Source organism: Kitasatospora sp. NPDC059462, from assembly GCF_042749955.1.
In the GTDB taxonomy this organism is placed as follows: Bacteria; Actinomycetota; Actinomycetes; order Streptomycetales; family Streptomycetaceae; genus Kitasatospora.
Window position 1 is genome coordinate 1 of record NZ_JBHYUU010000044.1, and the last position, 40,638, is coordinate 40,638.

Annotated in this window: 36 protein-coding genes and 1 pseudogene; 20 read left to right on the forward strand and 17 right to left on the reverse strand. The window is 75.9% G+C overall.

What is annotated here, in order from left to right; all coding sequences use genetic code 11:
- Nucleotides 1-43: 43 nt before the first annotated feature.
- Genes ACFXAM_RS14235 through ACFXAM_RS14250 form a run of 4 tightly spaced genes read right to left on the reverse strand, consistent with a single transcriptional unit; the run spans nucleotide 44 to nucleotide 4,294 of the window.
- Nucleotides 44-1,414, reverse strand: coding sequence for a PLP-dependent aminotransferase family protein (locus ACFXAM_RS14235; protein WP_380290874.1), 1,371 nt, complete (start codon nucleotides 1,412-1,414; stop codon nucleotides 44-46).
- A complete protein-coding gene (locus ACFXAM_RS14240; protein WP_380290876.1) occupies nucleotides 1,411-2,352 on the reverse strand; it encodes an alpha/beta hydrolase fold domain-containing protein in 942 nt (313 codons plus the stop codon). The genes ACFXAM_RS14235 and ACFXAM_RS14240 overlap by 4 nt, the downstream gene beginning before the upstream one ends.
- A gap of 26 nt (nucleotides 2,353-2,378) precedes the next feature.
- Nucleotides 2,379-3,152 (reverse strand): methyltransferase domain-containing protein, encoded by a 774-nt coding sequence (locus tag ACFXAM_RS14245; protein WP_380290878.1) that lies wholly within the window; start codon nucleotides 3,150-3,152, stop codon nucleotides 2,379-2,381.
- 50 nt (nucleotides 3,153-3,202) lie between these two features.
- On the reverse strand, nucleotides 3,203-4,294 hold the full coding sequence (locus tag ACFXAM_RS14250; RefSeq protein WP_380290879.1) for an alpha-hydroxy acid oxidase: 1,092 nt from the start codon (nucleotides 4,292-4,294) through the stop codon (nucleotides 3,203-3,205).
- 191 nt (nucleotides 4,295-4,485) lie between these two features.
- On the opposite strand from ACFXAM_RS14250, the gene ACFXAM_RS14255 reads away from it, so the two are divergent.
- The 11 genes from ACFXAM_RS14255 (at nucleotide 4,486) to ACFXAM_RS14305 (ending at nucleotide 15,534) form a co-directional block, all read left to right on the forward strand.
- On the forward strand, nucleotides 4,486-5,916 hold the full coding sequence (locus ACFXAM_RS14255) for a class I adenylate-forming enzyme family protein (RefSeq protein ID WP_380290953.1): 1,431 nt from the start codon (nucleotides 4,486-4,488) through the stop codon (nucleotides 5,914-5,916).
- Between the two features lie 226 nt (nucleotides 5,917-6,142).
- A complete protein-coding gene (locus tag ACFXAM_RS14260; protein ID WP_380290880.1) occupies nucleotides 6,143-6,424 on the forward strand; it encodes an acyl carrier protein in 282 nt (93 codons plus the stop codon).
- Entirely contained in the window at nucleotides 6,421-6,711 is a 291-nt protein-coding gene (locus ACFXAM_RS14265) for an acyl carrier protein (RefSeq protein ID WP_380290882.1), read from the forward strand. The genes ACFXAM_RS14260 and ACFXAM_RS14265 overlap by 4 nt, the downstream gene beginning before the upstream one ends.
- Nucleotides 6,708-7,829 (forward strand): beta-ketoacyl synthase N-terminal-like domain-containing protein, encoded by a 1,122-nt coding sequence (locus tag ACFXAM_RS14270; RefSeq protein ID WP_380290884.1) that lies wholly within the window; start codon nucleotides 6,708-6,710, stop codon nucleotides 7,827-7,829. The genes ACFXAM_RS14265 and ACFXAM_RS14270 overlap by 4 nt, the downstream gene beginning before the upstream one ends.
- Nucleotides 7,826-8,419: a hypothetical protein gene (locus ACFXAM_RS14275; protein WP_380290886.1), complete on the forward strand. Its 594-nt coding sequence runs from the start codon at nucleotides 7,826-7,828 to the stop codon at nucleotides 8,417-8,419. Before ACFXAM_RS14270 ends, ACFXAM_RS14275 begins: the two co-directional genes overlap by 4 nt.
- A 152-nt stretch (nucleotides 8,420-8,571) precedes the next feature.
- A complete protein-coding gene (locus ACFXAM_RS14280; protein ID WP_380290888.1) occupies nucleotides 8,572-10,197 on the forward strand; it encodes a class I adenylate-forming enzyme family protein in 1,626 nt (541 codons plus the stop codon).
- Nucleotides 10,194-11,456, forward strand: coding sequence for a beta-ketoacyl-[acyl-carrier-protein] synthase family protein (locus tag ACFXAM_RS14285; RefSeq protein ID WP_380290890.1), 1,263 nt, complete (start codon nucleotides 10,194-10,196; stop codon nucleotides 11,454-11,456). The genes ACFXAM_RS14280 and ACFXAM_RS14285 overlap by 4 nt, the downstream gene beginning before the upstream one ends.
- A 73-nt stretch (nucleotides 11,457-11,529) precedes the next feature.
- Nucleotides 11,530-12,546, forward strand: coding sequence for a 4-hydroxyphenylpyruvate dioxygenase (gene hppD / locus ACFXAM_RS14290; RefSeq protein WP_380290892.1), 1,017 nt, complete (start codon nucleotides 11,530-11,532; stop codon nucleotides 12,544-12,546).
- 74 nt (nucleotides 12,547-12,620) lie between these two features.
- Complete coding sequence (locus ACFXAM_RS14295) at nucleotides 12,621-13,544, forward strand: phytanoyl-CoA dioxygenase family protein (RefSeq protein WP_380290894.1); 924 nt, start codon at nucleotides 12,621-12,623, stop codon at nucleotides 13,542-13,544.
- Nucleotides 13,541-14,578, forward strand: a complete 1,038-nt coding sequence (locus ACFXAM_RS14300; protein ID WP_380290896.1) for a thiamine pyrophosphate-dependent dehydrogenase E1 component subunit alpha — start codon at nucleotides 13,541-13,543, stop codon at nucleotides 14,576-14,578. Before ACFXAM_RS14295 ends, ACFXAM_RS14300 begins: the two co-directional genes overlap by 4 nt.
- Nucleotides 14,575-15,534, forward strand: coding sequence for an alpha-ketoacid dehydrogenase subunit beta (locus ACFXAM_RS14305; RefSeq protein WP_380290898.1), 960 nt, complete (start codon nucleotides 14,575-14,577; stop codon nucleotides 15,532-15,534). The genes ACFXAM_RS14300 and ACFXAM_RS14305 overlap by 4 nt, the downstream gene beginning before the upstream one ends.
- A gap of 91 nt (nucleotides 15,535-15,625) precedes the next feature.
- Here the strand turns inward: ACFXAM_RS14305 and ACFXAM_RS14310 are convergent, their stop codons facing one another.
- Nucleotides 15,626-16,957 (reverse strand): acyltransferase, encoded by a 1,332-nt coding sequence (locus ACFXAM_RS14310; protein ID WP_380290900.1) that lies wholly within the window; start codon nucleotides 16,955-16,957, stop codon nucleotides 15,626-15,628.
- 212 nt (nucleotides 16,958-17,169) lie between these two features.
- On the opposite strand from ACFXAM_RS14310, the gene ACFXAM_RS14315 reads away from it, so the two are divergent.
- From ACFXAM_RS14315 to ACFXAM_RS14330, 4 genes are all read left to right on the forward strand, one after another.
- The gene (locus ACFXAM_RS14315; RefSeq protein ID WP_380290902.1) at nucleotides 17,170-17,517 is read left to right on the forward strand and encodes a hypothetical protein; all 348 of its coding nucleotides are present in this window, start codon (nucleotides 17,170-17,172) and stop codon (nucleotides 17,515-17,517) included.
- Nucleotides 17,518-17,532: 15 nt separating this feature from the next.
- The gene (locus ACFXAM_RS14320) at nucleotides 17,533-18,075 is read left to right on the forward strand and encodes a hypothetical protein (RefSeq protein WP_380290904.1); all 543 of its coding nucleotides are present in this window, start codon (nucleotides 17,533-17,535) and stop codon (nucleotides 18,073-18,075) included.
- Between the two features lie 113 nt (nucleotides 18,076-18,188).
- Nucleotides 18,189-19,163 carry a serine/threonine-protein kinase gene (locus ACFXAM_RS14325; protein ID WP_380290955.1) on the forward strand — a complete coding sequence of 325 codons (975 nt, stop codon included), beginning with the start codon at nucleotides 18,189-18,191 and terminating at the stop codon, nucleotides 19,161-19,163.
- Nucleotides 19,160-19,537, forward strand: a complete 378-nt coding sequence (locus ACFXAM_RS14330; RefSeq protein ID WP_380290906.1) for a DUF1304 domain-containing protein — start codon at nucleotides 19,160-19,162, stop codon at nucleotides 19,535-19,537. Before ACFXAM_RS14325 ends, ACFXAM_RS14330 begins: the two co-directional genes overlap by 4 nt.
- A gap of 53 nt (nucleotides 19,538-19,590) precedes the next feature.
- Here ACFXAM_RS14330 and ACFXAM_RS14335 read toward each other — a convergent pair whose 3' ends face one another.
- The 3 genes from ACFXAM_RS14335 to ACFXAM_RS14345 all read right to left on the reverse strand — a co-directional run bounded on the left by ACFXAM_RS14335 (nucleotide 19,591) and on the right by ACFXAM_RS14345 (nucleotide 25,828).
- Nucleotides 19,591-23,445, reverse strand: coding sequence for a tetratricopeptide repeat protein (locus ACFXAM_RS14335; RefSeq protein ID WP_380290908.1), 3,855 nt, complete (start codon nucleotides 23,443-23,445; stop codon nucleotides 19,591-19,593).
- 163 nt (nucleotides 23,446-23,608) lie between these two features.
- A complete protein-coding gene (locus tag ACFXAM_RS14340; protein ID WP_380290910.1) occupies nucleotides 23,609-24,100 on the reverse strand; it encodes a VOC family protein in 492 nt (163 codons plus the stop codon).
- Between the two features lie 366 nt (nucleotides 24,101-24,466).
- The gene (locus ACFXAM_RS14345) at nucleotides 24,467-25,828 is read right to left on the reverse strand and encodes a streptophobe family protein (protein WP_380290912.1); all 1,362 of its coding nucleotides are present in this window, start codon (nucleotides 25,826-25,828) and stop codon (nucleotides 24,467-24,469) included.
- 269 nt (nucleotides 25,829-26,097) lie between these two features.
- Here ACFXAM_RS14345 and ACFXAM_RS14350 point away from each other — a divergent pair.
- Nucleotides 26,098-27,063: pseudogene (locus tag ACFXAM_RS14350) on the forward strand (DUF6777 domain-containing protein); the annotation flags it as partial.
- Between the two features lie 275 nt (nucleotides 27,064-27,338).
- Here ACFXAM_RS14350 and ACFXAM_RS14355 read toward each other — a convergent pair.
- Nucleotides 27,339-27,653, reverse strand: a complete 315-nt coding sequence (locus tag ACFXAM_RS14355) for a hypothetical protein (protein ID WP_380290957.1) — start codon at nucleotides 27,651-27,653, stop codon at nucleotides 27,339-27,341.
- 49 nt (nucleotides 27,654-27,702) lie between these two features.
- Here ACFXAM_RS14355 and ACFXAM_RS14360 point away from each other — a divergent pair, with 49 nt between their 5' ends.
- The gene (locus ACFXAM_RS14360; protein WP_380290914.1) at nucleotides 27,703-28,209 is read left to right on the forward strand and encodes a hypothetical protein; all 507 of its coding nucleotides are present in this window, start codon (nucleotides 27,703-27,705) and stop codon (nucleotides 28,207-28,209) included.
- Between the two features lie 58 nt (nucleotides 28,210-28,267).
- Here the strand turns inward: ACFXAM_RS14360 and ACFXAM_RS14365 are convergent, their stop codons facing one another.
- Entirely contained in the window at nucleotides 28,268-28,711 is a 444-nt protein-coding gene (locus ACFXAM_RS14365; protein ID WP_380290915.1) for a winged helix-turn-helix transcriptional regulator, read from the reverse strand.
- 229 nt (nucleotides 28,712-28,940) lie between these two features.
- Between ACFXAM_RS14365 and ACFXAM_RS14370 the strand changes: the two genes are divergently transcribed.
- The gene (locus tag ACFXAM_RS14370) at nucleotides 28,941-30,239 is read left to right on the forward strand and encodes an MFS transporter (RefSeq protein ID WP_380290917.1); all 1,299 of its coding nucleotides are present in this window, start codon (nucleotides 28,941-28,943) and stop codon (nucleotides 30,237-30,239) included.
- A 321-nt stretch (nucleotides 30,240-30,560) separates the two neighbouring features.
- Here the strand turns inward: ACFXAM_RS14370 and ACFXAM_RS14375 are convergent, their stop codons facing one another.
- On the reverse strand, nucleotides 30,561-32,129 hold the full coding sequence (locus tag ACFXAM_RS14375) for an LCP family protein (RefSeq protein WP_380290919.1): 1,569 nt from the start codon (nucleotides 32,127-32,129) through the stop codon (nucleotides 30,561-30,563).
- Complete coding sequence (locus ACFXAM_RS14380) at nucleotides 32,122-32,859, reverse strand: DUF6542 domain-containing protein (protein WP_380290921.1); 738 nt, start codon at nucleotides 32,857-32,859, stop codon at nucleotides 32,122-32,124. Before ACFXAM_RS14380 ends, ACFXAM_RS14375 begins: the two co-directional genes overlap by 8 nt.
- 176 nt (nucleotides 32,860-33,035) lie before the next feature.
- Between ACFXAM_RS14380 and ACFXAM_RS14385 the strand changes: the two genes are divergently transcribed.
- Entirely contained in the window at nucleotides 33,036-33,230 is a 195-nt protein-coding gene (locus tag ACFXAM_RS14385; RefSeq protein WP_380290923.1) for an antitoxin, read from the forward strand.
- A gap of 63 nt (nucleotides 33,231-33,293) precedes the next feature.
- Here ACFXAM_RS14385 and galE read toward each other — a convergent pair whose 3' ends face one another.
- The 3 genes from galE to ACFXAM_RS14400 all read right to left on the reverse strand — a co-directional run bounded on the left by galE (nucleotide 33,294) and on the right by ACFXAM_RS14400 (nucleotide 36,380).
- The gene (gene galE, locus ACFXAM_RS14390; protein WP_380290925.1) at nucleotides 33,294-34,316 is read right to left on the reverse strand and encodes a UDP-glucose 4-epimerase GalE; all 1,023 of its coding nucleotides are present in this window, start codon (nucleotides 34,314-34,316) and stop codon (nucleotides 33,294-33,296) included.
- Nucleotides 34,317-35,018: 702 nt separating this feature from the next.
- The gene (locus ACFXAM_RS14395) at nucleotides 35,019-35,522 is read right to left on the reverse strand and encodes a hypothetical protein (RefSeq protein ID WP_380290927.1); all 504 of its coding nucleotides are present in this window, start codon (nucleotides 35,520-35,522) and stop codon (nucleotides 35,019-35,021) included.
- 87 nt (nucleotides 35,523-35,609) lie between these two features.
- Nucleotides 35,610-36,380, reverse strand: coding sequence for a sigma 54 modulation/S30EA ribosomal C-terminal domain-containing protein (locus tag ACFXAM_RS14400; RefSeq protein WP_380290929.1), 771 nt, complete (start codon nucleotides 36,378-36,380; stop codon nucleotides 35,610-35,612).
- Nucleotides 36,381-36,841: 461 nt separating this feature from the next.
- Here ACFXAM_RS14400 and ACFXAM_RS14405 point away from each other — a divergent pair, with 461 nt between their 5' ends.
- Nucleotides 36,842-39,760, forward strand: coding sequence for a cytochrome P450 (locus ACFXAM_RS14405; protein ID WP_380290931.1), 2,919 nt, complete (start codon nucleotides 36,842-36,844; stop codon nucleotides 39,758-39,760).
- 123 nt (nucleotides 39,761-39,883) lie between these two features.
- Here ACFXAM_RS14405 and ACFXAM_RS14410 read toward each other — a convergent pair whose 3' ends face one another.
- Together ACFXAM_RS14410 and ACFXAM_RS14415 are read right to left on the reverse strand one after the other, a co-directional pair.
- Nucleotides 39,884-40,045 (reverse strand): DUF6126 family protein, encoded by a 162-nt coding sequence (locus tag ACFXAM_RS14410; protein ID WP_380290933.1) that lies wholly within the window; start codon nucleotides 40,043-40,045, stop codon nucleotides 39,884-39,886.
- 30 nt (nucleotides 40,046-40,075) lie between these two features.
- Nucleotides 40,076-40,432: an ArsR/SmtB family transcription factor gene (locus ACFXAM_RS14415; protein ID WP_380290935.1), complete on the reverse strand. Its 357-nt coding sequence runs from the start codon at nucleotides 40,430-40,432 to the stop codon at nucleotides 40,076-40,078.
- Nucleotides 40,433-40,638: the final 206 nt, after the last annotated feature.

Genomic DNA, 40,638 nt, shown 5'->3' on the forward strand with positions numbered 1-40,638 from the left:
TTCTCCGGGGGCACCGCCGTCGCGGCGTTCGCGGGCCCGCGGACTACCCCGCCGCCGCCCGGGCGGTCTCGGCGCGCACGAAGTCCGCGAGCCGGGCGACACCGGCCACGATCCGCTCCGGCGTCAGGGAGCTGATGGACAGCCGCAGCCGGTGCTCCCCGCCGCCGGCCGGGTAGAACGGCGCCATCGGCGTCCAGAGCACACCGGCCTCCCGCGCGCAGCGCTCCATCGCCGCGTCGTCGGCCGCGAAGGCCACCGTGAGCACCGCGAAGAAGCCGCCCTCCGGCACGTTCCAGGACAGGCCCAGGCGCGCCCGCTCGTCCGCCGGGAAGCACCGCTCCAGCTCCGCCAGCAGGACCCCCATGGCGGCCGCGTAGTGGGCCGTGGCGGGGGCGTTGGCGGCCCGCAGCCGGCAGTCGTGGGTCAGCAGCATGCCGCCGATCACGGCCTGGCTGAGGGCCGGGGTGTTGACCGTCGTCATGCTCTTCAGCCTGGCCAGCTCGTCCGCGAGCAGGCTGCGCCGGCCGCCGGGGCCGGTCACCTTCTGGTCGGCGACCACGTAGCCGAGCCGGGCGCCGGGGAAGCAGGTCTTGGCGAAGGAGCCGAGGTAGACCACCCGGCGGTGGCGGTCCAGCGCCTTGAGGGTGGGCCGCTCGCCGCCCTCCCGGGCGAAGAAGCCGTACGGGTTGTCCTCGATGACCAGCAGGTCCTCCTCGGCGGCGGTCGCCAGCAGCCGGGTGCGGGCCGGGACCGGCATCGAGGTGCCGGAGGGGTTGGCGAAGTCCGGCACCACGTAGAGCGCCCGCGGGCGCCGGCCGGCGGCGCGGACCTCGCGGGCGGCGGCGCGCACCGCCGCCGGGTCCGGCCCGCCGTCCGGGCCCTCGGGGACGGGCACGGTGGTCAGGTCGAGCAGCCGGGCGGCGCCGGTGACGCCGACGTAGCAGGGCGAGCTGACCAGCAGCACGTCGTCCGGGCCGGCGCAGAGCGCCCGCAGCGCCAGCAGCATGCCCTCCTGGGCACCGACGGTCAGCACCAGCGCCTCGGGGGCCACGGTGAGGCCCTCGTCGTGGGCCAGGGTGCGGGCGACCAGGTCGTTGATGACGCCCTTGGTCGGCCCGTACTGGAACAGGGTGGTGCGGATCGCGTCGCGGTCCAGGCCGGTCGCGGCCAGGTGGTCGAGGTAGGCGTCCAGGTAGACCGGGACGTCCTCGGGCTCGAAGAAGCCCTCGTAGGGGCGGCCGGGGGCGAAGGAGACCGCCTGCGGGTAGCGGGTGGTGACCTCGTTGAGGAAGGTCATCGCGTCCAGTAGCGGGTCCGAAAGGGAAGCGTGCAGCTCGGCGAGCGGGAGCGTGACGGCCCCGGCGGGCGACTGCGGCCCGGCGGACCGGGCCCGCTCGGCGGCGGGGACGCTCATCCGAGGGCCTCGCGCAGCCGGGCGGCGGCGTAGGCCTGCGCCTCGGCGGCGCCGTCCAGGGTGCCGGTCATCGCGAAGAACCCGTGCGGCATGCCCTCCCAGCGGCGCAGTTCCACCGGCACTCCCGCCGCCCGCAGCGCCTCGGCGTACTGCTCGCCCTCGTCGCGCAGCGGGTCGTACTCGGCGGTGATGACGGTGGCGGGCGGCAGGCCCGCGAGGTCCGGGGCGCGCAGCGGCGAGGCGTGCGGGTGGGCGCCGTCGGCCGGGTCGGCCAGGTAGTGGCTCCAGTACCAGGCGACCGAGCGGCGGTTGAACAGCGCCGGGTCGTCGTGCTCGCGCAGCGAGGGGGTGTCGGCGCGGGCGTCGGTGTTGGGGTAGACGAGCAGCTGGTGGCGCAGGGCCGGGCCGCCCTCGTCGCGGGCGAGCAGGGTGAGCACGGTGGCGAGGTTGCCGCCCGCGCTGTCGCCCGCGACGGCGAGGCGCCCGGCGTCCAGGCCGAGTCCCTCCGCGTGCGCCGCGAGCCAGCGGGCGGCGGCCGCGCAGTCCTGGACGGCGGCGGGGAACGGGTGCTCCGGGGCGAGGCGGTAGCCGACGGCGGCGGTGGCGCAGCCGACCGCGTTGGTCAGCGCCCGGCAGACGGCGTCGCTGGTGTCCGGCGAGCCGAGGGTCCAGCCGCCGCCGAACAGGTAGAGCAGGACGGGCAGCGGGCGGCCGTCGGCGGGCGGCGCGGGGCGGTAGAGGCGCAGCGTGAGCTCGCCGCCGGGGCCGGGGAGGCGGTGCTCCTCGACGGCGGCGACCGGCTCGGGGGTGCCCGCGGCGGCGCGGATGTCGGCGAGGTCGGCGGCGCGGGCCTCGGCGACGGTGAGGCTGTAGAGCGGGGCGGTGCCGGCGCTCGCGCGGCGGTCGCGCAGCGCCTGGGCCTGGGGGTGCAGGGGCATCGGGGGTTCCTCGGGAGGGGAGGGGGTCAGCGGTCGGCCTCGACGTAGACGGTCTCGTCGGTGCGGAAGGCGGTGTCGAGGTCGGCGACGTCGGCGCGGGCGCCCTCGCGGTAGGCGCAGCGGCGGATCCGCCCCTCCTCGAAGCCGGCCAGGGTGAGGACGTGCCGCAGCTCGTCGAGGTCGTAGATCCACTGGTGGCCGTAGTGCCGGAAGATCTGGTTGACCAGGAAGGCCGGGCGCTGCGGCATCGGCGGGCCGAAGCCCATCGTGGTCAGGCGCCGGCGGTGCTTGGTCAGGAAGCCGTCGCCGGTGGCGTAGCCGACCAGGTAGCGGGCGAGGTCGGGGGTGGTGATCCGCAGGACGCCGCCGGGGCGCAGCACCCGCCGGGCCTCGCGCAGCCAGCCGACCGCGACGGGCATGGTGACGTGCTCGATGAGGTGCTCGGCGTAGACCCAGTCGACGCTGGCGTCGGCGAAGGGCAGCGGTTCGGAGATGTCGAGCTGGGTGAACCAGCGGTCGCCGTCGACCCGGTAGAGGGTGCCGGGTTCGGTGGTGGTGTCGGGGCTGCGCAGGGCGGTGAGGTCGGTGCCGAGGCCCGCCGGGTGGGCGGTGCGGAAGGCGGCGAACTCCAGGCCGGTGACGCCGAGGTCGGTGAAGTCGCTGTGGTCGTAGGGGAGTCCGCCGGCGGCGGGTTCGAGCTTCCGGCAGGTGGCGACGTCGGCGCTGAACCGGTCGAGCTGTTCGGCGAGGCCGTCGGGGTCGTCCCAGTCCCAGCCGGGGAAGGCGTCCTGTCTGTTCATGATGTCGGTCTTCCGGTCGTTCCGTCGGGGGTGGTTCGCGCGCGACGCGCTCAGAGCGGCCAGGGCGCGAGGGTGGTGCGGTCCAGGTCGGCGATCGTGGGGCGGCCCAACAGGGCCATGGTGTGCTCCAGTTCGTCGCGCAGCAGGTCGAGGACGCGGGTGACGCCGGCCTCGCCGCCGGTGGCCAGGCCCCAGAGGGCGGGGCGGCCGACCAGGACGGCGCGGGCGCCGAGGGCGAGGGCGACGGCGATGTCCGCGCCGCCGCGCACGCCGCCGTCGAGCAGTGCCGGGAGGTGCGGCGGCAGGGCGTCGACGACCTCGGGCAGGGCGGCCAGCGCGGGCAGTGCGCCGTCGAGTTGGCGGCCGCCGTGGTTGGAGACGACGACCGCGTCGACGCCGTGGTCGGCGGCGCGCCGGGCGTCCTCGGCGGTCAGCACGCCCTTGAGGACCAGCGGCAGGGAGCTGCGTTCGCGCAGCCAGGCGAGGTCGGCCCAGCTCAGGGTGGGGTCGAACTGTTCGCGGGCGTGCTCGGCGATGCCCGAACTGCCCCGGCCGGAGCGGTGGCTGGCGGCCATCACGGCGGGGTCGAGGTTGACCGCGCGGACCTCCGGGGGGACGGCGAAGCCGTTGCGCAGGTCGCGCAGCCGGCGGCCGATGCGGGGCGCGTCGACGGTGAGCAGCAGGGCGCCGAAGCCGGCCGCCTCGGCGCGTTCCACCAGGCCGGCGAGGACGTCGCGCCGGCGCAGCCAGTAGAGCTGGAGCCAGAGCGGTCCGGTCGCGGCGGCGGCGATCTCCTCCAGGGTGCGGCTGGCGAAGATTCCGGCGACCAGCAGGGCGCCTGCCTTTCCGGTCGCCCGGGCGGTCGCCGTTTCGCCGTCCGGATGGACCAGCCGGTGGTAGGCCATCGGGGCAATTCCGACCGGCAGTTGGAGCGTGGTGCCGAGCAGATCGACGGCCGGTGCGCAGACGGAGACGTCGACGAGGGTGCGCGGGCGGAACGCATAGCGTCCGAACATTTCCCGGTTGGCCTCGGCGGTGCGTTCCGCACCGCTGCCGCCCTCGATGAAGTCCCAGATTTCCGGGGGGAGTTGATCGCGCGCCGCGTGCTCGATCCCGGCCAGTGCGATTGGTGCCACGGGCATCCTCGTTCCCGGACCGGCCGCCTTCGGACCGGTCCACGGGTCGGCAGCGTAGGAGGTCTGCACCACATTGGTATAGACCTTGATTTGACCAATCGTCTGTGCAATGGTCTGGCAACGGAATTGGACGTATTGCTTGTTGATGACATGTGAACAGCGTCCAAGTGTCCATGACAAACCTCCTCACGTGTGGAGTGGCGTTGACCGGCTTTTCCCTTTCTTCACCGCCGCCCGCCTCACCCCCGCACGCCGACGCTCCCGCCGACTGGGTCGACCGGGTGCTGCTGGCCGGCCCCGGGGGTGAGGAGTGCCTCCGCTTCGGCACGCCCGTCGACCGCGACGCCCTGCGCGCGCTGGTCGCCGAGCAGGCCGAACGGCTGGCCGCGGCCGGCCTCGGCCCGGGCGGCACCGCGGCCCTGCGGCTGCCGCCCTCCCTGGGCTTCGTCGCGGTGCTCCTGGCCGCTTGGCAACTGCGGGCCCAGGTAGCGCTGTTGGACCACCGGCTGACCGACCACGAGGTCGAGCTGGCGGTCGAGCGGCTGGCCCCGCAGGTGCTGGTCGGCTCGGCCTCGCGGCCCGCGGCGGCGGCGCTGCGCGGCTACTCCCTGGTCGACCCGGTCGCCGTCCGGCTGCCCGCCGGCCGGCCCGCCGGGAGCGGCCACGCGCTGGTCCAGCTCAGCTCGGGCTCGACCGGGCCGGCCAAGGTGATCGCCCGCACCGCGGGTGACCTGATCCGCGAACTCGACTGCTACCGCAGGCTGACGGCGTTCCCCGGCGAGGGCGAGCGGGTGGTGCTGCTCTCCTCGGTGGTGCACGTGCTCGGCCTGGTCGGCGGGTTGCTCAACAGCCTGCACGCGCGCGCCCCGCTCACCGTCCCGGACCGGATGACGGCGGCCGGCATCCTCGGCGCGATCGCCGCCGACGGCCGCCCGACCACCGTGATCGGGGTGCCGTTCCACGCCGAACTGCTCGCCGGGGCCGCCGATCCGCCGGAACTGCCGCAGCTGCGGCGGATGGTGGTGGCGGGCGAGCTCGTCCGCCCGGGCCTGCCCGCCGCGTTCACCGCGCGCTACGGCGTCCCGCTCGGCACCATGTACGGGATGACCGAGACCGGGGTGATCGCCACCGACCTGGACGGCACCCTGCACCCGGCCAAGCAGCCCGTGCACGGCATGGAGCTGCGGCTCGTCGCCGACGAGCTCCAGCTGCGCACCCCCGCCTCGCCCTACCCCGGGCTGGACGACCCGACCCGCTGGTCGGACGGCTGGCTGCACACCCGCGACGCCGCCGTCCTCGACCCGGACACCGGCCGGGTCACCGTGCTCGGCCGACGGGACTCGCAGGTCTCGATCGGCGGGCTCAAGGTCGACCTCACCGAGGTCGAGCAGACCCTCGCCGCGCTCCCGGAGGTCCGGGAGGCCGTGGTGGTCTTCGACGACGGCGCCATCGAGGCCTACCTCTCGGCCGAGGACGGCGCCGACCGGGCGCGCGTCCAGGACGGCCTCGCCCGGCAGCTCGCCGCCTACAAGCGGCCGCGCCGGCTGGCCTTCCTCCCGCAGCTCCCCCGCACCGCCACCGGGAAGCTGCTGCGCGACCCGGCCGCCCTGCGCGCCGCCGCCGGCTGACCCGCCGCGCCGCGACCCGGCGCGCCCGGCCGCACACCACCCGTCCCGGCACCTCGGCCACCCGCTGCCCGAACGCGCCGGAACCACTCCGCCGGGGGCCGCCCGGAGGATGCCCCGGCGGGCAGGCACCGCCTGTCCGCCGGGACCACCACCGGCACCCCGCAGGACGTCCCTCCCTCCCCGACGACCCCGGGCACCCCGCGTGCCCGGACCCAAGGAGCCCACCATGCAGGACAGCATCCGCGCGTTCGTCCTCAACGCCCTGGCCGAGATGCAGTACGACGTCTCCGAGGTCACCGGCGACACCGACCTCGGCCCGGCCGGCCTGGACCTGGAGTCGCTCGCCCTCGCCGACCTCTCGGTCCAGGTCGAGGACGAGTACGGGGTCAAGTTCGACCTCGACGAGATGGAGACCACCGCGCTGATGACGCTCGACCAGTTCACCGCGGACGTCGCCGCCCGGATCGCCGCCACCACCGCCACCGCCGCCTCGGGCAGCCCGGCGTGACCGACCTCGACCGCCCCGACCGGGCCGAGGTCCTGACCATGCTCGCGGCGTTCGGGCAGCGTGCCGCCGAGGACGTCCCCGAGGAGCTCGGCTCGCTCGAACTCACGTGGCTGATAGCCGAGTTCGAGCAGCGCTACGGCATCGAGCCGGACCTCGACGACGACGCCTTCGAGGCCGTCCGGACGGTGGACGACGCCGTCGCGGTGTTCCGCGCGGCCGTCCGGGCCGCCGGAGGCCCGGACGCCACCGCCGTCCCCGACGCCACCGCGGGGGCCGCGCGGCCATGAACCGCCACGCCCCGCCCGCCGTCCGGCCCGTGGTGACCGGCGTCGGCGTGCTCAGCGCGGCCGGCGACGGACCGGCCGCGCTCACCGAGGCCGTCGTCCACGGCAAGGCCGCGTTCGCCGCGGTCACCCGGTTCGACGTCTCGGCACGCCGCACCGTCCGCGCCGCGCTGCTGCCCGAGCCGCGCCCGGCGGCCGACGCCGTGCTCGACGCCGTCGGCCAGGCCTGCCGCCGGGCCGGCCTGCCCCCGGCCGCGCCCGACGCCGGGCCGCCGGTGCTGCTCGCCCTGCACAGCGACCTGCGCACCCGGGACACCGTCGCCGCGGTCGCCGCCGGGGCGTCGGCCGCCTGGGGCACGCCCGGGGTCACCCGGGTCTACACCGGCGCCTGCGTCGCGGCCGCCACCGCCGTCGCCGACGCCGCCGCGCTGGTCGCCGCCGGCCTGCACCCCCGGGTGCTGGTCGCCGCCGGGCACCTGGTCGAACCGGGGGTGTTCGCCGCCTTCGACGCCGGCCGGGCCCTGGCCCGCGACGGCGAGCTGCGCCCGTTCAGCGCCGGCCGCAGCGGCACCCTGCTCGGCGACGCGGCCGCCGCCGTCCTGGTGGAGGCCGAGCCGGAGGCCGAGCGGCGCGGCGCGCCCGTGCTGGCCCGGCTGGCCGGCTGGGGCCGGTCCGGCGACGCCCACCACGTCTGCCGCCCCGAACCCGGGGGCGACGGCGTGGCGCGGGCCGTCGAGGCCGCGCTGCGACGGGCCGGGATCGCCCCGGAGGAGGTCGGCTACGTCAACGCCAACGGCACCGGCTCGCCGCTGTCCGACCTCGCGGAGGCCAGGGCACTGCACCGGGTCTTCGGCACGCACACCCCACGGCTGCCCGTCAGCTCCAGCAAGGCCGTCCACGGCCACGCCCTGGAGGCCTCGGCCCTGCTCGAACTCGTCGTCACCATCGGGGCGCTGACCGACGGCCTGCTGCCGGTCAACGCCGGCTGGCTGGGCCCGGACCCGGACATCGGCCTGGACCTCGTGCTGGACGGCCCGCGCGCCGCCCGGCCGCGCTACGCGCTCACCCTCAACTCCGCCTTCGGCGGCGCCAACACCGCACTCCTGGTGGCCGCCCGATGACCGCGCTGCGCATCCTCGCCGAGGCCGCCTGGCCCGACCCCGACGCCCGCGAGCCCGAGCCGCTCCCCCCGCTGCCCGGCTTCGCCGCCTCGTCCTTCAACCCCCTGGTGGCCGAGACCGCCGAACGCTGTCTGCGCGCCCGACACGGCGCGGCCCCGGCCCCCGGCCGGACCGCGCTGCTGCTGGCCAGCGCGGGCGGCGACCGCGCCACCGCCCGCGCCATCGAGACGGCCGCCGCCGACACCGGCCGGCGGATGCCCCCGCTGCTGTTCTTCCAGTCCAACCCGAACGCCGTGCTCGGCCACATCGCCGCCCGCTGGGGCCTGACCGGCCCGGTGGTGGCGATCAGCCCGGCCCAGGCCCCGCCGCCCGGACGGGTCCCGCAGGACGCGCTCGACCTGGCGGAACTGCTGCTCGCGGACGGCGACGCCGATCAGGTCCTCGTCATCGCCGCCGAACAGGCCGAACAGACCGAACAGACCGAGCCGCCCGACGACGGCCGCGACGGCCGCCACGACGACGAGGGCGACGGCAACGGAGGCCCCGGCGGCATCGACCGGGCCGTCGCCCTGCTGGTCACCACCGCCTGACCCGACCCCGCCCACCCGACCGACCCGATCCACCGCACACCCGTCCCCCGCCCCGCCCCACCCCTGCGCACCACCGGCGCGAACGGTCCCCCACCCGCCGCGTCCCGCCGCAGCACGCCCCGCACGCCCGTACCCCGGGAGGGATCCACCCCGTGAGCATCCGCAGTATCCGCACCCTGCTGGCCGACGATCCGGCCGTCGGCGCCGGAAACGTCCTCACCAGCCGCCTCGCGCTCGGCCTCGGCCTCGACGAGCCGCTGCTGACCTTCGACACCCCGGTGGACGACCACGCCGCCTGGCAGCCGTTCACCCTCGCCGAGCTGGACCGCGCCGTGCGCGCCCGGGCCGCCGCCCTGCACGCGCTGGGCATCGGCCGCCGCGACCCGGTGGTGGTCTACGCGAGCGACGCCGCCGACCACGTGCTCGCCTTCCTGGCGCTGGCCCGGCTCGGCGCCGTTCCCGCGCTGCTCAACCCCAACCTGGACGGCGAGCGGGCCGCCCGCTACATCGCCAAGCTCGGCCCGGTCGGCGTCCTCGCCGACGCGCCGCACCTGGCCGCGCTGGCCGGCCACGAGACCGGCGCCCCCGCGCTGCCGGAGATCGCCACCCTCGGCGCCGGCGACCCCGAGGCCGCCCCCGCCCCCTACCGGCACTGGTCCGGCGACCCGGTCGCGATCACCCACTCCTCCGGCACCACGGGCATGCCCAAGGCCGTGGTGCACTCGCACGCGAGCCTGTACGCGGCGATCCGCCACCGCGCCCGGCTGCCCCGCCCGCAGGGCCAGGAGCGGATGCTCAGCGCGCTGCCCGCCCCGCACGCGGCCACCCTGATCGCGGTCAACCTCGCGCTCTCCTCGCACTCCGAGCTCGCGGTGCTCTCCAGCCAGTCCGGCGCCGGCGTCCTGGACGCGATCGAGCAGTGGCGCCCCAGCGGCGTCATCGGCTTCGCCGCCACCTGGGCCGACCTCGCCCACCACGACCTGGCCGCCCGGGAGCTGGACTCGGTCGCGCTCTGGTGGAACACCGGCGACTGCGCCCACGAGGTGCACATCCGCCGGCTGGTCGCCGCCGGCAGCCGCGAGTCGGTGACCCGCGAGGGACGGGTCCGGGTGCCCGGCTCGCTGTTCGTGGACGGCCTCGGCTCCACCGAGATGGGCCACTCCCACTTCTTCATCACCCACGGCCCGGGCACCGAGCGCTACGGCCGCTGCGTCGGGCGCCCGCACACCTTCGTCGACTGCGAGCTGGTCGGCCCGGACGGCGACCCGCTCGGCCCCGGCGAGGTCGGCGAACTCGCCACCAACTCGCCGACACTGGCGCTCGGTTACTGGAACGACTCGACCACCACCTACCGCACCCGGCTGCGCGGGCGCTTCCTCACCGGCGACCTCATGTACCGGGACGAGGAGGGCTACTACTACCACGTCGACCGGGCCGTCGACTCCGTCGAACTCGGCGACGGCAAGCGGCTGTTCACCGCGATGTCGGAGGAGCGGGTGCTGGCCGCCTGCCCCGACGTGCTGGACTGCACGGTGGTCGCGGTGCGCGACGGCGAGCGGGTGGTCACCGACGTCCTGCTGGTCCTGGCCGCCGACGCCGACCCGGCCGCCGACCGGAGCAAGGCCGTCGTCGCCGCCCTGGACGAGGCCGCCGCGGCCACCGTCCGCCAGGTCGTCGTGGTGGCCGGGGAGGACATCCCGCTCGGCCCCACCGGCAAGGTGCGCAAGGTCCTGCTGCGTCAGCGCTACCTGGACACGGTCGCCGGGGTGGGCGCATGAACGCCTCCCGCCGCCCGGGCGCCGTGGTCACCGGCATCGGCCTGGTCACCCCGCTCGGCCGCAAGCCCGACGAGGTCTTCGACGCCCTCGCCGCCGGCCGCTCCGGCATCCGCGCGCTGCCCGAGGGCCACGCCGCCCACGGCTGGCTGACCGCGGCCGGCATCGCCCCGGCGGTGGACGGCCGCGAGGTGCTGCCGCCCACCGAGACGCGCTGCGTCGACCGCTTCGTCCTGCTCGCCCTGGCCGCCGCCGACGACGCGCTCGCCGACGCCGGCCTGGTGGTCGGCCGGGACGCCGACCCGCACCGCACCGCCGTGGTGCTGGCCACCGGGGGCGGCGGCCTGGAGACCTTCGAGCAGCAGTCCCACCGGCGCGTCGAGCGCGGCCGGCCCGGCGTCAGCCCGTACCTGCTGCCCGGCATGCTCTCCAACATGGCCACCGCCCGGATCGCCATCAAGCACGGGATCCGCGGCTTCAGCACCGCCATCGTGACGGCCTGCGCGGCCGGCGCCCAGGCCGTCGCCGAGGGGCTGCGGCTGATCCGCTCCGGCGACGCGGACGTGGTGGTGTGCGGCGGCACCGAGTCCTCGCTGCACCCGACCATTGCCGCCGCGTTCACCAACGCCCGTGCGCTGTCCTCCGGCTGGGACGACCCGGCGGAGGCGAGCCGGCCCTTCGACAGCCGGCGCAACGGCTTCGTGCTGGGCGAGGGCAGCACCGTCCTGGTGCTGGAGAGCCCCGAGCACGCCGCCGCCCGCGGCGCCGCCGGGTACGCCGACCTCACCGGCTGGGGCGCCTCCACCGACGCCCACCACCCGACCATGCCGCGGCCCGACGGCGCGGGCGCCGCCGACGCGATGCGCGCCGCGATCGCCAACGCGGGCCTCGCCCCGGCCGACATCGGCTACGTCAACGCCCACGGCACCGGCACCAAGCTCGGCGACGTCGCCGAGAGCGCCGCGCTCCGGGCGGTCTTCGGCGAGCACCGGCCCGCGGTCAGCTCGACCAAGGGCGCGACCGGCCATCTGCTGGGCGCCGCAGGAGCGTTGGAGGCTGCGGTCACGGCACTCGCGGTGGCCCGGGGGACGCTGCCACCGACCGTCAACCTGGTCGAGCCCGACCCGGCCTGCGACCTGGACCACGTCCGGGGCGCGGCCCGAGCCGTCCCGCTCACCGCCGCCCTGAGCAACGCCTTCGCCTTCGGCGGGCACAACCTCAGCCTGGTCTTCGAGCCCGCCTCCACCCCGTCCGCCCGCTGACGCCACCCGGCGCCGCCGCGCGCACACCCGTGCCAGGCCACTCGTCAACTCGCCATCCCCCGGGGAGATCCCGTTGTCCATCCAGTCCATCGCCCACGTCGAGTACCACTGCGCCGACGCCGACGCCACCGCGGCGGAGCTCTGCGCCGACTACGGCTTCACCGCCGCCGCGCCCGAGCCGGACCAGCTCGCCGCGGCCGAGTCCGCGAACGCGCGCACCGTCCTGCTGCGCCAGGGCACCATCCGTTTCCTGCTGCGCTCGGCCGCCGACCCCGCGCACCCGGTGGCCCGCTACGCCGCCCGGCACGGCGAGGGCGTCGCGGTCCTCGCCCTGTCCTGCCCCGACCCGCAGGCCGCCCTGGACCGCGCCGAGCGGCACGGCGCCCGGGTCCTGGACCGGGCCGGCGGGCTGGTGGCCGGGTTCGGCGACACCGCCCTGCGGTTCGTCCCCGAGGCACCGGCCGCGCCCGAGGCCGCCGAGGACGGCGCCCCGCGGCTGCTGGACGCCCTCGACCACGCCGCGATCTGCCTGCCGGCCGGCGAGCTGGCCGACGCGGTGAAGTTCTGCGAGGCCGCGCTCGGCATGCACCGCATCTTCGGCGAGTACATCGAGGTCGGCGAGCAGGCGATGGACTCCAGCGTGGTGCAGAGCGCCTCCGGCGAGGTCACCTTCACCCTCATCGAGCCCGACACCACCCGCCGCCCGGGCCAGATCGACACCTTCCTCGCCGACCACGAGGGCGCCGGCGTCCAGCACCTGGCCTTCCGCACGGACGACATCGCCACCGCCGTGCGCACCATCCGCGAGCGCGGGGTGGCGTTCCTGACCACCCCCGGCACCTACTACGACGCGCTCGCCGAGCGGCTCGGCGGCACCGCCATCCCGGTGGAGACGCTGCGCGAGCTGGACGTGCTGGTCGACCAGGACCACGGCGGGCAGCTGTTCCAGATCTTCGCCCGCTCCACCCACCCCCGCCGGACGTACTTCGTGGAGCTGATCGAGCGCCAGGGCGCCGGCACCTTCGGCACCGCCAACATCAAGGCCCTGTACGAGGCCGTCGAGCGGCAGCGCGCCGCCGCGGCCGTCTGAGCCGCCGCGGCCGACCGGGCCGCCCGCGCCCCACGCCCACCCGAGCCCTCACCACCACAGGAGGCCCGACCCCCATGACCACCGCACCCCTCGCACCCGAGTTCCACCTCACCGAGGCCGAACGCGCCCTGCTGCCCACCCCCGAGGAGGTGGCCGGCTACCTGGAGCACGGCTGGTACCTCTCCCGCAAGCTGTTCAGCGACGAGGAGCTGGACACCCTGCAGGCCGCCACCGAGCAGTACTACGCCGGCCACCGCGACCGCACCCTGCCGGCCCGCCCGCCCCGGCTGGCCTCCTGGGAGCCCGCGCACGGCCCGGTCCAGCGCCACAACGACTACGTGCACTACGAGAGCGAGGCGATCGGCGCGATCCTGCGCAAGCCGCTGCTCGGCGCCGTCGCCGCGCTGCTCGCCGAGGCCGAGGAGGTCCGGATCTTCCAGGCCACCCTCATCTACAAGCCCCCGGTGCCGGGCGAGCCCAGCAACCAGGTGCCGTGGCACTTCGACAAGCACTACTGGCAGACCTCCACCTCGGAGCGGATGCTCACCGCCTTCCTGCCGTTCCACGACTGCGGCGAGGAGAACGGCACCATCACCATGGTGGACGGCAGCCACCGCTGGAAGGAGCTGCCCTCCGAGGAGGACTCCACCCGGCACTTCGCCGACCGCGACAACACCGAGCTGGACGCGATCCTGGACGCCAACGCCGCGTACAACGGGACCGAGGTCCGCAAGGTCCCGATGATCATCCCGCGCGGCCACGTCAGCTTCCACCACTGCCGCACCTACCACGGCAGCGGCCCCAACCTGGCGTCCTACCCGCGCCGGGCCGTCTCGCTGCACCTCCAGGACGGCGCCAACGCCTACCGGCGCGCCACCCGGCCGGACGGCGAGACGGTCGTCTACAACCACGACGTGCTGGTGCGCCGCACCGCCGACGGCCGCCCCGACTACGCCGACCCGGAGTTCTGCCCGACCACCTGGCGGGACGCCCGGTGACGTCCACGGCACCCGCCGACGCGCCGGCTGCCGCACCCGCCGCCGACGCGCCCGTCGTCGCCGCACTCGACACGCCCGAGCGGCGCTACCGGATGCTGCGGCTGATCCGCTCCTTCGAGGAGCGGGCACTGGACCTGGTGAAGTCCGGGGTGATCACCGGCGGCATCCACCCGTACATCGGGCAGGAGGCCGTCGCGGTCGGCGTCTGCGCCGCGCTGGGGGCGGCCGACCGGCTCGCCTCCACCCACCGCGGGCACGGCCACGTGCTCGCCCGCGGCCTGGAACCGGCCCGGCTGCTCGCGGAACTGGCCGGGCGCACCGGCGGCGCCAACCGCGGCCGGGGCGGCTCGATGCACGCCGCCGACCTGCGGCTGGGCATCCTCGGCGCCAACGGCATCGTCGGCGCCGGCGCGCCGATCGCGGTCGGCGCCGCCTGGGCCGACCGGCAGGCCGGCTCGGACGCGGTGGCGGTCGCCTTCTTCGGCGACGGCGCGCTCAACCAGGGCGTGCTGCTGGAGTCGCTCAACCTGGCCGCGATGTGGCGGCTGCCGGTGCTCTTCGTCTGCGAGAACAACGGCTACGCCACCACCCTGCCGGCCGGCACCGCGGTCGCGGGCAGCGCGACCGGGCGGGCGGCCGCCTTCGGCATCCCGGCCGCCGAGGTCGACGGCATGGACACCGAGGCGGTCCGGGCCGCCGCCGAGCAGGCCGTCGCCCGGGCCAGGTCCGGCGGCGGTCCCGGCTTCCTGGAGTGCCGCACCTACCGGTTCGAGGGCCACCACACCATGGAACGGCGGATGAAGCTGCACTACCGCACCCCCGAGGAGGTGGCCGCCTGGCGCGAGCGCGACCCGCTCCCCCGGGCCGCCGCCGCGATCGGCGCCGACCGCGCCGCCGCCCTCGACGCCGAGGTCGCCGCCGAACTCGCGGCGGCCGAGGAGTTCGCGCTCGCCTCGCCGCACCCGGACCCGGCCGGCGCCGCCGACCACCTGTACGCCTCCGGGCTGCGGCCCCGGGCGGGGGTGGTGGCATGAGACTGTCCTACACCAAGGCGCTCAACCGGGCGCTGGCCGACGAGCTGGACGGCGACCCCGCGGTCTGCGTGTTCGGCGAGGACATCGGCGCCGGGATGGCCGGGCCCACCCTGGGGCTGCTGGACCGGTTCGGGCCGGAGCGCATCGTGGACACCCCGCTCTCCGAGCAGGCGTTCACCGCGATGGCGCTCGGCGCGGCCCTGGCCGGGCGACGGCCGGTGCTGGAGTTCCAGATCCCCTCGCTGCTGTTCCTGGTCTTCGAGCAACTCGTCAACCAGGCCCACAAGTTCTCCCTGATGTCCGGCGGCCAGGCAGGCGTCCCGCTCACCTGCCTGGTGCCCGGCTCGGGCTCCCGGGACGGCTGGGCGGGCCAGCACTCCGACCACCCCTACAGCCTCTTCGCGCACGCCGGGATGAAGACCGTGGTGCCGGCCACGCCGACCGACGCCTACGGGCTGCTGCGCTCGGCGATCCGGGACCCGGACCCGGTGGTGGTCTTCGCCCCGGCCGCCGCGCTGCCGGTCCGCGAGACCGTCACCTGGGACCTGGTGCCGGTGCCGCTCGGCAGCGCCCGGGTGCACCGCAGCGGCACGGACGTCACCCTGGTCGCCGTCGGCCACCTGGTGCACGACGCGCTGGCGGTGGCCGAGGAACTCGCCGGGGAGATCTCGGTCGAGGTGTTCGACCCGCGCACGCTCCACCCGTTCGACTGGGACGCGCTGGGCGCCTCGCTGGAGCGCACCGGACGGCTGGTGGTGATCGACGACTCCAACCGCAGCTGCGGGATCGGCGCGGAGGTGCTCGCCACGGCCGCCGAGGAGTTCCGGCTCACCGCCCCGCCGCGCCGGGTCACCCGGCCGGACGGCACGGTGCTGCCGTTCGCCCCGGCGCTCGACCGGGCCCTGCAGCCGGACCGGGAGCAGTTGCGGCACGCGCTGCGCGCCGTCATGAAGTGACGTCCGGTCGACGACGGAACCGGGGGCGGCCGACTGCGGCCGTCCCCGGTTCCGCGTCGGCGGGTGCCGGTTCCGCGTCGGCGGGTGCCGCTCAGAGCACCTTGGGCACGGCCGCCAGCAGGGCCGGCAGGTCGTCCGACGGCTCCCGGAAGCGGTGCAGCGCGGCCCGTCCCTCCGTCCCGCGCAGCCGCGCGGCCAGCCGGGCCGGGAGCACCGCCGTGGTGAGCAGCCCGGTGCCGCCGAAGCCCTCGACGGCCCAGCAGACCCACGGCAGCGGGTAGTTGGCGGCGGGGCTGAAGAAGACCGGCCGCTGTCCCTGGAAGGTCACGTCGTAGAGGCCGAAGCGGCTCCAGTTGGAGAAGCTGAGCCGGCGGCGCGGCGGGTCGAAGCCGATCGGCACGCAGGTGCCCAGCCCCGGGCGGCCGAGCTCGGCCAGGAAGCGCAGATTGGCACGCAGGTTGAGGTGGTCCTCGGCGTACCCGAGCACGGCGGTGCGCAGCGCTCCGGCGAGGGCGCCCGGGCCGTCCTCGGGCGTGTACGGCAGGTGGATGTCGCCGAGCAGATTGCCGACCATGGCGTCCGGCAGGCCGAGCGGGCGGCGGGCGTTGACCGGGACGGTGAGCCAACGGGTCTCCCGGTCGCCGTCCAACTCCCGCAGGGTGTGCGCGACATGGGCGCAGACCGCGTCGCCGGAGGAGACCCAGCGGCCGGCCGCCGCGGCGAACTCCTCGCGCATCCGGGCGATCTCGGCGTCCCCGAAGTACAGCTGGACGGTCCGGTTGGCGCGCGGACCGGCCGCCACCTCACGGTCCAGCACGGCGCGCTCGTCCGGTCCGGGCACCCGGAAGCCGGGCCGGCCGCAGTCCTCGGCGGGCAGCACGCGGTCGAGCAACGCGTCCTGGTCCTCGACGAGTTCGGCCTCCGGCAGCTCCTCCCCCTCGACCGCCGCCGACCAGGTGCGCAGCAGCAGCGCAAAGCTGTGCAGGTCCCCGATCGCGTGATGCCAGGAGCAGCCGAGCACGGTGCCGCCGTCGCCGGTGCGGGTCACCCGGACGGCGAGCAGCGGTCCGCCGCCGGTGCGGGCGGCCGGGGCGTCCAGCGGGTCGACGTGCTGCGCGCCGGGCGCGGTGACCCGCCCCATGGACTCGGCGAGCGTGCCGTCGACACGGTAACTCACCATCGGGACACCGGAGTCGTCGCAGACCGCCTCCAGCACGCCGTCGACGGTGCGCAGCCGGCCGGCGAAGACCGGGACGCGCTCCAGCGCCCGGGCCAGGCCCGCGGCGAGGCGGTCCTCGTCCAGCGCGCGGTCGAAGAAGAGCACGACCGAGACGGCGAGGTCGGCGAGCATGGTGTCGGCCAGGCCGCAGCGCAGCACCGTCCCGGGGGCGTTGCCCGCCCTGACCGTTCGGGTGTCACGCAACTGCGGCCAGACGCTCATCATCCACCCCGGGGCGCTCGTCGAGTGAGTCGTGCGGAATGCCCCGGACGACCGTGCAGATCTCCCCGAACGATAGGGCAGTCTGCCTTCGGCGATCCAGTGGTCCAGTCCAATTCTGTGGTATCGGACCGGACGGACGGTACGGAACGGCGCCCGCACGCCCCGGGAGCGGCACCCGGACCGGAATCCGAGCCGTGGGAGAGCGCCCCGGCGCGCGCGAGGAGGGGGCCGCCATGCCGCTGCCGGTGCTGCTCTCCGTGGTGCAGATCGTGTTCAGCGGCGCCATGCTGAAGCTGCACGGGGTACCCGGTCCGGAGCAGTCCGCCTGGCTGGTGCCCTCCCGCCGGGGCCTGGCCGCGACGGCCCGCACCGTCGGCCTGCACACCGTGCTGCCGAACGACCTCACCGACGACCCGATGTTCCGGCAGGAGCGGGCCGGGTGGCTGCTCGCACCGGCCGTGCCGGCCGCGCTGTCGGTGGCGCCGGCCGTCCTCGTCCTGGCCCTGCTGCGCCGGCAGGAGCCGTCGATCATGCGGAAGTGAGAAGTGAGCCGGCCGATGGAGGAGCCCGCGTTCCGCCCCACCCACGTCGCCCCGCCGGACGGCCTGGCCAGCTGGTCCGCCCCCGACCCGGCGCAGCCCACCGCGCCGCTGGACGCGCTGCTGCCGCTCCAGCTGATCGGCCGGGCCGGGGACTGGGCACAGGTGCTCTGCTCCAACGGCTGGACGACCTGGGTGGACGGCCGGCTGCTGATCTCGCTGCCCGGGGTGCCGCCCACCGCGTCCGCCCCGCCGGCCCGCACCGCCGACCCGCGCCCCGCGCTCGCCGAGACGGAGGGCGTGCTGGCCCGCTACCGCTCGCTGCTGGAGGACCTCGCGGCCGGCGGCGCCGACCTGGAGATGTTCCGGGAACGGGCGCACGGCCTGCGGGTCGGGCTGGTCGTCGACGGCGAGCGGCTCTGGGTGTTCGATCCGGTGCACGACCGCTGGTGCTACTGCGACGGCCTGCAACTGCAGACCTACGCCGTCGGCAACCGTCCGAGCCCGCCGGCCGGCCGGATCCCGGGCGCCGAGGAGCCCACCCGGGTGGCGGAGCCGTGATCCCGCCGCCCGACAGCTCCGACGACGCGGTGCACCCGGCCGGCCCGGACGACGCCGTCGAGCCGCGCAGCCTGCCCGCCGGGCTGGTCGGACGGCGGGTCGCCGGCTACCGCATGGAGTCGGAGATCGGTCACGGCGGCATGGCCGTCGTCTACCGGGCCAAGGACCTGCGGCTCGGCCGCACCGTCGCCGTCAAGCTGCTCGCCCCCGAGCTCTCCCGCAACGAGGTGTTCCGCCGGCGCTTCATCCACGAGTCGCAGGCCGCCGCCGCGATCGACCACCCGCACATCATCCCGGTCTTCGAGGCCGGCGAGTCCGACGGCATCCTGTTCATCGCGATGCGTTACGTCGAGGGCGGCGACCTGCGCGCGCTGATCACCCGCAGCGGCGCCCTCCCGGTCGGCCGGGCAGCCGGGCTCGCCCTGCAGATCGCCTCCGCGCTGGACGCCGCGCACGACCACGAACTGGTCCACCGGGACGTCAAGCCCGGCAATGTGCTGGTCGCCGCCGGCACCGACAGCGACCACCCCGAACACCTCTACCTCGCCGACTTCGGCCTGACCAAGAAGTCCCTCTCGCTCAGCGGCCTGACCGGCGTCGGCCAGATCGTCGGCACCCTCGACTACGCCGCACCCGAGCAGATCTCCGGCCGCCCGCTGGACGGCCGCTGCGACCAGTACGGCCTCGGCTGCGTGGTCTTCGAGATGCTCACCGGCGCGCCCCCGTTCCGCCGGGAGAGCGACCTCGCCGTGCTCTGGGCCCACGTCAACGACCCGCCGCCCACCCTGCGCGAGCACCGGCCCGACCTGCCGCCCGCCGTCGACGCGGTGGTCTCCCGCGCCCTCGCCAAGGCGCCCGAGGACCGCTTCGCGAGCTGCCTGCTGTTCGTCGCCGAGCTGCGCGCCGCCGCCACCGCCCCGCCCGGCACCGCTCCCCCGGCCGGCGGCCCGTGGGCCCCGGGCGGCCCGCCCACCGCGGTGGTGCCCGTCCCCGGCACGCCCCCGCCCGGCGGCCCCGTCCCCGTCCCCGACCCGCCCGACTGGGCCCTGCCCGCCGTCCGCCCGCCCGCGCGCAGGAGCTTCGGATGAACGCCGTGAGCCAGGTGTTCGCGCTGATCGCCGCCGCGGTCCACCTGGTGGTGTGGCCGCTGGAGAGCTTCCTCTACGGCCACCCGCGGGTCCGCCGGCTGCTCACCGCCTCCACCGCCGACGCGCCGCAGGTCCGCCTCTGGCGGGTCAACGTCGGCTTCTACAACCTCTTCCTGGCCCTGGGAGTGGTGGCCGGCCTGGTCGCCCTGCACGTCGACGAACCGGTCGTCGGCCGCACCCTGATCAGCTACCTCAGCGCCTTCATGGTCGCCGCCGGCGCCACCCTGTTCGTCTCCGAGCCCCGTCTCTGGCCCGGCGCCCTCGCCCAGGCCCTGCCCCCGGCCGTCGTCCTCCTGTCCGACGCCGTGAGCTGACCGCCGCCCGGGACGGCCGGCCGCGTCCCGGCCCACCCGGTCCGGTCGCGCAGCTACGGTTCGAGTTCTTCGAGCCGGTCGGCCACCTCCAGGGAGCGCTGCAGGACCGGTCCGAAGACGTCGGGCCAGGTGCCGACGAGGGTGCGGAAGTGACCGGTGGCCTCGTGGACGGCGGCCAGGCCCTCCTCCCGACGGCCCAGCTCGGCCAGGCCGAGGGCGAGGTTGTGGAGGGCCGTGGCGAGGTCGGGCAGGTAGGCGTCCGGGTTCGCCGCCGCCAGGGCGCGGTAGTGACCGGTCGCCTCCCGGACGGCGGCCAGGCCCTCCTCCCGACGGCCCAGCTCGCTCAGCTGGACGGACAGGTTGTTGAGGGCGCCGGCGAGGTCGGGCAGGTGGGCGTCGGGGTTGGAGTCGGCGAGGGTGCGGTAGTGGCCGACGGCTTCCCGGATCGCGACCAGAGCCTCCTCCCGGCGGCCCGTCCCGCCCAGACAGAGGGAGAGATTGTTGAGCGCCATGGCGAGCTCGGGCAGATGGGCGTCCGGGTTCGCCGCCGCCAGGGCGCGGTAGTGACCGGTCGCCTCCCGGATCGCGGCCAGGCCCTCCTCCCGACGGCCCAGCTCGCCGAGCCGGACGGACAGGTTGTTGAGGGCGCCGGCCAGGCCGGGCAGGTGGGCGGCCGGATGCCGCTCGGCAAGGGTGCGGCGGATGCTGACGGCTTCCCTGCTGGCGGCCAGGCCCTCCTCCCACCGCCCCAGCTTGCCGAGCCGGGTGGAGAGGTTGTTGAGGGCTCCGGCGAAGTCGGGCAGGTGGGCGTCGGGGTTGGAGTCGGCGAGGGTGCGGTAGTGGCCGACGGCTTCCCGGATGACGGCCAGGCCCTCCTCCTGCCGACCCACCTCGCCCAGCCGGAGGGACAGGTTGTTGAGGGCGCCGGCGAGCTCAGGCAGGTGGGCGTCGCGGTTGGAGTCGGCGAGGGTACGGCGAATGGTGACGGCTTCCCGGCTGGCGGCCAGACCCTCCTCCCGACGGCCCACCTCGCCCAGCCGGTTGGAGAGATTGTTGAGCGCCATGGCGAGGTCGGGCAGGTGGGCGTCCGGGTTCACCGCCACCAGGGCGCGGTAGTGGCCGACGGCTTCCTGGATCGCAGCCAGGCCCTCCTCCCGGCGACCCACCTCGCTCAGGCGGTTGGAGAGGTTGTTGAGGGCACCGGCGAGATCGGGCAGGTCGGCGTCGGGGTTGGTGTCGGCGAGCGCACGGCGAATGGTGACGGCTTCCCGGATCGCGACCAGACCCTCCTCCCAGCGGCCCACCTCGCCCAACCGGTTGGAGAGATTGTTGAGCGCCATGGCGAGGCCCGGCAGGTGGGCATCGGGGTTGCTCCCCGCCAGGGCGCGGTAGTGGCCGGTGGCCTCCTGGATGGCGGCCAGGCCCTCCTCCCGGCGGCCCGTCCCACCCAGGCGGAGGGCGAGGTTGTTGAGCGCCATGGCGAGGTTGGGCAGGTGGGCCTCGGGGTTGTCCTCCGCCAGGGTGCGGTAGTGGCCGGTCGACTCCCGGATCGCGGCCAGGCCCTCCTCCCAGCGACCCACCTCGCTCAGCCGGTTGGAGAGGTTGTTGAGGGTGCCGGCGAGGCTGGGCAGATGGACGGCCGGATGTTCCTCGGCGAGGGTGCGGCGGATGCTGACGGCTTCCTGGACGGCGGCCAGGCCCTCCTCCCGGCGGCCGACCTCGCTCAGCCGGTTGGAGAGGTTGTTGAGGGCCATGGCGAGGTCGGGCAGGTGGGTACCGGGGTCGCCCTCCGCGAGGGTGCGGTAGTGGGCGGTGATGGTGTGGGTGAGACGGACCGCGGTGGCGGAGAGGCGCCGGGTGGCCCGGGGGAACAGGTCGTAGATCGCGATGAGGGTACCGAGGGGCGTGCCGGGGTGGGCGGTGACGGTGTCGAGGGCGGTGACGAGGGGGCCCGGGTGGTCGGTGCGGGTGGCGGTGGTGATGATGTGCGCGGCCAGGGCCTCGTGGTGGCGGACGCAGAGTTCGGTGAGCCGGCCGTCGAGGTGACGGAGGGTGGGGTGTGACGCGGCACGGCTGTAGACGGTGAGGAGCTGGTCGATCTGGGTGTCGTCCGCTCCCTTGAGGAGGTGGTCGGCGAGGGTGGGGTCGGCTTCGAGGACGCGTCCGATGTGGCGTTCGGCGAGGCGGTCGGGCTGGAAGGTGCCCCAGGGCGGTCCGCCGGGCGCGGGGGCGGGGGCGGGGTAGAGGGCGGCGAGCCAGGTGGTGACGCGGTCGCGGCGGTCGCGGGTCTGGCCTTCGAGGGCGGGCAGGTGCTGCCAGAGCCGGTCGGCCTGTTCGCGGTCGGCTGCACCGGCGAGGTGGGCGGCGGCGAGGGCGGTCTCCAGGGTGGCGAGGCCGAGGGCGGGGGCGGTGGTGAGGACGGTCTGCCGCCAGTGGCGGCGCTCGTGGGTGAGGAGACGGTCCTCGACGAGGTCGGCTTCCTGGCCGACGGCGCCCGGTCCCGAGGGCCGGGGCCGTTCCCGGGGCCGGGGGTCGGCGGTGCCGAGCAGGTCGGCGAGCGCGGTCATGTGAAGGGTGAGGGCGTTGCCGTAGGCGCCGTGGTCGAGCCGTGGCGGTCGCAGGGTGCGGGCGAGGGCGGGCCAGTCGCGGGCGGGCAGGCCCTCGACCTGCGGAAGGGTGTCGGCGAGGGCCCGGGCGGCGTCGCGGTAGCGGAGGTGACGGTCGGCGGAGGTGTCGTCGAGGGGGGTGAGGAGGCGGGTGCGGGCGGTGGCGAGGTGGTCCTCGGCGAGGCTGGTGGCGGTGGTGGCCTGCTGCCACCAGTCGCCGGCGGTGCGGGCGAGCAGGAGGAGTTTGAGCGGGGTGTTGGCGGGGTGGTCGGCGGTGGCTTCGACGAGGGCGGCGATCTGGCCGGTGCGGCTCTCGGCGTAGTCGAGGACGACCAGCAGCGGTTTGGCGGCGTGGCGCAGGTCGCGCAGCCGGTCGGGGCCGGCGGTGGTGCGCGGCCACAGGACGGCCCAGCCGTCGGCGGCGAGCCGGTGGGCGAGGTGGTGGGCGAGGCGGGTCTTGCCCTGGCCGCCGGGGCCGTGCAGGAGCCAGGCGCCGAAGCCGCCGAGCCGGCACCAGGCCCCCAGTTCGGCGAGGACGTCCTCGCGGCCGTGGAAGGGGACGATCTGGTGGCGGGCCTGGAGCAGGGCCGCGGGCGAGGGCAGGCGCAGCGTGCGGTCGGGGTCCTGGGCGCGGTCGGCGATGTCCTGGAACTCGGCGGCCTGCAGACCTCCGCCCGGTCCGACGTCCCAGTCCGCGAGGGCGGCGCGGAACGCGGGGTCGTGGTGGAGGACGTAGGCGGGCACCGCGTTCAGCCGGGTGTGGGCGGAGTGGGCGCGGTCGGCGGCGACGACACCGGTCAGCAGCCGGTCGCAGAACACGGCCGCCCCGGAGAGTCCGGCGAACGGCGAGGTGCCGTCGGCCCGCCACCCGGGCGCCGGGCGGCCGAGGTCGACGACGTGCTGGTTGCCGACGAAGCCCGTGCCCGGGTCGAGGCGGCCGCGCAGCTGCTCGGCCTCGACGGCCAGGCCGGGCCGCTGGGCGGCATCGGGGACGCCCCAGGTCTCGCACGGGATCGCGGGGCCGTCGGTGACGGCGCGGCCCCAGCGCACCGGGGCGGTGGGCGGCTGCCAGTGGACGCTGTCGTGAACGAGGACCAGTGCCGCGTCGTCGCGCCCGCCCGGCGTACCCGACCACACCACCCGGCCCTCCGCCGTCCCGGTGCCGCCGGGGTGGAACACCTTCACCCGGGCGCCGAACGGCCCGGCGACGTGCGCGGAGGTCAGCACCAGGCGCCCGCCGACCGCGTACCCGGACCCGCGCCCGCCCGGCCCGTCCACCCCGGCGAGCCGTACCCGCTCCACCCGACCCCCCGCCCCTCAGCCCTGCGGACCGCCCCCTGGCCGGGGCCGGACCAGGACGTCGGCCGCGCGTCATCCGCCGATGCGGACACCGTAGGGCTCGTGCGGGGGCCTTCGCAGGGGAAAGCCGACTTCGGCCGGACGAGGGCCCGGGTGAGCAGTAGACCTAACTGGCGAAGCCGCCCTTGGGCTGGATGATCTCCAGGTTCGTGCCGTCCGGGTCGTTGAAGTACGCGACCTTGGTGCCGAGTGCCGCCTCCGGGGTGACCTCGCCCGCGATGAACGTGTAGTCCTCGCCGAGGAAGTCGTAGCCGGCGTCCTTCATCCGCCGGTACACGGCGTCGAAGTCGTCGGTCCACAGGCACAGGTGCATGGAACCGGGGCGGTTCGCCCTGCCGTCGGTGCGCTCGCCGACCGGTTCCTGGAACTGGATGAGGTCGATGCCCAGGCTGTTGTCCAGGTTGATCGTGGCGTACCGGAGCTTCGCCGTGGGCAGCCCCTGCGACCTGCCGAACGGATCGCTGTGCATGGTCCCCTGCGCGACGGGCTCCCGCCCGGTGAGGGCCGTGTAGAACGCGATCGAGGCGTCCAGGTCCGAGACCGAAATCCCGACGTGCGCCGCGCGGGTGAGGTTCACCGGGGTCGTGGCAGCGGTCATGGCGCGTCCCTTCGTCCTTCGCTCCGCCACCGCGACGCACAGTCCGTGGGGCGGGGCGGATCCATCGAGAGCCGGACGGAATCGATTCTTCGGCACGCGCGCGCAAGGCGCACCTCGCCGGGCCGGGCGGCCCCGGAGCGGCCGGCCCCGGCGGCCCGGTCGTCCGCCCGTCGGTCCGGGATGCGCCCCGCGACGTCACCGGGCCCGTCGGGCCGGTCCTGCGCGGAGTGGAGGGACCGCCTCGGTCTCCGCTCCGACCGCCCGGAGCTCGAACCCGGCCTCGGCCTCGGCGTCGGCGCGCAGCTCGACCTCGAACGCGGGGCCCGCCCGGGCGCAGCCGATCCCGCCGTCCGGCGGCGGACGCGGTCAGCCGGCCTCGCCGCGGCGGGGCAGGCGGGTGGCGGCGAGGGCGCCCAGGAAGCCGGCCAGGAGCCCCCAGCCGGCGGCGAGGGGGACGAGGGTCCACAGGACGGGGTCCAGGGTGAGGGTGCCGCCGGCGAGGGCGGCGGCCGGTCCGGCCGGGCCGGCCACCGGGCCGAGGACGGTGGACAGCAGGTCGCCCAGGCCGCCCTCGCCGAGGCCGACGCCGAGCACGGAGAGGCCGTAGTCGGCGGAGACCCTCGTCCAGACGCCGACCAGCAGCACGGTGACGGCGGCGGCCGCCGCCAGCCGCACCGCGTGCTGCCGGGGGCGGACGTCGCGCGGTGAGCGGTGGGCGGCCAGCACTCCGGCGGCGAGCATCAGGACGGCGGCGAGCGGGAGCAGCCACCAGGCCCGGGCGTCCTGGTCGGCGAGCGTGCCGAGGCTCACCGTGCCGTCCTGCCCCTCGCCGGTGCGCAGCACGGCGGCCAGCGGCTTGGGCACCGGCAGGCCGATCGCCCCGACCAGGTGGCCGTGCCACTCGCCGCCGAGGCCGACGCCGAAGGCTAGCCAGACCAGGTTGGGCAGGGCGAGCAGCGCGACGGCGGCGACCTGCCGGGCCCCGCCGTTCACGGCGGCCGTGCCGATCGCGGCCACGACACCGAGCGCCACGTAGCCGAGCAGCACCAGCAGCATCGCGAACGCGGCCGGGCGGACGGCCTGGTGGAGGGGGACCAGGGAGGGCGGCAGCGGTGCCCGGCGGGAGACGGCGAAGGTCGCGGCGAGCACGACCAGCAGCCAGAGCAGTCCGAGCCCGAGGGTGGTGACGGGATCCGCCCGGAAGCCCACGTCCGGGCGGAGCCCGAGGACGCCGCCGAGTTGTTCGGCGAGGCCGTCGCCGAGCGGCACCGTGAAGGTGTGCCGGGCGGCGGCGCAGAGCAGGGCGAGCGCGACCAGCCAGACCACCGCCGTCCGGGCGGTGCGGCCGAGCAGTTCGCGACCGCCGACCACCGCGCGGTGGCGCAGCTGACGCAGGAACACCTCGGCGACCGTCAGCGCACCCGCCAGGCCGACGGAGAGCGGCATGGCGGTGATCCGGGCGTCGGCCGAGGCGAAGAAACCGGCGCCGCCGTCGAGGTCGACCGATCCGCCGACGGCGAGTGCGAGCGTGGCGGCGAGCACCGACGGGAAGCCTCCGCCGGGCAGGGTGTCGGCGCCGGCCGCCCAGAGGCCGAGCGCGGCCACGACCGCCATCGCGACGAGGCCGGCCAGGACGACCGCCACGGCGTCCGGCCAGCCGCGCAGCGGGCCGCGCGGTCCGGCCGCCGTGCTGCCGGCCGGGCGGCCCGGACGGGCCTGCTGGTGCATGCGGGCCTCCCTGCTCGGGGTCGTGGTCCCCCGCGCGTCCGGTTCCGGCCCCCGCTCCCGCGCCTGGCACCAGGGTGGCCCAGGTCGGCCCGGACCGCCCGGCCGGGACCGCCGGGGGCCCTGCGGCGGGAGGGCCCCCGGGGGCCGGTGGCGGCGCGTGCTGCTGTTGCGGCGGGCGGGGAGCGGGGGCAGAAATGGATGCCAGTGGCAGGAGACTCCTGCGCCGGCCGGGTGGACCTGGACCGGCCGTCTGCGAATCGGAGCCCTCGATGAGTTCCCAACCGCCTCCCTCCGGGCCCCCGCTCGGCCCGCCCTCCGGGCCGCCGTCCGGGCCGCTCTCGGGTCCGCCGTCGGGCCCGGGCCGCCCCGGTCCGCCCGGTCCGCCCGGGCCGCCGTTCGGCCCGCCCTCCGGCGGTGGCCGCGGGAGGTCCGGTCCGGGCGGGCCGCCGGGCGCCGGAGGGCCCGACGGGAGGCCGCCGAAGCCGTGGTGGCGCGACCGCCGGAAGGCCGCGCTGCTGGCGCTGCTGGCCCTGCTGGCGGCGGGGGCGACGGTACTGATCGTCAACAACACCGGTGGCGGCGGCGGGCACGAGGAGACCGTGCCCACCGCCAACGAGGTCGCGCTGCAGAGTCCGCAGGATCCGGGACCGGCACCGTTCACCCCCTCGGTGGAGACCCAGGCGATGCAGGCCACGGCCGCCACCCCGGCGCCGACGACGGCCCCGGCCCAGACGCCGGCCCACACCGGGCCCGGCGCCACCGCCACCCGAACGGGCGGAACCACGCCCACCGCCACCGCGACCGCCGCCCTCCGCACGATCGAGGGCACGTCGGCGGGCGTGTACGGGGGCACCATGAGCAAGCCCAGCTGCGACGTGGAACGGCTGGTCTCGATGACCTCGACCGGTGACACCGGCCGGGCCTGGGCGTCGGCGGAGAGCATCGGGCAGTCCGACCTGCCCGCCTATCTGCGCTCGCTGACCTCGGCGTACCTGCGGGTGGACACCCGGGTGACCAGCCACGGCTAAAAGGGCGGCACCGCCGTCGCCTACCAGGCCGTGCTGCAGGCCGGGACCGCGGTGCTGGTGGACGCGCAGGGCGTGCCGCGGGTGCGGTGCGGCTGCGGCAACCCGCTGAAGCCGCCGACGCTGGTCGCCGAGGCCAAGTACACCGGCAAGGCCTGGACGGGTTTCCAGCCGAGCACGCTGGTCGTGCTGACGCCCGCGCCGAAGCCGGTGAGCGCGATCGTCCTGGTGAACGTCACCGACGGCGGCTGGTTCACCCGGGAGACGGGGAAGGCCGCGGTCGTCGACCGGCCGACCCAGGCGCCGCACGGCCCGCTGGCGCCCGGCGTCCCGCCGCCCTCGATCTGGAAGCCGGCCTCGACGGCCTCGATGCCGTGGTCGGCCTCGTGGTCCTCGCCGTCCGCCTGGACCAGTACCTCGACCTCGTGGTACCCGGGCAGCCCGAGCACGATGTCGACAAGTCCGTACACGGAGTCGACCAGCCCTTACACTGGGTCGACGAGCCCGTACACCGAATCGACGACGCCCGCCACCCCGGGCACGACCACGCCGGGCACCACCACGCCGCCGCCCTCGACGAGCACCCCCAGCGGACCGACCACGCCCGCCCCGACGACGCCCGTCCAGACCACGCCCGCCCAGACGGCCCCTGCCCAGACCACCACGGCGAAGCCGACGGTGACCGTGACGAGCACCCCGGCCGCCACCACGACGACCGCGAAGTCGGCCCCCGGCACGACCACCGCGGCCGGTACGAACAGCGCCACCCCCGCGACGAACACCTCCGTCGAAACACCCACCCAGGCTCCCGGAGCCCCCGGCTGAGCCGATCGACCAGCGGGAGGACCCGTGCTCCGTTCCCACCTCAAGCGTTCGGCCCTCGGTGTGGCCGGCGCCCTCACCGCCGTGCTGACGGCGTTCGCCGGCTCCGCTCCGGCCGGGGCCGCGACCACGGCCGCCGCCCCGGCCGGGCGCGTCCTGGTCGCGCCGCCGGCGCCGCCGCTCCAGGCCCGGACCGAGGCGGCCGCGATCGCCGCCGGGTCGCCGACCGTCTCGCCGGCGGCGCCCTTCGGGCACATCCCCGCCAACAGCGACTACAACTGCGACCCCGGCTACCTCTGTGCCCTGGTCTGGGACCCGACCGCCGGCGACTACAAGATCTTCTACCTCTACGACTGCGCCCGGTACAGCCTCAACGGCTGGAACGGCCAGGGGTTCTACGCCGACAACCAGACCGGCGGCGTGCGGTCGTACTTCTACGACGCCAACGGCGGCGTGCTGAAGTCCTTCACGCCCGACGGGGGCGCCAACCACACCCAGGACTGGACGCCCGTCTGGTCCATCCGCAACTGCTGACACCACCGCACCTCCCGAGCGCCCCGTCCACCGCACCGGTGGGCGGGGCGCCGTGCGGTCAGGGCAGCAGCACCTCGGTGTCGTCCGGCCCGATCACCCGGCCGTCGGCCGCCCGGACCTCCACCGGGGCGACCGGCGCTCCGGCGGCGCGGTCGACCAGGCGGGCGCGCGGCTCGTCGTCCGTGAAGAAGTACCGCTCGCCCCACTGGCGCATCGCGGTGACGACGGGGAACAGCGCCCGCCCCTTCTCGGTGAGCACGTACTCCTGGTAGGGGCTGCCGTCGGCGGCCGGGGCCAGTTCGAAGACGCCGTGGGCCACCAGGGTGGCGAGGCGGGCGGAGAGGATGTTCTTCGCCAGGCCGAGGTTCTTCTGGAACTGCCCGAAGCGGCGCAGCCCGTCGAAGGCGTCACGGACGATCAGCAGCGTCCAGCCGTCGCCGAGGACGTCCAGCGGCCGGGCGACCGGACAGGCCGACTCCTCGTGCGAGGTGCGTTTCGGCACGCGCCCCTCTCCTCTCACCTGCGGTCCCGCGCTCCGGCGGGAGCGGGTTTCACCTTGCAACCCTACCGTCCGGGTTCCCGGCGGCCCTCGTGGTTGCTTTATGAAACCTCGACGTGCGAGGGTATCGCGGTAGCACTTTGAAACCACCTTGGAGCCGCGATCCCGGTTCGTCGCGCAGGCGCCGGGAAGCCGCCGGCCTCCCGGCGCGAACGAGAAGGAGCATCCCGCCGTGTCCACCCCCGTGGTCCCGCCCGCCCGCACCGGCGGCGCCGGCCCCGCCGCCACCGCCCGCCGGCTCTCCCCCGCCGTCGCCTGGCTGTTCTCCGTCGCGAGCGGCCTGGCCGTCGCCAACGTCTACTACGCCCAGCCCCTGCTGGACCTCATCGCCGACGACCTCGGCATCGGCCGCGCCACGGTCGGCCTGGTCGGCACCCTCACCCAGGTCGGCTACGCCGTCGGCCTGGTGCTGCTCGTCCCGCTCGGCGACCACCTCGACCGCCGGACGCTGATCACCGCCCAGCTCGGCCTGTCGGTCGCGGCGCTCGCCGCCGTGGCCGTCGCCCCCTCGGCGACGCTGATGCTGCTCGCCATGGCGGCGGTCGGGGTGCTCGCCGTGGTGGCCCAGGTGATGGTCGCGCACGCCGCCTCCCTCGCCGACCCCGCCGACCAGGGGCGCGTCGTCGGCACCGTCACCAGTGGCATCGTGGTCGGCATCCTGCTCGCCCGCACCGTCGCCGGCACCATCGGGGACCTCGCCGGGTGGCGCGCCGTCTACGTCGTCTCCGCCGTCGCCACCGGCGCGACGGCCGTCGTCCTCGCCCTGGTCGTCCCGGCCGAGAAGCACCGCCGGACCGAACGGATCCGCTACCCGAGGCTGGTCGGCTCGGTGTTCACGCTGTTCGCCGAGGAGCCCGTGCTCCGGGCCCGCGCCGGGCTCGCGCTGCTGATCTTCACCGCCGTCACCGTGCTGCTCACCCCGATGGTGCTGCCGCTCGCCGCCCCGCCGTTCAACCTCAGCCACACCGCGATCGGCCTCTTCGGCCTGGCCGGGGCCGCCGGTGCGCTCGGCGCCGGGCACGCCGGACGGCAGGCCGACCGGGGGCGGGCGCGGCGCACCCTGGCGGTCGGGCTCACCGCGATGCTCGTCTCCTGGCCGCTCGCCGGGCTGCTGCCGCACTCGGTCTGGTGGCTGGTGCTCGCCATGGTGGTGATCGACTACGGCCTGCAGTCGGTGCACGTGGTCAACCAGCACCTGCTGTACCAGGTCCGCCCCGAGGCCCGGAGCCGGCTGACCGCCGGGTACATGCTGCTCTACTCGATCGGCAGCGGTCTGGGCGCGATCGTCTCCACCGTGGTGTACGAGCACGGCGGCTGGACGGCGGTCTGCCGGCTCGGCAGCGGCGTCAGCCTGCTCGCGCTCGCCTTCTGGTGGGCCACCGAACGCGGCGCCGCCGGGAGCGGACCGGCGGCGAGCGGGGCGACGGCGAGCGGGGCGACGGCCGGTGACCGCCCGCCCCTGGTCCACTAAGCGGGGAGTAGACCGCCTCGCCGGGTCGGCCACGTCAAGGCGAGAACCAAGGGGTTCATCACCACCCAGTACCCCGGATGCACCCAGCCTCGCCTCTTGTCGAAGAGGCCTGGCCCGTTGTCCCTGCACAGGTAGCGCATGAACCGCCCGTAGGCCGGACCTCCGGCCACGAGCAGCAACGGGGAAGTGAGCAGGGCCCCGCCCCAGACAGCACATCGGAGGGCCGACTCGGAGAATCCACCATGCTTCACCGGTCGAGTATGACCCGCCAACCATGCCTTGCAGAAGATCTGAAGCCTTGGTCGTCCGGACAGATCCTGGCTAGTCCACGCAGGGGATGCCGCCTGCCTTGACCGCCGGGCCCTGCATGGGCAGCTCGGGGGGCGGCTCGTCGGCCGGCGCGGTCGTGGTGGCGGCCGACGACGGGGCGGACGGGGTGGCTGTGCGGAGCGGGGCGAGGGTGAGGAGGACGTGGCCGGGCGGGGCCGTGGTGGAGGCGGTGGCCGTGACGCCGTAGCGGGCGGCGAGCTGCTCCGCGTCGGCCTTCGCGCCCGTGCCGTAGGCGACCGTCGTCGCCCTCGCCCGCGCGGCGGCCGCCGTCCCGGTCGCCTTACCGGCCGGGTAGCCGAGTCCGGCGAGCGCCTTCGACTCGGCGGCCGCCGCCTCCGCGCTCGCGCCGTGGACGTCCACGACGGCCCGCGGCCCGGTCGAGGCGGCCGCCGGCGTGGCGGAGGGCGTCCCGGCCGGCGCGGACGCGTCGGTCGCGGACGTGTCGGTCGCGGACGGCGGCGGGGGCTCGTGCCCGAACAGCTGCTTGACGATGCGCTTGATCTGGTCCGGGTCGACCGTGTTGACCTCCTGGCCGCCGATCGTCTTGAACCCGGTGATCGGCAGCGTGTTGAACTCGACGTTGCCGCCGGTCAGATTGGGCGCCTGCTGGGCGAAGTCCAGGACGTTCCAGCGGTCGTCGATGACCACGTCCTTCTTCACCACGTCGAACAGCCGCTGGAGCTGCCCCAGGTCGTTGACCACGCCCTGCTGCTTCAGCTTGTACACGACCGAGGAGATGAAGGCCTGCTGGCGGTGCGTCCGGTCCAGGTCGCCGTTCTTCAGGTGGTGGCGCTGGCGGACGAACGACAGCGCCTGCCGGGCGTCCAGCGAGCTGACGCCCGCCGGGAGCTTGAGCCCGGTGCCGCCGCCCTCGTGGGTGGCGGTGCGGGCCACGATCGGGTCGTCGACCGGGTTGTTGAGGCAGACCTGGATCGGCTCGACGGCCTTGGCGATGTCGTAGAAGCCGATCAGGTTCACCTCCGCGAAGTGGTCGATCGGGATGTCCAGGAACGCCTGCACGGTCTGGAGGGTCGCGGCCCGGCCCGCCTCGCGGCTCTGCCGCTCCAGTTCGGACTTCGACAGCCCCTTGCCGCCCAGCCTCGCCTCGGCGGCCTCCTTGGCGATCCCGTACGCCTCCTTGATCTTGTGCATCTTCCCGTCGGCGCCGACGGTCTGCACGTAGTCGTCGCGCGGGACGGACAGCGCCGTCACCTTGCCGCCGTTGGCCGGTATGTGCAGGACGATCAGCGCGTTGGTGTTGTAGCCGCCGATCTCGCTGGAGCCGGCGTGCAGTTCCTCCTCCACGAACTCCTTGGGGAGGTCGTTGCCGTCCATGTCCTTGCGGCTGTCGAGGCCGATGAGCAGCAGGTTGACGGACTTGTCGAGGTGCGGGGGCGCGTTCTTCCGGGCCTCGGCGAGCGCGGCCGACTTGACCATGCCGCCGTCCAGCTGGCGGTACTCGTACCAGGTGAAGCCGCTGGCGCCGAGCACGGCCACCGAGACGGTGCCGGCGAGGGCGCGGCCGGCGACGGTCAACGGCCTGGTGCGGGGCTCAGCCACGGTGACTCCTGCGGTCGGGGATCGGGGTCCCGGGGCCCGGGGCCCCGGGGACCGACGCCGCGGGGACCGACGTCTCGGGGACCGACGTCTCGGGGGCGGTCCGCCCGGGGCCGGGCGGCCCGGCGGTCGCGGCACCGGGAGCACGGCGCCGGCCGTTCGCGGGCCGGTCCGGCCGTCGTCGGGCGCGCCGGTCGAGGACCACCCGCACGACCACGACCAGCAGCGCGACCACCGCTGCCGCCGCCATCACCGGGAACGCGTCGACCACCCAGCGCACCGCCGCCGAGGCGAGCGCCTTGCCCCGCAGGCCGTCGCGGTCGGCGAGGAACGCGGCGCCGGCCCGGGCGGCGAGCACGACGGGCGGGGCGGCGATGACGACCCACCAGCGCCCGGCGCGGCCGCAGAGCGCCGCGGCGGCACCGGTGCCCAGGACGGCACCGGCCGCGAACAGCGGTTCGCCGCCGCTCCCGGCCAGTTCGCCGGCCACCGCGCCGGCCACCGGCAGCCCGACCGAGGCCGCCAGGACCACCGCCGCCCCGCCCGGCCGCCCGGCCCCGGCGCGGCGCCCGGCCGTGCGACGCCGGACCGTACGGTGCTCCGACGCCCGGCGACCGGCCGCCCGGCGACCCGGTGCGGCCCGCCGCGGCGCGGGGACCGGCGCAGGGCCGGGAACCGGGCCGGGGCGCGCGGCCGCCTCCCGTTCCGGGGTTCTCGCTCGCTGCCCCGCCATGCCCCACACCCCTTCCGGGTACCCGCCGGCCAACTTCTACAATGCTGTAGAACAAGCCAGGAGCATACAAACCCACCCCCGCAAAGTCATCCCACCGAGCCCCCGCCCCAGGGAAACGCCAGGTCAGCGGCGGCTAGGATGACTGCGAACCGCGCCGTACGAACAGAAGGACCACCATGTTCGACAACCTCAAGAACCTCGCCGACAAGGCCACCGACCTCGCCCGCGAGCACAGCGGCGCGATCACCCAGGGCCTGGACAAGGTCGCCGACGTCATCGACGACAAGACGGACGGCAAGTACAGCGACAAGATCGACACCGCCGCCGACAAGGCCAAGGGCTTCATCAACGGCCTCGACGAGTCCAAGTAGTCCGGCTCCGCCGGCGCCCGCGTCCAACCGGGGACGGGGCGCCGGCGGCGTTCCCGGGACAGGTCAGACGGTGGCGGCCAGGCGGGCCGCCCACCGCGACCGCCAGGCGAGCGCGTCCTCGACCCCCTGGGCGATGGTGCGGCGCGGCGTCCAGCCCAGCAGTTCGCGCGCGGCCGTCACGTCGCTGTAGCAGCCGAGGACGTCACCGGGCCGGGGCTCGGCCTCCCGGACGTCCAGCGTCACGCCGACCGCCTCCTCGAACGCCGTGACCAGCTCGCGGACGGTGGTGCCGTTGCCGGTACCGATGTTGACGACCCGGTAGCGCTCCCCGGCCCCGGGGACGACCACCTCGTCGAACCGGACCAGCGCGGCGACATGGGCCTCGGCGACGTCCTGCACGTGGATGTAGTCGCGGATGCCCGAGCCGTCCCGGGTCTCCCAGCCCACCCCGGTGATGGTGAACGGTGTGCCGTTGGTGTGCGCCTCGATCAACTTGCCCAGGGCGTGGGTCGGGTGGAGGTTCTGCAGCCCGGTGCGCAGCTGCGGGTCGGCGCCGATCGGATTGAAGTACCGCAGCGCGATGACCCGCGTCCGCTCCGCGCCGTCGCCCCGCGTCCAGTCCTGGAGCACCTGCTCCATCATCTGCTTGGTGCGCGCGTACGGGCTGCTCGCCTCGACCGGGCAGGACTCGTCGACGCGGCCGGTCGGGGTGGGCCGGTAGATCGAGGCGGAGCTGCTGAAGACCACCCGGGTGCAGCCGTTGCGCTGGAGCGACTCCAGCAGGTCGACGGTCTTGCCGACGTTCTCGCGGTAGTAGAACAGCGGCCGGGAGACCGACTCGGGGACGACGATCCGCGCGGCGCAGTGCAGGGTCGCGTCAATGTCGGGGTGCTCGGCGAAGATCCGGTCGACCAGCGCCGGATCCGCGATGTCGCCCCGGTAGAACACCCGGCCCTCGACGAACTCGGCCCGCCCGCCGGAGAGGTCGTCCAGCACGACCGGGGTGATGCCCGCGTCCAGCAGGGCCGATGCCACGGTACTCCCGATGTAGCCCGCTCCGCCGGTGATCAGGACCTTTCGCACCACCGGACGCTCCCTTCCTCGTGCGGGCACCCCGTGGCACCCGTCGGAGGTGGGGGACGCCGGTTCGCACCCGATGGTTCCCGGTGGCGCGCAGCGGGCGCGCGCGCCGTGATGGGGGCGCGCGCCGACGGTGGCGGGGGTGCGCGACGGGCGATGCGGCTACCGAGCGCGGGGCGGACAATCCGCGGCAGCGCCGGGAACGGGCGCGGGAAGGCGGGCACCGCGCACAGAGCGGCGCCGGGGAGCGTACTCGGGGGGTGTACGCTCCCCGGCAGGGGGTGGTGGCGGCCACCGCACCGGTCGTCCGGAGGTCCGGACACCGGTTGCCGTGACCGGAATGCTAGACCTGCGCGCAGGTCGTGACCAGAGCTCTGACCAGCTAATTTCCCGTCCAGGACATGCCACTTGACCCCCAGGAACCGCTTCGGTCCCGCCCGGCCCGACGGTCCGTCGACCATCGGGCGGGTGTCCGTCCGGCCCGCACCGGGCGGCGGACCGACGAAGCGTCACACGTACCCGGCCGCCCCCGGCACACCTCCCCACGCGCCCTCGGGCGCCGGCGCGCCCCCCGGGCCCGGCGCGCATCGACCGGCCGGCGGGACGGCCGGATCCGGACGGTCGGTGGCGGCACCGCCGCCCGCCGCGCACCGGTGGCCCCGGCCGCCCCGGGAGCGATCGGCCGCACCGCGCCCGGGGGCCGTGCGCTCAGGCCGCGACGTCGAGCCGCTGGGCGGTGAGCCGCGGAGCGCCGTGCCGGTGCAGACCGGCCAGGCCCGCGGCGAGCCGCCCCGGGTCGCCGGCCAGCCAGAACCGCAGGGCGGCGGCCAGCGCCGCGCTCGCCGGGCCGACCCGCAGCCCGCTGACGGCGGCGATCCGCTCGCCGACCAGCGGCAGCAGGTCGGCGACCGGCGCCGGCAGCCAGAGGGTGACCGCGCACGGGGCGGGCCGGGCCAGGACGCGCAGCAGGTGCGAGAGCCCCGGCTGCCCGGGGGCGCCGGCCGGCCCGGCCTCCAGCGGGAGCACCCGGCCGACGGGCAGCACCGCGCCCACGGGCAGCACGGGCAGGACGTGCAGGCCGGGGATGGCGTCCAGCAGACCGTCCACGACCACGTCCGACACGTCGGTGCCGTGGCCGCGCGCGAGTTCGCGCAGCAGGGCCCGCTCGCCGGCCGTGATCCTGACGGTCAGCATGACTTCTTCGCAGTCCATGGTCCCAGTTCCCGTCCAGAGCGTGGAGGTGTGCTCGTCCGTTGTCGGTCGTGTACCGGTCAGCCCGTGCCGGTGATTACCTGCCCCTCAGCGGGCTCCCGCTATCGGCGCGATCAAGCCATAGTGACCGTCGTAACGGCGGTAGAGCACCCGGCCCCGGCCGTCGCCGGGATCGGTGTGGAAGACGAACGGCCAGCAGGTGAGCCGGAGTTGGCGGGCGGCCTCGGCCGTCTCCAACCGGGGCGCCGGGTGCGGGCTCTCGGTGAGCGGCAGCGCCGTGCCGCCGAGCCGGACCGCGGAGTGCGCCCGGACCAGCCGGAACCCGCCGTTGCCGGGCCTGCGGTGGACCAGGCCGTCCTGGCCGGTCAGCGCGTCGGTGAAGAGGTGGAAGCGGTAGTCCAGCGCCAGCATCTCGCGGATCGCCTGCTCGGGCGTGCGCAGGGCCGGTCGCACGGACTTGCGCCGGACGATCCGGCGTTCGGCCGGCGGGCGCGGCGCGTACTGCGGCCGGTAGGAGCTCTCGAACGCCGAGGCGAGCCCTATGTCGCCCAGTTCGCGCAGCCGCCCGGCGAGCGTGCCGAGCGCCAGGTCGACCGCCTCGCGCACCGCCACGGTGGCCAGTTCCACCCGGACCCGGCCGACACCCGCGAGGTCCACCGAGGCCTGGGCGACGGAGGGCCGGGTGACCGAGCGGTCGCGCGGGCGGGTCAGCCGCAGCCGGGCGGCGTGCACGTCCGGCCCGAGGTCCGCGATCAGCGCCAGCGCCCGGGTCCGCGCGTACTCCGCGTCCTCGCGGGGCAGTTCGCCCCGGATCTCCACCCGGAGGTCGAGGGCGGGCCGGTGGCGCAGACGGGTCATCAGAGGGTCCTCCTTGGTCCTGCACCATGCTGGACCCGCGCGCACCGCCGCGCCGAGGGCCGAAAGGCCCTGCCGGCCAGGCAGGACGGCCCCGGCCGGGCCTCGCACCGGGCCCCGCACCGGGTGCTCCGCGGGGTGGCCCGGCCCGGTGCGCGAACCGCTCGCGACGGCGCGCCTTCATCGGGACACGCCGCCCGGACCTTGAGGACACTCCACCGATGGAGTGATCCATCCGGGTACGGCGCAACGCTCACGGGACCGGCGCGTTTCCCATGGCGTGCGCCCTCTGTCCATGGCGCGCGCGGGGGTCTGCTTCAACAGGCCCCCGGATCCCGGCCGGCGTGGCGGCGGCTCCCGTGGTAGCGCGGCGCCGGGTCGGCCGACCGGTCCGACACCCGGCCGGTGACACCGGACCGTCCCACCGGTCCGTCCCCCCGGTCCATCTGGTGAGAGGTAATGTCATGATCCTGACGAACGAGACCCACAGACCGTCCGCCCCGCCCAGAACCGCCTCCGCGGAGCGCCGCCCGGCCGTCCCCCCGCTGGCCCCCGGCGCCGTGCCCGGCCTCGGGCACGCCCCCGCCCTGCTGCGCGACCCGCTCGGTTTCCTCGGCTCGCTCGCCCGGCACGGCTCGGTGGTCCGGATCCGGCTCGGGCCGCGCACGGTCTGCGTGGTCACGGACGCCGGGCTGGTCCACACCCTGCTGGTGTCGCTCGCCCACGACTGCCCGCGCGGCGCCGTCCAGGACACCCTCAAGACCGCCTTCGGGGACGGCCTGCTGATGTCCGAGGGGCGCGCCCACCGCGACCGCCGCCGGATCATCCAGCCGGCCTTCGGGCCGGACCGGATGGCCGAGTACCTCGCCGTCATGCACCGGGTCACCGAGGAACGGGCCGGGCGCTGGCGCCCCGGCCAGGTCCTCGACGTGGCCAAGGAGATGAACCACCTCGCCCTGGAGATCGTCACCCGCGCCCTGTTCGACGCCCGGCTGAGCGAGGAGGCCACGCTCGCCTTCCACCGGGCCCTGCCCGACATGGTGAAGGGCCAGATCGTCCAGTCGCTCTACCCGCACCGGGCCTTCGCCCGGCTCCCGCTGCCGGTCAACCGGCGCTTCGACGCGGCGGTCAAGGTGCTCAACGAGGTCGTCGACCAGGCGGTCGGCGGCACCGTCCCGGACGGCGGGTGCCCGGTGACCGGCGCCGCCGCCCGGCGCGGCGCGACCCTGCCCGCGCTGCTGCGCGCCGCCGTCGACCCCGCCACCGGACGCCCGCTCACCGAGGCGGACGTCCGCTCCGAGGCGATCACCATGTTCGGGGCCGGCACCGAGACCGTCTCCACCACGCTCACCTGGCTGATCGACGAGCTGATCCGCCACCCCCGGGTCGAGGCGCGCGTCCTGGCCGAGCTGGACGAGCACCTCCCGGCCGGTACCGTGCCCACCCCGGAGGCGCTCGCCCGCCTCGGCTACACCCGCGCGGTCACCCAGGAGGTGGTCCGGCTGCACGCGCCGAACGCCTTCCTGATGCGCACCGCGAACGTCCCGGTGGAGCTGGGCCCCTACCTCGTCCCGGCCGGCACCGAGCTGCTCTACAGCCTCACCGCGATCCACCGCGACCCCGCGCTCCACGCCGAGCCGCTGCGCTTCCACCCCGGCCGCTGGTACGGGGCCGACGGGGCGCAGGGGCCGGCCGGCGGCGGGGGCGTCGCGCGGCAGGCGTTCCTGCCGTTCGGCGCGGGCAAACACAAGTGCATCGGCGAGGCCTTCGCCTGGGCCGAGCTGACCGTGGCGGCCGCCGCCATCCTGCGCCGCTGGCGTCCGACCGCCGTCCCCGGCGTCCGGGCCCGCGAGGTGGTGTGGACGACCGTCCAGGCGCAGGGCCTGCGGGTGCGGCTCACGCCGCGCGGGGGGCGTGCCCCGCACGCCGCCGGTCCGCGCCGCACGCCGTCGGCGGGCCACGACGACACACCCGCCCAGTGCCTGCCGGTCGTCCGCCCGCGCCAGTCGGACGCGGCCGGGCGCGGTCCCCGCGGGCCGCGCGGGCCGCGGCCGGGCGAGGGGTGCCCGCCGGGCGGCGGCGCCTCCGCCGGTGTCCCCGGTTCGTCCGGCGCGTCCGGCGCGTCCGGCTCCCGCTTCTCGGGTTCGGTCGTGCTCCCCGCGCAGGCCTCGCCGGCCACCCGCCGGTCCGCCGCCACCGAGGGCCCGCGCCCGACCGCCCTGCGGACCGCCCCGCGCACGGCCGCCCGCAGCGCGCCCCGCAGCGGCGCCGCCCGCACCACGCGCCCGGCCACCCACCTGGGGCCGCTCAGCACGATCGTCCCGGTCACCACCCTCGGACCGGTCACCGCCCCGCGGCCCGTCACCACCCTCCGGCCGGTCACCGCCCTGCCCCGGCCCACACCGCCGGTCCATCCGGAGGCGCGGCCCGCGCCGGCCGCCCGGCGCGCGCCCGACTCGCTGCGCCCGCAGGGCGAACCGCGCGCCCCGAGCGAGTTGCGGGCCGCCACCGCCCGGCACGGCGAATGGGCCCTGGCCCACGGTCTGCTGGCCCCGGAGGACCTCGCCCGCTACCACACCTACGCGCTGCCCGAGCTGATCGGCCACTCGTACCCCCGGGCCCGCGGCACCGAGCTGGACCTGCTGATCGACACCCTCGGCTGGTTCACCATCCTCGACGACCGCTTCGACGGGCCGCCGGGCCGCGATCCCGCCGAGGCCCGCGCCATCGTCGAGCCGCTGCTCGCCGTGCTGGCCGGGCGGCCCGTCCCCGCGGGCACGCCCCAGCCGCAGCTGCTCGACGCCTGGCGCGAGCTGTGGCAGCGCCAGACCGCCCCCATGCCACCGGGCTGGCGGCGGCGCGCCGCCGCCGAATGGCACTCCTGTCTGGAGACCTTCCTCGCCGAGACGGCCCACCGGGCCGCCCGCACCCAGCCCGACCTCGCCGAGACCGTGCGGCTGCGGCGCCACGCCAGCTGCCTCTACCCGTTCATGGACATACTGGAGCATGTCCACGGCGGCGAGGCCCCGGCCGAACTGCACGCCGACCCGGCCCTGCACCGCCTGCGCGCGAACACGGCCGACGCGGCGACGCTGATCAACGACCTCTACTCGGCGGACCGCGAGGAACGCCAGAACGTCGCGGCCTTCAACACCGTGCTCACCCTGCAACGGATCCGCGGCTGCACCCGCAGCCGGGCGGCCCGGGCGGTCGTGGCCCGGATCGCCCGGCTGACGGCGGAGAGCGAGAGGCTGCGGCACAGTCTGCAGCTGCGGCACCCGGCGGGCCGCTGGTACCTCGACGGCACCCGGGAGCTGGTGGAGGGCGTCCACGCCTGGACCAGCACCAGCCTGCGCTACAGCACGGAGGACGGCCCGAGCTGACCCGGGCCGGCGGCCGGCCGGCCGCGGCGCAACGGTCCCGGCCGGGCGGCCGGGACCGTTCGCCGCGCGGTCACGGCGGGCCGGCTCCCCCGGCCGGCGACGGTCGGCGCGGCGCGGCGACGGTCACTTCCGGCCGCCGAGGGCGAACAGCAGCAGCACGAACCCCGCGAACAGGTGCGTGGCGAAGATGTAGATGCCCGCCCGGATCATCATGGCCTTGCGCCGCGCCTTCTCCTCCCGCGTGGCCTCGGCCTCCCGGCCGCGTCCGCCGGTGGTCTCACTCATGGCCGGGCACTCCTTCGGTCGACGGGCCGGTCATCGGTCGCCCGCGGGCGCGGCACCGGCGTCCGGTGCCCGCAGCTCGGTGAGCAGCGCGCCCTGGTCGGCGATCAGCTCGGTCAGGATCCGCCGCGCGGCCCGCAGCAGCTCGGCGACGTCCGGCGTGCTCAGGGCGTAGACGACGGTGTTGCCCTCGCGGGTGGCCGTGACCAGCTGGGTCCGGCGCAGCACCGCGAGCTGCTGGGAGAGGTTCGAGGGCTCGATCTCGATCGAGGCGAGCAGCTCGCGCACCGGTCGCGGCCCGTCCTGGAGCAGCTCCAGGACGCGGATGCGCACCGGGTGCCCGAGCGTGCGGAAGAACTCCGCCTTCGCCTGGTACAGCGGGACCGGCATCGTCCGTCTCTCCCCGTGTCGCTGGGTGGGCTCCGGGTCGGCCCGTTCGGCGGGAAGCATCATCCCTTGCAGATGAAGATTTCTTCAAGTCGTCACGGGTGGGACGGCCGCGCGGACCGCTGCCGCCCGGGACGCACGGACGGGCCCGGGGTGACTCGCACCCCCGGCCCCCCCCCCCCCCGCGGCCCCACACGACCCCCGCAACC

Bases quoted from the DNA above. Each gene is read 5' to 3' on its own strand.
- ACFXAM_RS14295 (WP_380290894.1), top strand. From the start codon at position 12,621: ATGACCACCGCACCCCTCGCACCCGAGTTCCACCTCACCGAGGCCGAA.
- ACFXAM_RS14285 (WP_380290890.1), top strand. From the start codon at position 10,194: ATGAACGCCTCCCGCCGCCCGGGCGCCGTGGTCACCGGCATCGGCCTG.
- ACFXAM_RS14275 (WP_380290886.1), top strand. From the start codon at position 7,826: ATGACCGCGCTGCGCATCCTCGCCGAGGCCGCCTGGCCCGACCCCGAC.
- ACFXAM_RS14385 (WP_380290923.1), top strand. From the start codon at position 33,036: ATGTTCGACAACCTCAAGAACCTCGCCGACAAGGCCACCGACCTCGCC.
- ACFXAM_RS14415 (WP_380290935.1), bottom strand. From the start codon at position 40,432: ATGCCGGTCCCGCTGTACCAGGCGAAGGCGGAGTTCTTCCGCACGCTC.
- ACFXAM_RS14405 (WP_380290931.1), top strand. From the start codon at position 36,842: ATGATCCTGACGAACGAGACCCACAGACCGTCCGCCCCGCCCAGAACC.
- ACFXAM_RS14235 (WP_380290874.1), bottom strand. From the start codon at position 1,414: ATGAGCGTCCCCGCCGCCGAGCGGGCCCGGTCCGCCGGGCCGCAGTCG.
- ACFXAM_RS14410 (WP_380290933.1), bottom strand. From the start codon at position 40,045: ATGAGTGAGACCACCGGCGGACGCGGCCGGGAGGCCGAGGCCACGCGG.
- ACFXAM_RS14380 (WP_380290921.1), bottom strand. From the start codon at position 32,859: ATGGCGGGGCAGCGAGCGAGAACCCCGGAACGGGAGGCGGCCGCGCGC.
- ACFXAM_RS14320 (WP_380290904.1), top strand. From the start codon at position 17,533: ATGGAGGAGCCCGCGTTCCGCCCCACCCACGTCGCCCCGCCGGACGGC.
- ACFXAM_RS14345 (WP_380290912.1), bottom strand. From the start codon at position 25,828: ATGCACCAGCAGGCCCGTCCGGGCCGCCCGGCCGGCAGCACGGCGGCC.
- ACFXAM_RS14305 (WP_380290898.1), top strand. From the start codon at position 14,575: ATGAGACTGTCCTACACCAAGGCGCTCAACCGGGCGCTGGCCGACGAG.
- ACFXAM_RS14395 (WP_380290927.1), bottom strand. From the start codon at position 35,522: ATGGACTGCGAAGAAGTCATGCTGACCGTCAGGATCACGGCCGGCGAG.
- ACFXAM_RS14330 (WP_380290906.1), top strand. From the start codon at position 19,160: ATGAACGCCGTGAGCCAGGTGTTCGCGCTGATCGCCGCCGCGGTCCAC.
- ACFXAM_RS14250 (WP_380290879.1), bottom strand. From the start codon at position 4,294: ATGCCCGTGGCACCAATCGCACTGGCCGGGATCGAGCACGCGGCGCGC.
- ACFXAM_RS14325 (WP_380290955.1), top strand. From the start codon at position 18,189: ATGGAGTCGGAGATCGGTCACGGCGGCATGGCCGTCGTCTACCGGGCC.
- ACFXAM_RS14400 (WP_380290929.1), bottom strand. From the start codon at position 36,380: ATGACCCGTCTGCGCCACCGGCCCGCCCTCGACCTCCGGGTGGAGATC.
- ACFXAM_RS14270 (WP_380290884.1), top strand. From the start codon at position 6,708: ATGAACCGCCACGCCCCGCCCGCCGTCCGGCCCGTGGTGACCGGCGTC.
- ACFXAM_RS14260 (WP_380290880.1), top strand. From the start codon at position 6,143: ATGCAGGACAGCATCCGCGCGTTCGTCCTCAACGCCCTGGCCGAGATG.
- ACFXAM_RS14340 (WP_380290910.1), bottom strand. From the start codon at position 24,100: ATGACCGCTGCCACGACCCCGGTGAACCTCACCCGCGCGGCGCACGTC.
- ACFXAM_RS14240 (WP_380290876.1), bottom strand. From the start codon at position 2,352: ATGCCCCTGCACCCCCAGGCCCAGGCGCTGCGCGACCGCCGCGCGAGC.
- ACFXAM_RS14245 (WP_380290878.1), bottom strand. From the start codon at position 3,152: ATGAACAGACAGGACGCCTTCCCCGGCTGGGACTGGGACGACCCCGAC.